This window comes from Silvimonas iriomotensis, from assembly GCF_014645535.1.
Taxonomy (GTDB): domain Bacteria; phylum Pseudomonadota; class Gammaproteobacteria; order Burkholderiales; family Chitinibacteraceae; genus Silvimonas; species Silvimonas iriomotensis.
The window spans coordinates 113158-168576 of sequence record NZ_BMLX01000008.1; the positions used below are offsets into that span (position 1 = coordinate 113158).

Annotated in this window: 61 protein-coding genes and 1 riboswitch (2 of these 62 cut by a window edge); of the genes, 30 read left to right on the forward strand and 31 right to left on the reverse strand. The window is 60.4% G+C overall.

Going from position 1 to position 55419, the window contains the following annotated elements:
* A protein-coding gene (locus IEX57_RS19630) for a YccF domain-containing protein (protein ID WP_188706769.1) crosses the window boundary here: on the reverse strand, positions 1-85 show its start. 338 nt of this gene lie to the left of the window's left edge; 85 of the gene's 423 nt are visible here — the first part of the coding sequence; the start codon lies at positions 83-85; the stop codon falls past the left edge of the window.
* Positions 86-310: 225 nt separating this feature from the next.
* On the opposite strand from IEX57_RS19630, the gene IEX57_RS19635 reads away from it, so the two are divergent.
* The 5 genes from IEX57_RS19635 to IEX57_RS19655 all read left to right on the forward strand — a co-directional run bounded on the left by IEX57_RS19635 (position 311) and on the right by IEX57_RS19655 (position 5213).
* Entirely contained in the window at positions 311-1936 is a 1626-nt protein-coding gene (locus tag IEX57_RS19635) for an NAD(P)/FAD-dependent oxidoreductase (protein ID WP_188706771.1), read from the forward strand.
* Between the two features lie 128 nt (positions 1937-2064).
* A complete protein-coding gene (locus IEX57_RS19640; protein WP_188706774.1) occupies positions 2065-2292 on the forward strand; it encodes an RNA-binding S4 domain-containing protein in 228 nt (75 codons plus the stop codon).
* Positions 2293-2467: 175 nt separating this feature from the next.
* Positions 2468-3826, forward strand: a complete 1359-nt coding sequence (locus IEX57_RS19645) for an amino acid permease (protein WP_188706776.1) — start codon at positions 2468-2470, stop codon at positions 3824-3826.
* Between the two features lie 248 nt (positions 3827-4074).
* Positions 4075-4614: a BON domain-containing protein gene (locus tag IEX57_RS19650; protein WP_188706778.1), complete on the forward strand. Its 540-nt coding sequence runs from the start codon at positions 4075-4077 to the stop codon at positions 4612-4614.
* A gap of 281 nt (positions 4615-4895) precedes the next feature.
* Positions 4896-5213, forward strand: coding sequence for a BON domain-containing protein (locus IEX57_RS19655; protein WP_188706781.1), 318 nt, complete (start codon positions 4896-4898; stop codon positions 5211-5213).
* A gap of 82 nt (positions 5214-5295) precedes the next feature.
* Here IEX57_RS19655 and IEX57_RS19660 read toward each other — a convergent pair whose 3' ends face one another.
* Entirely contained in the window at positions 5296-5787 is a 492-nt protein-coding gene (locus tag IEX57_RS19660) for a M48 metallopeptidase family protein (protein ID WP_188706783.1), read from the reverse strand.
* Positions 5784-7178 carry an MATE family efflux transporter gene (locus IEX57_RS19665; protein ID WP_188706785.1) on the reverse strand — a complete coding sequence of 465 codons (1395 nt, stop codon included), beginning with the start codon at positions 7176-7178 and terminating at the stop codon, positions 5784-5786. The genes IEX57_RS19660 and IEX57_RS19665 overlap by 4 nt, the downstream gene beginning before the upstream one ends.
* Before the next feature lie 75 nt (positions 7179-7253).
* Between IEX57_RS19665 and IEX57_RS19670 the strand changes: the two genes are divergently transcribed.
* Positions 7254-7571, forward strand: coding sequence for a GIY-YIG nuclease family protein (locus IEX57_RS19670; RefSeq protein WP_188706787.1), 318 nt, complete (start codon positions 7254-7256; stop codon positions 7569-7571).
* On the opposite strand, the gene IEX57_RS19675 is transcribed toward IEX57_RS19670, so the two are convergent.
* Positions 7572-8960 (reverse strand): HD-GYP domain-containing protein, encoded by a 1389-nt coding sequence (locus IEX57_RS19675; protein ID WP_229709139.1) that lies wholly within the window; start codon positions 8958-8960, stop codon positions 7572-7574.
* A 249-nt stretch (positions 8961-9209) separates the two neighbouring features.
* Here IEX57_RS19675 and IEX57_RS19680 point away from each other — a divergent pair, with 249 nt between their 5' ends.
* A complete protein-coding gene (locus IEX57_RS19680; RefSeq protein ID WP_229709140.1) occupies positions 9210-10031 on the forward strand; it encodes a class I SAM-dependent methyltransferase in 822 nt (273 codons plus the stop codon).
* 115 nt (positions 10032-10146) lie between these two features.
* Here the strand turns inward: IEX57_RS19680 and ugpQ are convergent, their stop codons facing one another.
* A complete protein-coding gene (gene ugpQ, locus IEX57_RS19685; RefSeq protein ID WP_188706792.1) occupies positions 10147-10893 on the reverse strand; it encodes a glycerophosphodiester phosphodiesterase in 747 nt (248 codons plus the stop codon).
* 259 nt (positions 10894-11152) lie between these two features.
* Here ugpQ and IEX57_RS19690 point away from each other — a divergent pair, with 259 nt between their 5' ends.
* From IEX57_RS19690 to IEX57_RS19700, 3 genes are all read left to right on the forward strand, one after another.
* Positions 11153-11425 (forward strand): oxidative damage protection protein, encoded by a 273-nt coding sequence (locus IEX57_RS19690; protein ID WP_188706794.1) that lies wholly within the window; start codon positions 11153-11155, stop codon positions 11423-11425.
* A 125-nt stretch (positions 11426-11550) separates the two neighbouring features.
* Positions 11551-13632, forward strand: coding sequence for a polyphosphate kinase 1 (gene ppk1 / locus IEX57_RS19695; protein WP_188706904.1), 2082 nt, complete (start codon positions 11551-11553; stop codon positions 13630-13632).
* Positions 13633-13640: 8 nt separating this feature from the next.
* Positions 13641-14114: a SixA phosphatase family protein gene (locus IEX57_RS19700; protein WP_188706796.1), complete on the forward strand. Its 474-nt coding sequence runs from the start codon at positions 13641-13643 to the stop codon at positions 14112-14114.
* 85 nt (positions 14115-14199) lie between these two features.
* Here IEX57_RS19700 and IEX57_RS19705 read toward each other — a convergent pair whose 3' ends face one another.
* The 6 genes from IEX57_RS19705 to polA form a co-directional block, all read right to left on the reverse strand.
* Positions 14200-15393 (reverse strand): heme biosynthesis HemY N-terminal domain-containing protein, encoded by a 1194-nt coding sequence (locus IEX57_RS19705; RefSeq protein WP_188706798.1) that lies wholly within the window; start codon positions 15391-15393, stop codon positions 14200-14202.
* A complete protein-coding gene (locus IEX57_RS19710) occupies positions 15390-16436 on the reverse strand; it encodes a uroporphyrinogen-III C-methyltransferase (protein WP_188706800.1) in 1047 nt (348 codons plus the stop codon). The genes IEX57_RS19705 and IEX57_RS19710 overlap by 4 nt, the downstream gene beginning before the upstream one ends.
* Positions 16433-17188, reverse strand: coding sequence for a uroporphyrinogen-III synthase (locus IEX57_RS19715; protein WP_188706802.1), 756 nt, complete (start codon positions 17186-17188; stop codon positions 16433-16435). Before IEX57_RS19715 ends, IEX57_RS19710 begins: the two co-directional genes overlap by 4 nt.
* An 8-nt stretch (positions 17189-17196) precedes the next feature.
* Positions 17197-18144 (reverse strand): hydroxymethylbilane synthase, encoded by a 948-nt coding sequence (gene hemC, locus IEX57_RS19720; protein WP_188706804.1) that lies wholly within the window; start codon positions 18142-18144, stop codon positions 17197-17199.
* 84 nt (positions 18145-18228) lie between these two features.
* Positions 18229-18810 (reverse strand): hypothetical protein, encoded by a 582-nt coding sequence (locus IEX57_RS19725; RefSeq protein ID WP_188706806.1) that lies wholly within the window; start codon positions 18808-18810, stop codon positions 18229-18231.
* Positions 18811-18940: 130 nt separating this feature from the next.
* Positions 18941-21670, reverse strand: coding sequence for a DNA polymerase I (gene polA, locus IEX57_RS19730; RefSeq protein ID WP_188706808.1), 2730 nt, complete (start codon positions 21668-21670; stop codon positions 18941-18943).
* An 80-nt stretch (positions 21671-21750) separates the two neighbouring features.
* Between polA and IEX57_RS19735 the strand changes: the two genes are divergently transcribed.
* The 8 genes from IEX57_RS19735 to IEX57_RS19770 all read left to right on the forward strand — a co-directional run bounded on the left by IEX57_RS19735 (position 21751) and on the right by IEX57_RS19770 (position 28389).
* Positions 21751-22485, forward strand: a complete 735-nt coding sequence (locus tag IEX57_RS19735) for an LOG family protein (RefSeq protein ID WP_188706810.1) — start codon at positions 21751-21753, stop codon at positions 22483-22485.
* A 76-nt stretch (positions 22486-22561) separates the two neighbouring features.
* Positions 22562-22903, forward strand: coding sequence for a DUF2782 domain-containing protein (locus IEX57_RS19740; RefSeq protein WP_188706812.1), 342 nt, complete (start codon positions 22562-22564; stop codon positions 22901-22903).
* A gap of 62 nt (positions 22904-22965) precedes the next feature.
* Entirely contained in the window at positions 22966-23907 is a 942-nt protein-coding gene (locus tag IEX57_RS19745; RefSeq protein WP_188706815.1) for a homoserine kinase, read from the forward strand.
* A 6-nt stretch (positions 23908-23913) separates the two neighbouring features.
* Positions 23914-24486: a sigma-70 family RNA polymerase sigma factor gene (locus IEX57_RS19750; RefSeq protein ID WP_188706817.1), complete on the forward strand. Its 573-nt coding sequence runs from the start codon at positions 23914-23916 to the stop codon at positions 24484-24486.
* Positions 24487-24512: 26 nt separating this feature from the next.
* Positions 24513-24704 carry a zf-HC2 domain-containing protein gene (locus IEX57_RS19755; RefSeq protein WP_188706818.1) on the forward strand — a complete coding sequence of 64 codons (192 nt, stop codon included), beginning with the start codon at positions 24513-24515 and terminating at the stop codon, positions 24702-24704.
* A gap of 40 nt (positions 24705-24744) precedes the next feature.
* Positions 24745-26148 carry an FAD-binding oxidoreductase gene (locus tag IEX57_RS19760; protein WP_188706820.1) on the forward strand — a complete coding sequence of 468 codons (1404 nt, stop codon included), beginning with the start codon at positions 24745-24747 and terminating at the stop codon, positions 26146-26148.
* A 63-nt stretch (positions 26149-26211) separates the two neighbouring features.
* Positions 26212-27342: a M14 family metallopeptidase gene (locus tag IEX57_RS19765; protein WP_188706822.1), complete on the forward strand. Its 1131-nt coding sequence runs from the start codon at positions 26212-26214 to the stop codon at positions 27340-27342.
* Between the two features lie 144 nt (positions 27343-27486).
* Entirely contained in the window at positions 27487-28389 is a 903-nt protein-coding gene (locus tag IEX57_RS19770) for a phosphotransferase (RefSeq protein WP_188706824.1), read from the forward strand.
* A 59-nt stretch (positions 28390-28448) separates the two neighbouring features.
* Here the strand turns inward: IEX57_RS19770 and rpoH are convergent, their stop codons facing one another.
* The 4 genes from rpoH to ftsY form a co-directional block, all read right to left on the reverse strand.
* A complete protein-coding gene (gene rpoH, locus IEX57_RS19775) occupies positions 28449-29303 on the reverse strand; it encodes an RNA polymerase sigma factor RpoH (RefSeq protein WP_188706826.1) in 855 nt (284 codons plus the stop codon).
* A 206-nt stretch (positions 29304-29509) separates the two neighbouring features.
* Complete coding sequence (gene ftsX / locus IEX57_RS19780; RefSeq protein ID WP_188706828.1) at positions 29510-30415, reverse strand: permease-like cell division protein FtsX; 906 nt, start codon at positions 30413-30415, stop codon at positions 29510-29512.
* An 8-nt stretch (positions 30416-30423) separates the two neighbouring features.
* Positions 30424-31077: a cell division ATP-binding protein FtsE gene (gene ftsE / locus IEX57_RS19785; protein WP_188706831.1), complete on the reverse strand. Its 654-nt coding sequence runs from the start codon at positions 31075-31077 to the stop codon at positions 30424-30426.
* Positions 31078-31161: 84 nt separating this feature from the next.
* Positions 31162-32247 (reverse strand): signal recognition particle-docking protein FtsY, encoded by a 1086-nt coding sequence (gene ftsY, locus IEX57_RS19790; protein ID WP_188706833.1) that lies wholly within the window; start codon positions 32245-32247, stop codon positions 31162-31164.
* 67 nt (positions 32248-32314) lie between these two features.
* On the opposite strand from ftsY, the gene rsmD reads away from it, so the two are divergent.
* The 3 genes from rsmD (at position 32315) to IEX57_RS19805 (ending at position 33728) form a co-directional block, all read left to right on the forward strand.
* A complete protein-coding gene (rsmD, locus tag IEX57_RS19795) occupies positions 32315-32863 on the forward strand; it encodes a 16S rRNA (guanine(966)-N(2))-methyltransferase RsmD (RefSeq protein WP_188706836.1) in 549 nt (182 codons plus the stop codon).
* A gap of 39 nt (positions 32864-32902) precedes the next feature.
* Positions 32903-33199 (forward strand): excalibur calcium-binding domain-containing protein, encoded by a 297-nt coding sequence (locus tag IEX57_RS19800; RefSeq protein ID WP_188706838.1) that lies wholly within the window; start codon positions 32903-32905, stop codon positions 33197-33199.
* Positions 33200-33476: 277 nt separating this feature from the next.
* Entirely contained in the window at positions 33477-33728 is a 252-nt protein-coding gene (locus tag IEX57_RS19805) for a YfhL family 4Fe-4S dicluster ferredoxin (protein ID WP_188691394.1), read from the forward strand.
* A gap of 71 nt (positions 33729-33799) precedes the next feature.
* Here the strand turns inward: IEX57_RS19805 and queC are convergent, their stop codons facing one another.
* From queC to ruvB, 10 genes are all read right to left on the reverse strand, one after another.
* Positions 33800-34498 carry a 7-cyano-7-deazaguanine synthase QueC gene (gene queC, locus IEX57_RS19810; protein ID WP_188706840.1) on the reverse strand — a complete coding sequence of 233 codons (699 nt, stop codon included), beginning with the start codon at positions 34496-34498 and terminating at the stop codon, positions 33800-33802.
* Positions 34498-35820 carry a chloride channel protein gene (locus tag IEX57_RS19815; RefSeq protein ID WP_188706842.1) on the reverse strand — a complete coding sequence of 441 codons (1323 nt, stop codon included), beginning with the start codon at positions 35818-35820 and terminating at the stop codon, positions 34498-34500. The genes queC and IEX57_RS19815 overlap by 1 nt, the downstream gene beginning before the upstream one ends.
* Positions 35821-35997: 177 nt before the next feature.
* Positions 35998-36651 carry a 7-carboxy-7-deazaguanine synthase QueE gene (gene queE, locus IEX57_RS19820; protein WP_188706843.1) on the reverse strand — a complete coding sequence of 218 codons (654 nt, stop codon included), beginning with the start codon at positions 36649-36651 and terminating at the stop codon, positions 35998-36000.
* 160 nt (positions 36652-36811) lie between these two features.
* Positions 36812-37534, reverse strand: a complete 723-nt coding sequence (gene ybgF, locus IEX57_RS19825; RefSeq protein WP_188706845.1) for a tol-pal system protein YbgF — start codon at positions 37532-37534, stop codon at positions 36812-36814.
* Between the two features lie 91 nt (positions 37535-37625).
* Entirely contained in the window at positions 37626-38144 is a 519-nt protein-coding gene (gene pal / locus IEX57_RS19830) for a peptidoglycan-associated lipoprotein Pal (protein ID WP_229709141.1), read from the reverse strand.
* A gap of 122 nt (positions 38145-38266) precedes the next feature.
* Entirely contained in the window at positions 38267-39565 is a 1299-nt protein-coding gene (tolB, locus tag IEX57_RS19835) for a Tol-Pal system beta propeller repeat protein TolB (protein WP_188706849.1), read from the reverse strand.
* A gap of 37 nt (positions 39566-39602) precedes the next feature.
* Positions 39603-40466, reverse strand: a complete 864-nt coding sequence (gene tolA, locus IEX57_RS19840) for a cell envelope integrity protein TolA (protein ID WP_188706851.1) — start codon at positions 40464-40466, stop codon at positions 39603-39605.
* Positions 40466-40879: a protein TolR gene (gene tolR, locus IEX57_RS19845; protein ID WP_229709142.1), complete on the reverse strand. Its 414-nt coding sequence runs from the start codon at positions 40877-40879 to the stop codon at positions 40466-40468. The genes tolA and tolR overlap by 1 nt, the downstream gene beginning before the upstream one ends.
* Before the next feature lie 12 nt (positions 40880-40891).
* Positions 40892-41569, reverse strand: a complete 678-nt coding sequence (gene tolQ / locus IEX57_RS19850; RefSeq protein WP_444544644.1) for a protein TolQ — start codon at positions 41567-41569, stop codon at positions 40892-40894.
* Between the two features lie 112 nt (positions 41570-41681).
* Positions 41682-42728 (reverse strand): Holliday junction branch migration DNA helicase RuvB, encoded by a 1047-nt coding sequence (gene ruvB / locus IEX57_RS19855; protein ID WP_188706853.1) that lies wholly within the window; start codon positions 42726-42728, stop codon positions 41682-41684.
* A gap of 107 nt (positions 42729-42835) precedes the next feature.
* Positions 42836-43023, forward strand: a riboswitch (FMN riboswitch).
* 130 nt (positions 43024-43153) lie between these two features.
* On the opposite strand from ruvB, the gene ribB reads away from it, so the two are divergent.
* Positions 43154-43831 (forward strand): 3,4-dihydroxy-2-butanone-4-phosphate synthase, encoded by a 678-nt coding sequence (gene ribB / locus IEX57_RS19860; protein WP_188706855.1) that lies wholly within the window; start codon positions 43154-43156, stop codon positions 43829-43831.
* Here the strand turns inward: ribB and ruvA are convergent.
* The 3 genes from ruvA to IEX57_RS19875 form a co-directional block, all read right to left on the reverse strand.
* A complete protein-coding gene (gene ruvA, locus IEX57_RS19865; RefSeq protein ID WP_188706856.1) occupies positions 43797-44393 on the reverse strand; it encodes a Holliday junction branch migration protein RuvA in 597 nt (198 codons plus the stop codon). The genes ribB and ruvA overlap by 35 nt on opposite strands.
* 100 nt (positions 44394-44493) lie before the next feature.
* Positions 44494-45015: a crossover junction endodeoxyribonuclease RuvC gene (ruvC, locus tag IEX57_RS19870; protein ID WP_188706858.1), complete on the reverse strand. Its 522-nt coding sequence runs from the start codon at positions 45013-45015 to the stop codon at positions 44494-44496.
* Positions 45015-45875 (reverse strand): energy transducer TonB, encoded by an 861-nt coding sequence (locus IEX57_RS19875; protein ID WP_188706860.1) that lies wholly within the window; start codon positions 45873-45875, stop codon positions 45015-45017. The genes ruvC and IEX57_RS19875 overlap by 1 nt, the downstream gene beginning before the upstream one ends.
* 166 nt (positions 45876-46041) lie before the next feature.
* Here IEX57_RS19875 and IEX57_RS19880 point away from each other — a divergent pair, with 166 nt between their 5' ends.
* The 4 genes from IEX57_RS19880 to IEX57_RS19895 all read left to right on the forward strand — a co-directional run bounded on the left by IEX57_RS19880 (position 46042) and on the right by IEX57_RS19895 (position 49595).
* A complete protein-coding gene (locus IEX57_RS19880) occupies positions 46042-46350 on the forward strand; it encodes a c-type cytochrome (protein ID WP_188706862.1) in 309 nt (102 codons plus the stop codon).
* Positions 46351-46582: 232 nt separating this feature from the next.
* Positions 46583-46999 carry an RNA polymerase-binding protein DksA gene (gene dksA / locus IEX57_RS19885; protein WP_184101482.1) on the forward strand — a complete coding sequence of 139 codons (417 nt, stop codon included), beginning with the start codon at positions 46583-46585 and terminating at the stop codon, positions 46997-46999.
* 320 nt (positions 47000-47319) lie between these two features.
* The gene (aroG, locus tag IEX57_RS19890) at positions 47320-48390 is read left to right on the forward strand and encodes a 3-deoxy-7-phosphoheptulonate synthase AroG (RefSeq protein ID WP_188706864.1); all 1071 of its coding nucleotides are present in this window, start codon (positions 47320-47322) and stop codon (positions 48388-48390) included.
* Between the two features lie 116 nt (positions 48391-48506).
* Positions 48507-49595, forward strand: a complete 1089-nt coding sequence (locus IEX57_RS19895) for an FUSC family protein (RefSeq protein WP_188706866.1) — start codon at positions 48507-48509, stop codon at positions 49593-49595.
* A gap of 6 nt (positions 49596-49601) precedes the next feature.
* Here IEX57_RS19895 and IEX57_RS19900 read toward each other — a convergent pair whose 3' ends face one another.
* The gene (locus IEX57_RS19900) at positions 49602-50087 is read right to left on the reverse strand and encodes a biotin/lipoyl-containing protein (protein WP_188706868.1); all 486 of its coding nucleotides are present in this window, start codon (positions 50085-50087) and stop codon (positions 49602-49604) included.
* A gap of 332 nt (positions 50088-50419) precedes the next feature.
* Here IEX57_RS19900 and IEX57_RS19905 point away from each other — a divergent pair, with 332 nt between their 5' ends.
* The 3 genes from IEX57_RS19905 (at position 50420) to IEX57_RS19915 (ending at position 52967) form a co-directional block, all read left to right on the forward strand.
* Complete coding sequence (locus IEX57_RS19905; RefSeq protein ID WP_188706870.1) at positions 50420-51613, forward strand: acetate/propionate family kinase; 1194 nt, start codon at positions 50420-50422, stop codon at positions 51611-51613.
* Positions 51614-51813: 200 nt separating this feature from the next.
* On the forward strand, positions 51814-52575 hold the full coding sequence (locus IEX57_RS19910; protein ID WP_188706872.1) for a BPSS1780 family membrane protein: 762 nt from the start codon (positions 51814-51816) through the stop codon (positions 52573-52575).
* Between the two features lie 11 nt (positions 52576-52586).
* Entirely contained in the window at positions 52587-52967 is a 381-nt protein-coding gene (locus IEX57_RS19915) for a diacylglycerol kinase (protein ID WP_188691446.1), read from the forward strand.
* A 75-nt stretch (positions 52968-53042) separates the two neighbouring features.
* Here IEX57_RS19915 and IEX57_RS19920 read toward each other — a convergent pair whose 3' ends face one another.
* Both IEX57_RS19920 and IEX57_RS19925 read right to left on the reverse strand, forming a co-directional pair.
* A complete protein-coding gene (locus IEX57_RS19920; RefSeq protein ID WP_229709143.1) occupies positions 53043-53759 on the reverse strand; it encodes a LytR/AlgR family response regulator transcription factor in 717 nt (238 codons plus the stop codon).
* 4 nt (positions 53760-53763) lie between these two features.
* A complete protein-coding gene (locus tag IEX57_RS19925; RefSeq protein WP_229709144.1) occupies positions 53764-54807 on the reverse strand; it encodes a sensor histidine kinase in 1044 nt (347 codons plus the stop codon).
* Positions 54808-54877: 70 nt separating this feature from the next.
* On the opposite strand from IEX57_RS19925, the gene IEX57_RS19930 reads away from it, so the two are divergent.
* Positions 54878-55419, forward strand: the 5' portion of a protein-coding gene (locus IEX57_RS19930; protein WP_188706874.1) for a YifB family Mg chelatase-like AAA ATPase. It continues 340 nt past the right edge of the window; only the first 542 of its 882 coding nucleotides appear in the window; its start codon is at positions 54878-54880; its stop codon lies off the right edge, out of view.

Consider the following 55419-nt stretch of genomic DNA (forward strand, 5'->3'; position numbering starts at 1 on the left):
TGACCAGGCCAGCCAGCCACCAGCCAATGGCCATCCACACGCCACCCAGCACAAACCACAGAATATTGCCGATGAACCGCAGCATTGTTTTTTTCCTTTTTAGAAGAAATGCCGGCGTCAGCCACGCTGACACAAAAGATCATAATGGGCTATGCGATGAGGTCAAAGTTCAGTCACACCCTGGTGTGACGAGCGTGACAATTACCAGGCCAGCCGCGCGCGTCGCCTCAACCCCGGCCGGGGCGCGGCATCCGGTACAATGCCGGGTTTGCGGCTGCGCTGGCCGCCACTTTTGTCTGGATCAAACTGAATGCTGCGACTGAACGAAATCAAACTCCCGCTGGATCACACCCCTGAAGAACTGCCCGCCGCGATTGTGGCCAGGCTGGGCATCAAGGCGGACGATCTCATCAGCCACAGCATTTATCTGCGCAGCTACGACGCCCGCAAAAAAGCCAGCATCCTGCTGATCTACACCGTGGACGTGGAAGTGCGCAACGAGGCCGCGCTGCTCAAGCGCTTCAAGAACGACACTAAAGTGAGCGTCACGCCGGATACCAGCTACAAGCCGGTGGCGTTTGCGCCAGACAACCTGCAAAAGCGCCCGGTGGTGGTGGGCCTGGGGCCCTGTGGCCTGTTTGCTGCGCTGATCCTGGCGCAGACCGGATTCAAGCCGATTGTGCTGGAGCGCGGCAAGGCGGTGCGCGAGCGCACCAAAGACACCTGGGGCCTGTGGCGCAAGCGCGAACTGAACCCGGAATCCAACGTGCAGTTTGGCGAAGGCGGCGCGGGCACGTTCTCTGACGGCAAGCTCTACAGCCGTATCAAGGATCACCGTCATCATGGCGACAAGGTACTGCACGAGTTCGTGATTGCCGGCGCGCCGGAAGAAATCCTCTACGTGTCCAAGCCGCACATTGGTACGTTCCGGCTGGTGGGCATGGTCGAAACCATGCGCGAGAAGATCATCGAACTGGGCGGTGAAATCCGCTTCCAGACCCGCATGGACGATCTGATCGTCGAGAAAACCGCCGACGGCAACCAGCAGGTGCGCGGCGTGAAAACCCATACCGGCGAAGTCATCGAGACCGATCATGTGGTGCTGGCACTGGGCCACTCTGCGCGCGATACCTTCCAGATGCTGTTCGACCGCAATGTGTACATGGAAGCCAAGCCGTTCAGCGTGGGTTTCCGGATCGAGCACCCGCAATCACTGATCGATAACGCCCGTTTCGGCCCCAATGCCGGCCACCCGATCCTGGGTGCGGCCGATTACAAACTGGTGCACCACGCCAGCAATGGCCGCGCGGTCTACAGCTTCTGTATGTGCCCGGGCGGCACGGTGGTGGCGGCCACGTCCGAAGAAGGCCGCGTAGTCACCAACGGCATGAGCCAGTACTCGCGCAACGAGCGCAATGCCAACGCCGGCATCGTGGTCGATATCAGCCCGGAACGTGACTACCCTGGCCACGTGCTGGCGGGCGTGGAATTCCAGCGCAAGCTCGAATCCGCCGCCTATGTGCTGGGCGGCAGCAATTACAGCGCACCAGGGCAACTGGTGGGCGACTTCATTGCCAACAAGCCCTCCAAAGACTTCGGCAGCGTGCAGCCGTCCTACACGCCGGGCGTGCATCTGACCAACCTGGATACCGCGCTGCCGGATTTTGCCATCAGCGCCATCCGTGAAGCGTTGCCGGCGTTTGGGCGCCAGATCAAGGGGTTTGATATGCACGATGCAGTGCTGACCGGCGTGGAAACCCGTACGTCGTCCCCGGTGCGTATCCGTCGTGACAATGAATCCTTGCAGAGCATGAACACGCGCGGTCTGTATCCGGCTGGTGAAGGCGCCGGTTACGCGGGCGGGATCATGTCGGCGGGCGTGGATGGCATCAAGGTGGCAGAGGCCGTCGCGCTGTCCATCGTTGGTCAGAAATAAACGCCGGCTTTACCGCAAGCACGCGCAGTGTAATTTATCCCTCAGACATACGGCCGGAGCATGCGTGGCGCTGCCCGCATCCGACCGGTTCATCCTGTTAACATCCACTTTTCACGGGTCCGCACCCCATGCAAACGCTTGAAGTTGAAATCAACACCGAATACATCCCGCTGAACGATTTGCTGAAGATTGCCGGCGTGGTAGACAGCGGTGGCGCCGGCAAGGCGCTGGTCGCCAGCGGCGTGGTGATGGTCGACGGCGTGCAGGAACTGCGCAAGACCAACAAGATCCGCCCGGGCATGGCAGTCAATGTCGATGGCCAGGTGTTGATCAAGGTCACAGCGGCGGCAGAATAAGCGTCGCTCCGCCTTCGCGTAATTGATATCCCGACTTGAGGCACGTGCTGACGCGTGCCACAGTCAAAGCCGGCCAGGTTTTCGCCTGGCCGCACTTTTTGGTGCCGTTTGGGCGCCAGACTGGCGCTGATTTGATAGACCCCGGTAAGTACACCGGCTTTGCAGGAAACCTGTTTTGGATACATCCACCTCACAAGACGGCCTCAAGCGTGGCTTGAAAAACCGTCATATCCAGCTGATCGCGCTGGGCGGCGCCATTGGCACCGGCCTGTTCCTGGGCTCTGCCGGCGTGCTCAAGGCCGCCGGGCCCTCCATGATTCTGGGCTATGCCATTGGCGGCTTTATCGCGTTTCTGATCATGCGCCAACTGGGCGAAATGGTGGCGCAAGAGCCAGTGGCCGGCACCTTCAGCCACTTTGCCTACAAATACTGGGGCGACTTCGCCGGCTTTTTGTCGGGCTGGAACTACTGGGTGCTGTATGTGCTGGTGAGCATGGCAGAACTGACCGCCGTGGGGAAATACGTCGAATTCTGGCGGCCCGATATCCCGACCTGGGTTTCTGCGCTGGTGTTCTTTGTCGCCATCAACGCCGTGAACCTGGCCAACGTGAAGCTGTTTGGCGAGATGGAATTCTGGTTTGCCATCATCAAGGTGGTGGCCGTGATCGCCATGATCGTGTTTGGCGGTTACCTGCTGGTCAGTGGCCACGGCGGCCCGCAGGCTTCCATCTCCAACTTGTGGAACGACGGCGGCTTCTTCCCGCACGGCTTCAGCGGCCTGTTCATGATGCTGGCCGTGATCATGTTCTCGTTCGGCGGGCTGGAGTTGATCGGCATTACCGCGGCAGAGGCGGATGACCCGCGCAAGAGCATTCCCAAAGCCGTGAACCAGGTGATCTACCGGATCCTGATTTTCTACATTGGCGCACTCACGGTGCTGTTGTCGCTCTACCCCTGGAGCAAGGTCGCCGCTGGTGGCAGCCCGTTTGTGATGATTTTCTCGCAGATTGGCGAAGGGCTGACTGCCAACGTGCTGAACATTGTGGTGCTGACGGCAGCGCTGTCGGTATACAACAGCGGCGTGTATGCCAATAGCCGCATGCTGTACGGCCTGGCCGAACAAGGCAATGCGCCGCGGGCACTGTTGAAGGTGAACCGCCGTGGCGTGCCGGTTGCCGCTATTTTGCTGTCGGCACTGGCAACCTTTGCCTGCGTGATCATCAACTATGTGATCCCGGCCCGCGCGCTGGATGTACTGATGGCGCTGGTGGTGGCGGCGCTTGTGATCAACTGGGCGCTGATCAGCCTGACCCATATCAAGTTCCGCAAAGCCATGGACGCCAAGGGCGAGCACATTGTGTTCCGCTCGTTCTGGTTCCCGCTCAGTAACTGGATTTGCCTGGCGTTCATGGTCATGATCCTGGGCATCTTGCTGTTTACGCCGGGGCTGGATGTCTCGGTTTATCTGGTGCCGGTCTGGCTGCTGGCCATGTGGCTGGGCTATCGCTACAAGATCAGGGCGACCCGCCACTAAGCCATCATCAAACTGCGGATGGACAAAAAGGCTGACCACATGGTGGTACAGCCTTTTTTTATTACTTTTGCCAGGCTGTCAAAAGGATGACTACCGCCCCTCCCCCTGGACACAGCAAAACAGATTGACGTGTCAGTAACATGTCCTATGCATAACTTTGGACCTGATAAATGGTTTGCCCCGCCAAACCAGGCTTCTCAGGCCCATTTGCCGCTACAACATCTGAGTCCAAATGAGAGGGAATAAGAATGAAGCAGCTTTTTTTGCGCACCACACTGGCACTGGCACTTGGTCTGGGTCTCGGCGTGACCGCCACTTCGGCTTGGGCCGACGGCGCGAATGGTGACAACGGCGAGAAGGCGATGGAAGCAAGCACCGCCAAGCCGTCGGTGACCTCGCAGGTCAAGAAAGCGCTGAAGGATCCGGCACTGGGTGCATCCAAGGTCAAGGTCAAGAACAAGAAGGGCGTGATTACCCTGTCTGGTACTGCCGCGACCAAAGACCAGGCTGCCGCCATTGCTGATGCAGCTGGCAAGGTCGACGGCGTGAAGAGCGTGGTGAACCACATTATCACGGCAGACTCGCTGACTGGCCAGGTCAAGGCCGCCCTGAACAAGGACGCCACCCTGCATGCCTTTAACCTGGGCGTGAAGGAAAACAATGGCGAAGTCACCCTGTTTGGTTCCGTGCAAGAGCAGGATGACTCTGAAAAAGCCGAAACCATCGCCAAGGGTGTCAGCGGCGTGACCTCGGTGAAGAACCTGATCAACGTGGCACACCCGCGTTAATCAGCCTCGCCTGCGTGGCGTACAAAAAACAGCGGCCCTGGCCGCTGTTTTTTTATGCCTGGCGCGCCAGATGCAGTCCTGGCAAGGCTTTCAGACCGTTTGAGGATGTTTGCAGGCGATGGCGTTCATCAATTTATTCGCGCATTCCGGGCAGTTGTCATGAAACCGCAATGATTGATTCATACATTTCCGCCTGAGTCGGAAATCCCTGCGCGGGTCTCGCGCACGCCGATCCGTTTTCAACTGCTCTCATTATCCGGTCTTGTGACAAGGGAAAAGAAATGAACAAACTGCTCGCACGTACGCTGATCGCCGCCGCCCTGGTTGTTGGCACTTCCTTCACCGCTACTGCTGCCATGGCTGCTGACGCTGCCGCCGCTGCTGCCCCGACCGACGAGCAACTGGCTGCTTCCGTCAAGGCTGCGCTGGATGCCGACGCAACCCTGAAGGCGTTCAACCTGGTTGTGACTTCCAAGAAGGCCGAAGTCACCATCGACGGTACGGTTGATCACGGCGAACAAATGGCCCAGGCCGGCCAGATCGCTGAAAAGGTGCCGGGCGTGAAATACGTCATCAACAACATCAACCCGAAAGACTGATCACTGATCAATCTGCTGGTGATGTTGCAGCAAAAAGCCCGGTCCATGACCGGGCTTTTTGCATGCGCGCCGCCTGGCCGCCTTAGCCTTGTTCGCGCAGCGTCAGCCACACCCGCAAGTCGAACTCCAGCTGGTGGTAATCGGGCTGCATATGGCAGCACATCTGGTAGAAAGCCTTGTTGTGGTCCTTCTCTTTCAGGTGCGCCAGTTCATGCACGACAATCATGTTCAGGAACTCCGGCGGCGTATCGCGGAACAAGGTGGCGATGCGGATCTCGTTCTTGCGCTTGAGCTTGCTGCCTTGCACGCGTGACGCAAAGGTATTGGTGCCCAGCGTGCCACCAATCAGATCAAGCTGGTTGTCGTACTGCACCCGCGCCGGTTGCGGTGCGTTTTTCAGATAGCGCTGTTTGATCTCGATGACATAGTCGTACAGCGCCTTGTCGGTCTGGATCTCGTTGCGATCCGGGTAGCGTTTGGTCAGCCAGGGCGCCAGTTCGCCGCTGTCCAGCAACTGTTCAACGCGCGTGACCACTTCGGGCGGGTAGCCCGTCAGAAACCGCAGCTTGCTCATTTGGCCGCCACCGCCGCTGCCCCGGACGCCACCATGCGGGCTTGCCGCCAGCCGCCAAAACGGTAGTACAACAGCGCCAGCGTGAGCGACACCACCGACCCCACCGGAAAACTCCACCAGATGGCTTCCTGACCCATATGCGTGCTCATCAGCGAGGCAAACGGCAAGCGCGTCAGCCACATGGAGATCACCAGGATCACCAGCGGCGCCACCACCGCGCCCGTGGCGCGCACGGTGGCAAACAGCACAATCGTCACGCCGAACAGGATGAACGACCAGGACACCGTCCAGTCGATATGCCGGGCAATGCTCATGGCGTTGGCATCATCGGGCAGGAACAAGCCCAGCACCACGCGATCAAGCAGCAGCAACAGGCCCACCAGCGCCCCGGTCATCAGGAAATTGAACATCACGCCCACCCGCGTAATGCGCGATACCCGATCCCACAGCCCCGCGCCGACGTTTTGCGCCACCATGGACGACACGCCCGCCCCCAGCGCCAGCGCCGGCATCTGGATGTAGTTCCACAGCTGCGAGGCCACGCCATAGGCCGCCGTCACGGTTGAGCCATGCGCGTTCACCAGGCTGATCATGACAATGGCCGAGGACGAGATCACCAGCATCTGCAAACCCATGGGCAAGCCCTTGAAGATCAGCGAGCGCAAGATGGCGGGATCAGGCTTGAGGTAATGCAGTTCGTGCCGGCCCAGCAGCAGGAAGTATTTGCGGCGCTTCAGGAACCACATCATGGCGATCAGACTGGTGCTTTGCGCAATCAGCGTGGCCGTGGCCGAGCCGGCAATGCCCAGTTTGGGGAACGGTCCCCAGCCAAAGATCAGCACCGGATTGAGGATGATGTCCGTCACCACCGAAAACAACATGAACCAGAACGGCGTGCGGGAATCCCCCGTACCGCGCAGGGTCATCATCATGACGTTGTACAGGTACATGAACGGCACGGCGATAAAGATCACGCGCAGATAGGCCACGGCGTACGGGCGGGCATCGGCCGGCGTGCCCATGGCATCCAGGATGTGCGGGGTAAGGATCACGCCGGCCAGGGCCAGCAACACTGAAACAATCACAAAGAACGTGGCGCTGGTGCCAACCACGCGCCGGGCCTGATCCATGTTGCGCGCGCCCACAGCCTGGCCGACCAGAATGGTGTTGGCCATGGACAACCCGAACACCACGCCCAGCAAAAAGAACAGCACGATATTGGCGTTGGACGTTGCCGTCAGCGCGGCCTCGCCCAGGTAATGCCCCACCCACATCGAGTTGATCGAGGCATTGAGCGATTGCAGCACATTGCTGCCCAGTACCGGCAATGAAAACAGGAACAGCGTGCGACCGACCGGGCCGGTGGTGAGATTCATGCGGGATCTGGACATGCGGCAATTCCAGCTTTATGTGATGATCAGAGCCCCGAATATTGGCGCGTTTGCGCCCGCACGCAAACCCTTTTTATGCAGCCTGTTACCGACGGCGCCAGCGCGCCCTGGTTTGTCTATCTGATTGAGTGCCGCAACGGCAGCCTGTACACCGGCATCAGCAATGATGTGGCGGCGCGCTATCTGGCACACGCCAGTGGCAAAGGCGCGCGCTATACCCGTGCCAACCCGCCTGTACGCTTGCTGGCGGTACTGGTGTGCACAGACCGGGCCGAGGCTTCACGGCAGGAATACGCAATCAAGAAACTGGCGCCCAAAGCCAAGCGCGCGCTGTGTGCCGCTCATCCGCCGGATAGCGCTTTACTGGCAAGGCTGGCCGGCGCGGCTGACTGATCAGGCCGGCACGGCGACTTCTGCCACGCGGCACAGCGCATCAAAGCAGCGCGGATCAATGGCTGTGCCCACGCTCTTTTTCATGATGGCCAGTGTTTCGTCGATCGATGTGGCCGGGTGGTAAGGGCGCTCGGCGCTGATGGCATCAAAAATATCGGCCGTGGTGACAATGCGCGTTTCCAGGCTGATGGCATCAGCCTTCAGGCCACGCGGGTAGCCCGTGCCATCCAGACGTTCATGATGCGCCGCCGCCATTCTGGCCAGTTCACGGAACGAACCGATGCGCGAGAGGATGGCCTCGGTATAACTGGCGTGCATCTTGATGGCTTCCCACTCTTCGTCATCCAGCTTGCCGGGCTTGTCCAGAATGGAGTTACTGACGCCCAACTTACCCACATCGTGCAGCAATGCGGCGCGGCGCAACCAGCGCCGGCGCGCTTCCGGGATCTCCAGCGCCGCGGCAATGGCATCGGTATACAGGCCTACGCGCTGGCTGTGGCCAGCGGTAAACGGGCTTTTGGAATCAACCACCTCGCCAAACGCCTCGGCAATATCATCCAGATAATCTTCATCCACCGGCACGGCAAACTGCGCTGGTTCCAGTGTCAGTACCGCTTTGGCGATCTGGTCAGACTCCAGCATCTGCCAGAACATGGACTCCTGGGCGACGGATTCGAACGCGCGGCATAGTTCCGGATCAAACCACTTGCCGGCACGGGCGCGGACTTCATTGAGCGCTGCGCCGCGGCCGCCAGAGAAGTGAAACACGTCAATCACCTGCGCCAGCAAGGCAATGCGCGAGGCCAGCGGAATGGCTTCTCCCGCCAGTCTGTCCGGCCGGCCGGAACCATCCCAGTGTTCATCCAGCGCGCGGATGCCGCCTGCTACGGCCTCGTTAAAGCGCAGCCGGCGGGCAATCTCCGCGCCACGGTCGCAGCGCGTCTGGATCAGCTCTTGCGCCATGTCGCCACCGTTCTTGAGCACATTCATGATGGCTTGCAGACGGGAGCTCCAGCGGGCATTGCGCCCGGTGTGGCTGAACACAAAACCCAGAATCTGCGGCAGGCCGGTGCCCACCAGTTTGAAACTTTGCTTGAAACCGAGATCATCGGTGAGATACAGCTCGCAAATGCGGGCGGCATTGCTGCTGCAACCCAGATCCTTGAGCAGCAAGGTGTAGTAGAGGTCCCACTGGTCGCGCTGGCTGACACCCAGTTCGCGCGCAATGTTGATGCCGATCCAGCAGCAGCGCACACAGTGGCCTTCTGGCTGGCCTTCCGTGATGTCCAGTGCATAGCTGAGCGAGGCCATCAGGTCTGCCAGCTTGAGTCTGGAACCCGGGTTGACCGCGGCGGCGGCAGACATAAACAGGGTGGATTGTGCATTCATGGGTGTCGCTCCGGAACCGGACGGCATGACATCGCCATCCAGTTTGTAAGTTTATACACCCACAATTTGTTGATTGATATCAAAAAACGCTAATTTACTTACGAATCGACGGGCGGTGGTACTGCGCATGATCCTGACTGCGGGATCAAGCAAAATTCCTTTATAATTCAGCCTTGTCCAGTGGCGCCAATGCCAACCAGACTGGACCCGCCGGCCAGATGCCGGTTTTTCTGTTTGAAGAGATTGCCCGTGAACAACGCCCCAGAAATCCGCCCCGGCCAGTCGGTCGAATTACTCAAGCAACTGCACATCCTGACCCGGGACGGCAAACTGAATCAGGACAGCCGCCGCAAGCTCAAGCAGATTTACCACCTGTACAACTTCATTGAGCCGCTGCTCAAAGACGTGCTGGAAAAGCACCCGGCGGTGTCGCTGGTGGATCACGGCGCGGGCAAGTCTTACCTGGGCTTCATTCTGTACGACCTGTTTTTCAAGGAACGCAGCGACGGCCATATCTACGGGATTGAAACCCGTCAGGCGCTGGTCGATGGTTCACGCGAGCTGGCAGACCGGCTGGGCTTTGGCCGCATGTCGTTCCTGCACGAGACGGTAGAGCAATCAATCAGCTCCACCGCCCTGCCCGAACAGATCGACGTGGTGACCGCGCTGCATGCCTGCGATACCGCCACCGACGACGCGATCAAGTTCGCCCTGGAAAAAGATGCCCACCACATCGTCCTGGTGCCGTGCTGCCAGGCCGAGGTGGCCAGCCACCTGCGCAAGCTGAAAAACCAGTCCTTCGGCAAAACGCCGTTGTCTGAAATCTGGCGCCACCCCATCCATACCCGCGAGTTCGGTAGCCAGATCACCAATGTGCTGCGCTGCCTGTTGCTGGAAGCGCACGGTTACCAGGTCACCGTGACGGAACTGGTGGGCTGGGAGCACTCGATGAAGAACGAGTTGATCATCGCCAGCAAATCCGGCCAGCGCCCGCGCAACGCACGTGAACGGGCCGAGGCGATTCTGGATGAACTGAACCTGGGTGAGATGCGGTACCGGTTTGTGTATTGAGGGTCACGCGACACAATCCACCGTTGCGATGGTGGATTGTCGCCCCGCTCCGAATCCACCCTACCCGCTAACGGCGTTTCAAGGTCTTGCACACACCCGCCGGCAACGCGCCAGATCAGGCCGGAACTTCCACGCCCTGCATTGCATCCAGCGCATCCGTAAACACCCCGCTCACGCCCCACCCTTGCAATTCTCGCGCCCGTTCGGGGTCATTCACGGTGTAGGCCAGCACGTGATAACCGGCCTCCCGCACGGCTTTCACGCGGGCGGCGGTCAGGATTTTGTGATTGCAATGCAGGGAAACGGCTTCCAGCTTCTGCAGGCGTTCGGCCCAGTCGTCGTGCCAGTGATCCACCAGCCAGCCGACGGGTAACCAGGGCGCGGCGGCGACGGCGGCTTCCAGCGCCTCGTACGAGAACGATGACAACAGCGGCGGCACGTCCTCGCCCTGCCACAGCAAGGCGGCGTCACGCGCTACCAGTTTGCCGGTGTCCACTTCGCGGCCGGGGCAAGGTTTGATCTCGACATTGGCCATCAGGCGATTGCGCACGCAATACAGACCCACGTCGCTAAAGGCCGGGATAGGCTCGCCGGCAAATTCCTCGCCTTTCCAGCTGCCGGCGTCCACATCCTGCAGATCGGCAAAACGCTTTTGCGCCATCGGGCCATGGCCGTCGCTGGTGCGCTCCAGCGTGTCGTCATGCAGCAGCACGCAGACGTTGTCGGCAGTGAGTTTGACGTCGAATTCCACCGCCCGGTAGCCGCATTCCGTGGCTTTCATCATGCCGGCCAGGGTGTTTTCCGGCGCCAGCCGGCCGCCGCCGCGGTGGGCAAACAAGAAGGGATAGGGCCAGTCGCTCATGGTCACATGCCTGCATAAAACGGGGTCATACCTCGTCAGACGATTATGCCGCACCGATTGTTCCATCGGCGTGTCAGCCCATTGTGTGCCGATCAGCCGGCGTTAGGGGCGAAGCGGGCCGGCATGCGGTGTATACTGGCAGGCTTACCCGAAACTTCTACAACGTGGCATACAGGCTATTGTTTTTGCCTGATAGCAAGGTTTTGTCACGCTGCGGCAATATCGGTGTCATTCAATACAGAGTATGAGCGAGAGCAACATGAGCAGAACCGTCAACTGCGTCAAACTGGGCCGTGAGGCTGAAGGGCTGGATTTTCCGCCGGTCCCGGGTGATCTGGGCCGCCGCCTGTGGGAAAACGTTTCCAAAGAGGCATGGCAGGCATGGGTGCGTCACCAGACCATGCTGATCAACGAAAACCGCCTGAATCTGGCTGATCCGAGCGCCCGCAAGTATCTGCAACAGCAGATGGAAAACTACTTCTTTGGCGGTGGCGCAGACGCTGTTCAGGGTTACGTGCCGCCTTCGAACTAAGCATCGGCATTGCGATCGCTTCAGGCGATCGCTGCTGCAGCAACCGGCTCTACCCTGTTTGCGCGCCCGGCTCACGCCGGGTTTCAAGACCGATCAACCGCCACGCATACGCCGACACCATGAACATGATCTACAAGCCCGCAGAAAACCAGTTGATGCTGAACCGCGAACTGGGTCTCCTGGAATTCAACCGCCGCGTGCTGGCGCAAGCGGAAGACCAGGCCAATCCGCTGCTGGAACGACTCAAGTTCCTGTGTATCGTTTCATCCAATCTGGATGAATTCTTCGAAGTGCGCATGGCCTGGCTCAAGGAGAACATGAAGCTCTCCGCCACGCGCCTGCTGCCTGAGGGCGTAACGCCCATGCAGGCCTTCGAATGGATTACGCGTGAGAGCCATGATCTGGTCGAGCGCCAGTACCGCGTATTTGGCGAAGTGATGCTGCCCGCGCTGGCCGCTGAAGGCATTCACTTTTTCCGCCGTACGCTGTGGACCGACAGCCAGCGCGAATGGGTGCGCGATTACTTCTTCCGTGAACTGATGCCGGTGCTCACGCCGATCGGTCTGGACCCGTCCCACCCGTTCCCGCGCGTGCTCAACAAGTCGCTCAACTTCATTGTTGAACTGGAAGGCCGCGACGCATTCGGCCGCAACTCCGGCATTGCCATTGTGCAGGCCCCGCGTATCTTGCCGCGTTTTGTGAAACTGCCGGCCGAGGTCAGCGGCGTGGAACACGGCTTTGTGTTCTTGTCGTCCATCCTGCACGCACATGTTGATGAACTGTTTGCCGGCATGCGCGCCAAGGGCTGCTACCAGTTCCGCGTCACGCGTGACTCTGATGTCTCGGTCGATAACGACGAAGACGTGAAAGACTTGCGCGCCGCGCTGGAAGGCGAATTGTCACAACGCCCGTTCGGCAGCGCCGTGCGCCTGGAAGTGGCCGATAACTGCCCGCTGCATCTGCAGGACTTCCTCAAAGAACAATTCCGCCTGGAAGACGTGGACGTTTACCGCGTCAACGGCCCGGTGAACCTGGTGCGCCTGATGCAGGTGCCCGATCAGGTTGATCGCCCGGATCTGAAATTTGAACCGTTCATGCCAGGTACGCCGGTCGAGTTGCGCAAGCAGTCTGACCTGTTTGCCGCCATTCGCCATGGCGACGTGCTGTTGCACCACCCGTATCAAAGCTTCACCCCGGTGATCGACCTGCTGCAACAGGCCGCGCTGGACCCGTCCGTCGTTGCCATCAAGATGACCGTGTACCGCACCGGTTCTGATTCGGCCTTGATGGAAGCGCTGCTGGAAGCCGCCCGCCGTGGCAAGGAAGTCACCGCCGTGGTGGAACTGATGGCGCGCTTTGACGAGGAAGCCAACATCAACTGGGCCGCCAAGCTGGAACGCGCCGGCGCGCACGTGGTGTATGGCGTGTATGGCTACAAGACGCACGCCAAGATGCTGCTGATTGTGCGCCGGGAAGAAGGCAAGCTGCGCCGTTACGCCCACGTTGGCACCGGTAACTACCACCCGCGTACCGCCAAGCTGTATACCGACTTTGGCCTGATGACGGCGCATGACGAAATCACCAGCGACGTGAACGACGTCTTCATGCAGCTCACCGGCCTGGGTCTGGCGGGTGATCACTATCAGCTGTGGCAATCGCCGTTCACCTTGCAACCGAATATGGTCAAGGCCATCGACCGCGAAATCGCCCATGCGCGCCTTGGCCGCAAGGCGGTGATCATCGCCAAGATGAATGCGCTGCTGGAACCGACCATCATCGAGAAGCTGTACGAAGCCTCGCAAGCCGGGGTGACGATTCATCTGATCGTGCGTGGCGTATGCGCGCTGCGTCCGGGTATTCCGGGCATCTCTGAAAACATCCGGGTGCGTTCCATTGTCGGCCGCTTCCTGGAACACCATCGCGTGTTCTACTTCTACAACGATGGCGTGGAAGACCTGTACCTGTCGTCCGCCGACTGGATGGGTCGCAACCTGTTCCGCCGCATCGAGATCGCATTCCCGATCCTGGACCCGCGCGTGAAGCGTCGCGTGATCCGCGAAGGCCTGCGCCCGTACCTGGTGGATAACGCGCAAGCGTGGGAAATGCAGTCGGACGGCCGCTATCGCCGCAAGGCCGCCCGCACCGCCAAGAAACGCAATGCCCAGATTGGTCTGCTGACTGAGCTGGCCGCCAAGCAACGTAACTAAGGTCGCGCATGGATCTGATTCTGTGGCGCCACGCTGAAGCTGAAGATGGCTCGCCCGATCTGAAACGGGCACTTACCCGCCACGGCCACGCGCAAGCGCGGCTGATGGCGCAATGGCTGGCACCACGGCTGGCGCAAAGCACGGTCCGCATCGTGGCCAGTCAGGCGTTGCGCGCGCAGCAGACGGCCAGCGCGCTGTCGTCGGAGTTTCTGGTGGATGAGCGCCTGAACCCGGATGTGCGCGGTCCGGCCGATTACCTGGATGTCACCGGCTGGCCAGAAGGCAACGATGGCGATATCACCATTCTGGTTGCCCATCAGCCCACCATTGGCCGTCTGGCCGGTTTGCTGCTCACCGGGCTGGATCAGGACCTGTCGACCAAAAAGGGCGCCATCTGGTGGATTCAGCGGCGTTTGCGGGGCGGCGCGGTGCAATACTGCCTGCGCGCGTCGATCTCGCCGGATTTGCTGCAAAACAGCTGAGCACCGGCCTTCCCGGCGCTGTTGCCCAGGAAATAAAAAACCGCCTCGAAAGGCGGTTTTTTATTTGGCAGCTGCCACAAACAAACTAGCGCGAGAGCGCCAGCTCCAGCGCCGCGCGATAGTGCTTTGCGGCGTCGTCATGGCGATCCAGCCGCTCCAGCAACTCGGCCAGTTCGGCGTGCGCCACGGCGGTTTTCTCTACCGCCAGGCACGCTTCCAGATAGTTGAGCGCCTTGCCCCACAAACTGCGCGCGCTGCACAAGCGGCCCAGCGTCAGCAGCAGCTGGCTGTCTTCCGGATGGGCCACCAGCCAGGTTTCAGCCTGCTGCAACTGGCCGACCCGTTCTTCAGCCGGCAGATCAAGCCGCCCGTAGCGTTCGACCAGGTCGCTGGACCATTGCTTTGCCAGCGTGTCTTCAATGATGACGCGTGCATCTTGCGCCGCGCCCTGCTCGCTGAACTGGTCCACCACCGCCGCGGTCACTTGCGGCAAGGCTTTGTCGTCGGCCGACAATTTGGTCCACCAGTTCTTCAGCTCGCGTCCGGCTAGTGCGTGGCTGGCCAGCAAAGACAACAGCGCCTGAGCGCGAATGCGGGCCGCCTGGGCGGCATCCAGCGCATCGGTACGGGCCAGTTGCTCACACAGGCGCAACACGGCTTGCGGATTGTCTTCACGCTGGCGCAGACGCAATTCAAGGCGCATGGCGGCGGTCAGCTTGGGCGAAACCGCACGGGCCTCGGCAATGGCGATGTCGGCATCAGCATAACGGCGCTCATCCAGATACAGCTCGGCCATGGTCATGGCCAGCGCCAGATGCTGCGGCGTCAGTTTCTGCTTGAGCTCGCTGAAATATCGGTCACGTTTGGCGTAATCGCGCATGGCGTGGGCAGAACGCGCCGCCAGCAGACCGTTGACGGCGATGGCTTCTGCCGTGCGGCTGGCCGCATAAGCCTCGCTGGCAAGGCGCTCGGCGCGCTGGTAGCGGCCTTCATGAAAGGCAATGCGCGACTCACGCTCCAGCTTCATCGAGGCATCTTGCGCCTGCCGTTCACGGTAACGCTTGACCCGCGTCGGCAAGCCGCCCAGCTCCCGCACAAGGCGCGTCACGGCATAGAGCACGGCCACCGTGATCAGCACCAGCAGGATAAAGACGTTGAGCGAAATTTCCACGCGCCACGGCGGCACAAACAGCAAGGCGTAACCGGTGTTCACCTGGGCAAACAGGGTGACACCGACCGCCAGCGCAAACAGGGCAATCAACCAGACCAGAATTCTCACGGCTTGGCCCTTTCCGCCGTGGTACGGGCGGAGCGGACTGCCGCCAGGCTGCTATCGAGCGAAGGCAGATTCTGGGCGAAAGAGATGCGCGACAGGTCATTGAGCGCGGACTGGGTAAGCTGCACCGGTCTGGCGCTGCCGTCAAAATACAGGCCCAGATAGCGGGTGACGGCGGCGAGGTCTGCCTTGAAGCCCTTTTCATCGTGCGAGTACAACTCGGTGCGGGCGTTCAGCAGGCGCAGCTTCATGTTCTCGCGCAGGAACAGGGCCTGGTCCGGCGTCAGCAATGCGGCGTCGGGTTTGTCCATGCGGCGGATCTGGATCAGGCCCTTGAGGTCAGCCCACAGTTCTGCGCCAAAGCTGCTGGCCCAGGAACGTTGCGCAGCCGGGGCACTGGCCGACGCCGGCAGGCGGTTTACATCTACCGCCAGCGGCAACTGGTCAAGCTCGTCGATCAGGCTGTTGAGGCGCGACGTAATGCCCACCGTATCGAGCACTGGCAGCGACTTGAGTTTGTCCATGTCATGGGCCACCGCCTGCCGCAGCGAGATCAACTCTGGCTTGTTCAGTTCTTGCAGCTTGCGATCTGCGGCATCCAGCACCGTGAGCGCGGCCGAGACATTGCCGGTCAGCTGCAATTGCTGGCTGGCGTAGGTCAGGTTTTGCTCGATCTCGGCCAGCGAACGTTGCGTGTCGCTGCGGGTAAGGGTGTCGTACATGCTGGCCAGCGACGATTGCTGGCTTTGCGCCTCGGCCTCTTTGGCCGAGACCAGCGCAATCTGCTGTTGCACCGTACGCAGTTGCAGCTGGGCGGCCGCGTTGGCGGCGTTGGCATCCTGCTCACGTTTGGCCGCCTGGGCAGATTGCTCTGCCAGGCGGTTGCGCAACTGGTCCACTTCACGCTGCTGGTGTACCCAGACAGCGCCAGCGGCGACGATGGCGACCACGGCCAGCCATACGCCCGGCTGATTCAAGCCAAAGCGGCGCGGTGGTTTGGGATGGGTTGTCAGCGCGGCCGACAGAGAGTTCTGGTCCTGGGTCATGGCGTCCTGTTGAAATGGCGGCACAGCGAAGTCACGATGCCAGCATCACCCGCTTCTGTGGCGACGACACGCGTCGCGCCATGTTCTGCCAGTGCGGCAGCAATCCGCGGGTGCGGCGTGAAATATAAAACCGATTGTAGCCGCTTGCAGTAGCTGGCTTCAAATTGAGTAAACAGGTAATGCGCCGCTTCCGAGCTGGAAATGATCGCGCCATCGCAGCCGGCATCCAGCGCTGCGCCCAGCCGGGCGCTGTCAAACGCTGGCGGCAAGCGGCGATAAGCGCTCACAACCTGCAGACGGGCGCCGCGTTCACGCAGCGCATCTGGCAACAATTCACGCCCGCCATCGCCCCGGAACAGCACCACACGGCGGCCTGCCAGCGCCTGCATGCGTGGCTCGGCCAGCAAACCTTCGCTATCAAACCGGGTGGCGGGACTGATGATATCGGTCATGCCCAGTTCTTCTGCCCGGCGCTGGCTGCCCGGCCCGACCACGGCCACCGGCACCTGCGCCGGCCAGGCTGCGCCAAGGCGTGCCATCACCGCATCCATGGCCGAGGGGCTGACAAAAATGGCCAGATCCGTGTGAGCCAGTTCCGCCAGGGCAGCGTCCAGCGCGGCCGGATCAGCCGCCGGGGCGATCTCCAGCAGCGGCAAGGCGACCGGCACCGCGCCGGCCTCCCGCAGGCGCGTCAGCAGGCCTGCGGACTGTGCTGCCGGACGGGTCACCCACACGCGCTGGCCGCTGAGCATGACGAGGCTCAGTCTGCCGCGTTTTCCGCAAGGCGCTTGAGGACCTCAGCCGCGCCTTCGGTCAGCAACAGATCCGCCACTTGCAGACCCAGCCCGTTGGCCGCCGCGCGTGAGCCGTTGGCTTCGGCGTAGACCATATCAGAACCGTCCGGATTGGCGACAAAGCCGCGCAGGCGCAGGAAACCTTCATCGTCTTGCGCAAACGCACCCAGCGGCACCTGGCAAGAACCACCCAGACGGCGCGACAACGCGCGCTCGGCCGTCACGCAAGCGGCGGTTGCGGCGTCATTCAACGGCGCCAGCAGGGTTTTAAGGTCTTCACGCGAAGCCAGGATTTCAATCCCCAGCGCGCCCTGGCCCGGTGCCGGCAAGCTATCCTGGGCGCTCAGTGTTTCACGGATGCGATCAGTAAAGCCAAGACGCTTCAGGCCGGCGGCAGCAAGGATGATGGCATCAAACTCGCCGGCATCCAGTTTGGACAAGCGCGTGCCCAGATTGCCGCGCAAGGGCTTGATGGTCAGATGCGGAAAGCGCGCGCGCAACTGGCTTTCGCGGCGCAGGCTGGATGTCCCCACCACGGCGCCTTGCGGCAGGTCTGCCAGGCTGGCGTACTGGTTGGAGACAAAGGCATCGAACGGGTCTTCGCGCTCGCTGATCGCGCCGATGGCAAAGCCTTCAGGCAGCACCATCGGCACGTCTTTCATGGAATGCACGGCCAGGTCCGCCCGGCCTTCGGCCAGCGCGGTTTCCAGTTCTTTCACAAACAGGCCCTTGCCGCCGATCTTGTTGAGCGTGCGATCCAGAATCTGGTCGCCCTTGGTCGTCATGCCCAGCAGCTCTACGGTCAGACCCGGATACAGCGCCAGCAAACGGTCACGAACATGATTGGCCTGCCACAAGGCAAGCGGGCTTTCGCGAGTGGCGATGACGAGGCGATGCGGCGCGGCAGTAGTCATGAGCGGTTCTGCGTTCTGGATCAAACCGCCATTCTAGCGCGGGATGGCGCGATCACCACTGCGGCAATCGCGAACCCCTGCACTTTAACGCCGGTCTGCAAACACAAAGGGCTTGAGGTCGAACTCCATATCGCCCGACCAGGCCGGCGGCACCGGCCGCAAGGCCAGCGCCTCGTCCCGTTCGCGGATCACCTTGCGGGCCTGGCTGCGCCGCATCATCAACAAGAGGGCACCCACCGCCAGTACCGACGCCAGCGCCGCAATCAGGATCTGCGCATGCGCGGCCACGTATGCCAGCGCCGTTTGCAACAAAGGCTGGGCTGGCTGGTCTGCCCTGACGATTTGCGGGCTGGCACGCGGTGCGGCGCGCACCGGGCCTTGATGCTCCAGCAGGCGCATGCGCATTTCAATTGCGGCCTGCTCTTTGCGCAGGGTGTCCAGCGTGGCATCCAGCACCGGAGAGGACACCGGCGGCGGCAAGGCGACCGGGTCTGACAGTCTGCCGTCCAGCACCAGCGGGATGGGGGTCGTGGCCGCAGGGGCGCAATCTTCCTGCGCGGCGGCGTTGTCACACTCGGCCAGTACCGGATGGGCCCAGAACGCCAGCAAGAGGGCGATCAGGGGTAACAAGGGCCGCGCAAGACGGCCGGAATCAGTTGAGGACATGCTATTGCTCCCGCAGAAGGCGGGGCATGCCATCTGCAAAAGACAACAGCATATTTTTGCAGGGTGGCTCAAACCATCAGAAAAGCCCTAATTCCGGCGCAGCCATGACCAAAGCGTTCTTACTACCGCCTCAATGCGCCTCTTCCCAGCTCATCCCCACACCGGTATCAGCCACCAGCGGCACCTTCAGGCGCGCGACTTCGGCCATGATCCGTGGCAACTGGGTGCGGACCACGTCGAGTTCTGCGTCCGGGACTTCCAGCAGCAGTTCATCGTGGACCTGCAGCACCAGTTTGCTGGCCAGCTTGTCGCGCTCAATCCAGTCTTGCACGGCCAGCATGGCCAGTTTGATCAGGTCGGCCGCAGTGCCTTGCATGGGCGCGTTGATGGCGGCGCGTTCAGCCCCGGCGCGGCGCATCGGGTTAGCGGCTTTGATCTCGGGCAGCCACAGGCGGCGGCCAAAGACGGTTTCCACAAAGCCCACACGGCGCGCTTCGGCCCGGGTGCGTTCCATATAGGCCGCCACGCCCGGGAAACGGCCAAAATAGCGGTCGATATAGTTCTGCGCCGCGCTGCGTTCAATTTCCAGCGATTGCGCCAGGCCAAAGGCACTCATGCCGTAAATCAGGCCAAAGTTGATGGTCTTGGCGTAGCGGCGCTGTTCGCTTGTCACTTCCAGCGGGGTGACGCCGAAAACTTCGGCCGCCGTGGCACGGTGAATGTCCTCGCCTTCGGCAAAGGCTTTGAGCAGGGCGGCGTCGCTGGACAAATGCGCCATGATCCGCAATTCAATCTGCGAATAATCAGCCGACACAATCTTGTGGCCCGGTGGCGCGACAAAGGCCTCGCGGATGCGGCGGCCTTCTGCTGTGCGCACCGGAATATTCTGCAGATTGGGGTCGGTTGAACTCAACCGCCCGGTCACCGCTACGGTCTGGTTAAAGCTGGTGTGCACGCGGCCGGTATACGGGTTCACCATCAGCGGCAGCTTGTCGGTATAGGTCGACTTGAGCTTGGACAGGCTGCGATGTTCCAGCAGCACCTTGGGCAGCGGGAAATCCTTGGCCAGTTCTTGCAGCACGTCTTCATCGGTCGAGGGCGCGCCCTTGGGGGTTTTCTTGATGACCGGCAACTTGAGTTGCTCGAAGAAAATTTCGCCAATCTGCTTGGGACTGCCCAGATTGAAGGGCTGGCCGGCCAGCTTGTAGGCTTCCTGTTCCAGTTCCAGCAATCGCAGGCCGATCTCGTGGCTTTGCTTGTTGAGCTTGGGGCCGTCCAGCAAGATGCCGTTGCGTTCCATCTTGAACAAGACTTCCCGTACCGGCAGTTCGATGGTCTTGTAGAGCTTGTCCAGCGATGGCACTTGCGCCAGCCGTTCGTGCAAGGCGTGTGCCAGGCGCAGGGTAATGTCAGCGTCCTCGGCGGCATAGGCGGTCGCGGCTTCCACGCCTACCTCGTCAAAGCCGATCTGCTTGGCGCCCTTGCCGCAGACATCTTCGTATTTGATGGTGGTTTCGCCCAGTTCGCGCTCGGCCTGGTCGTCCATGTTGTGGCGTTCGTGGCTGGCCAGCACGTAAGACATCAGCAGCGTGTCATCGCTGATCCCGCGCAAGGTAATGCCATGATTGGCAAAGACGTGCTGGTCGTACTTGAGGTTCTGGCCCAGCTTTTTGTGGCTGTCTGATTCAAGCCAGGGTTTGAGCGTCGCCAGCGTTTCATCAAACGCCAGTTGCACCGGTGTATCCGGGCCGCGATGCGCCAGCGGCAGGTAGGCCGCTTCGCCCCCTTTGACCGAGAACGACATGCCGACAATGCGTGCCTGCATCGGGTCAAGGCTGGTGGTTTCGGTGTCGACGGCAGTCACTTCGGCCGCATTCAGTTTCGCCAGCCAGGCTTGCAATTGCTGAGGGGTCTGGATGGCTTCGTAATGGCGCTCCAGCTTGCCGGCCGGTTTGTCCGCCACGGTGGCCGGGTCGACTTCACCCACAACGCCGGAAGCCAGTTTTTCTTCCGCCTCACGCAACCAGGTGCGGAAGTTATACCGGCGGAACAGCGCTTCCAGTTCTACCCAGTTGGAGGCGCGCGGGCTCAGATCAGGCAGGGCGCCCGGCAATTCTTTGCTGAGGTCCACATCGCATTTGATGGTGACCAGTGCCTTGGCTGTCGGCAGCCAGCCCAGCGAGTTACGCAGGTTCTCGCCCACCACGCCGCCAATCTTGTCGGCATTGGCAACAATGTTATCCAGGCTGTCGTATTCGGCCAGCCACTTGGCGGCGGTTTTGGGGCCGACTTTGGGTACGCCGGGCACGTTATCCACCGTGTCGCCAATCAGCGAGAGGTAATCGACGATCTGGTCCGGCCGCACATTGAACTTGGCAAACACGCCTTCGATATCCAGCACTTCTTCGGTCATCGAGTTTTCAATCCGCACGCACTCGTTCACCAGTTGTGCCATGTCCTTGTCACCGGTGGACATGATGGTCTCGATACCGTGCTCGCACGCCATGGTGGCCAGGGTGCCGATCACGTCATCGGCCTCAACGCCTTCCACACACAAAATGGGCACGCCAAACGCGCGGACGGCGGCGTGGATCGGTTCGATCTGCACGCGCAATTCGTCTGGCATGGGCGGGCGGTTGGCTTTGTATTCGGTGTAGATATCGTCGCGGAATGTCTTGCCTTTGGCATCAAACACACAGGCGATGTAATCGGCCGGGGTGGTCTGCCGCAGCTTGCGCAGCATGTTCACAAAGCCATAGAGCGCATTGGTGGGCGTGCCATCCGGCGCGGACAATTCACGGATGGCGTGAAACGCGCGGTACAGGTAAGACGAACCATCAATGAGCAAAAGCTTAGGCATCAGGGGAAACCCTCTATACTGGAAAAATGCGGCGGCGCGCGGCACAGGCGCACATCAATAAAATCAACGGGGATACCACCATGAGCCTCAAAGACAAAGTGCCCACACTGGTTGATACCGCCGCGCAGGCGGACATTCACGCCTGGCGCGCGCGCGAATCCTGGCGCGTGTTCGAGATCATGGCAGAGTTTGTCGAAGCCGCAGAGCGGCTGCAACCGATTCAGCCCGCGGTTTCTATCTTTGGCTCGGCGCGCACGCCCCAGGAGCATCCGTATTATAAGCTCACCGAACAGGTTGCCAGACTGTTGTCTGATGCGGGTTTTTCGGTGATCTCTGGCGGCGGCCCCGGCATCATGGAGGCCGCCAACAAAGGCGCGTTCTTCGGCAAAAGCCCGTCGGTGGGGCTCAATATCCAGTTGCCGCATGAACAAAGCGGCAACCCTTATCAGGATGTCAGCCAGAGTTTCCGCCATTTTTTTGCGCGCAAGGTCATGTTTGTCAAACACGCCACGGCCTACGTGGTGATGCCCGGTGGCTTTGGCACGCTGGACGAACTCACCGAAGCGCTCACGCTCATTCAGACTGGCAAGTCGCGCCGCATTCCCATCATTCTGGTCGGGAGCGCGTTCTGGGGCGGCATGGTGGACTGGTTCCGCAATGTGCTGGTGACCGAAAAAATGATCGGCCCGGCAGACATGGATCTGGTGCAACTGATTGATGATCCCAAAGAGATCGTCGACGCCATCTTCAAATACTATGAAACACGCGGCTTTGAAATGTCGCCGGCTGAACGCGAAATGCAGTTCAGTTTGTAACCAGGATGAACCTGCCGTGCCAGGCAGCCGTCCAATCAAGAAACATACAAGCAAAAGCTATAAAGGAGACCTGCTCATGCGTACAACATCCCTGATCGCCTGCCTCGTGTTGCTGGCTGGCGTGGCGCAAGCCGCCACCGATACCAGCAAGAAAGAACCCGATGCCCCGCCGCCCCCGCCCATGCCCGCCGCAGACAGCCCGGCCGCGCCGGAGCCGGAAGTCACCGTGGTGCAAAAACAGGACGCCACCGTCACCGAATACCGCATGAAAGGCAAGCTGTACATGATGCGGGTGGTGCCCAAGGTCGGCAAACCGTATTACCTCGTCGACAAGGAAGGCAACGGCCGTTTCAACGAGATGTCTGACATTGGTGGAGACAATCTGGCGCCACCGCGCTGGGTCTTGCTTGAATTCTGAACGCGCCTTTGAAACAATGCCCGGCGTTGGCCGACCCCGGCGTACTCGTTGATAAACGAACCATGTCTGTTTTCACTACCGTTACGCCGGATGATCTGGCGCCCTTTCTGAAGCGCTATTGCATTGGCCAGCTGGTCGAGCTCAAAGGCATCGCCGCGGGCGTCACCAACACCAATTTCTTCGTGACCACGACGCATGGTCGCTACGTGCTGACCTTGTTCGAGACCTTGCAGGCCGAAGAACTGCCGTACTACGTGAACCTGCTGGCCCATCTGGCGCACCATGGCATTGCCTCGGCCGCGCCGATTGCCAATCTGGATGACCAGTACGTCGATACGCTCAATGGCAAACCGACGCTGCTGGTCACCTGCCTGCCGGGCAAGGTGGCAGAACACCCCAACACCACCCAGTGCGCCGAAGTGGGCGAGATGCTGGCGCAAATGCATCTGGCCTCCCGCAGCTATGGCGGCTACATGAAAAACCCGCGCGGCGTGCAGTGGTGGGCCGATACCGCCGCCACAGTCGCGCCGTTCATGGCCCCGGCTGATGCCCAATTGCTGCAGGCCGAAGTCACCCTGCAGCAATCCACCGATTACCGCGCCCTGCCGTCAGGCATGGTGCATGCCGACCTGTTCCGCGACAACGTGCTGATGGATGGCGATCGTGTGGGCGGGTTTATCGACTTTTACTATGCGTGCAACGACGCCTGGTTGTATGACGTCGCCATTGCGCTGAACGACTGGTGCTCGACCGCCGATGGCAACATCGACGACGCCCGCGCCCGCGCCTTCCTCAAGGGCTACACCGATGTACGCCCGCTGGACGCCGCCGAGAAAGCCGCCTGGCCGACCATGTTGCGTGGCGCCGCGCTGCGCTTCTGGACCTCCCGCCTGCTTGATTTCCACAAACCGGCCAGCGGCGAAATGACGTTCGCCAAAGACCCGACCCACTTCCAGCGCGTGATCGAGCATCACACACGCCGCCAGGATTTCTGGCTGGACTGACAGGCCATGTCGATCGCCGACGCCCTTCATGCCCTGCGCCCGGACCTGCTGCGCTATGCGCGCTACCAGCTGGGCGATGACACCACGGCCGAGGACGTCGTCCAGGAAACCTTGCTGGCGGCACTGGAGAAACCCGACGCTTTCAGCGGGCAATCCACCCTGCGCACCTGGGTTACCGGCATCCTCAAGTTCAAGGTGATCGACGCCCAGCGCCGCCGTTATCGTGATCCGCTGCTCATTCACCCGGAGCTGGACGAGGAAAACGACCTCTCCGACTTCGATACCCTGTTCGACAAAACCGGACACTGGGGCAGCGAGGCCCCGCGCCACTGGGCGCATCCGGACGCCAGTCTGCAGGACAAACAGTTCTGGCTGACTTTTGACGCCTGTCGCAAAGCCATGCCCGCCCGCACAGCCCTGGTGTTCTGTCTGCGTGAAATAACCGGGCTTGAGATCGAGGTGATCTGTCAGCAACTGGATATCACCGCGACTAATTGTTCTGTACTCTTGTACCGGGCACGCATGGCCTTGCGCCTGTGCCTGCAAAAGAACTGGTTTGATGAAGAAGCAGGCGCGTGAACGCGCCGCTCTGAAAGGATATCCCTATGTTTGGCGCCTGCCGGCAAGCCAGCCGCTTGCTGTCCAAGTCTCAAGACCTGCCACTGACCTTTGGTGAGCGTCTGAAACTGCGTTACCACCTGGCCTTGTGCGACAAGTGCCGGGCGTTCTCGCGCCAGCTGGATCAGTTGCGCCACTTTGCCCGCCAGGGCTCGCAACAAGCGCAGTCAGACTCCTGATGGGCTGACTGGCGTCACCGTTTTACCCCGAGGTACCCGCATGTCTGACGCACACCCCTTGCTGGCCGAACTGGCCACGCTGCTTGATCCCGCCGGCATCCTGACTGGCGAGGCCACCGAAGGCTACATGATCGACGGCCGCCGCCGTTATCACGGCCGCAATCTGGCGGTGATCCGCCCGCGCAGCACCGAAGAAACTGCCGCCGTGGTCAAAGCCTGTGCCCGCCACCAGGTCGCCATGGTGCCGCAGGGTGGCAACACCAGCCTGTGCGGTGCGGCCACGCCGGATGAAAGCGGCCACAGCGTGGTGATCAGCATGGAACGCATGAACCGCGTGCTGGGCGTGGATGAAGGCAACAACACCATCACGGCCGAGGCCGGTGCGATCATTGCCGATCTGCAAAACGCGGCGCTCAATGCCAGACGTTTGTTCCCGGCCGACTGGGGCGCCAAAGGCTCCGCCCGCGTTGGCGGGGCGCTGGGGACCAACGCCGGCGGCCTCAATGTGCTGCGCTACGGCAATATGCGGGAACTGACGCTGGGGCTTGAGGTGGTGCTGGCCGATGGCCGCATCTGGAATGGCCTCAGAGGCCTGCGCAAGGACAACACCGGGTACGACCTCAAGCAGCTGTTCATTGCCTCGGAAGGCACGCTGGGGATCATTACCCGCGCCACTTTCAAGCTGTTTCCGCTGCCCACCGCGCAATCGACCGCGCTGATCCCGGTGGCCGATCCGCAAGGCGCCGTGGATCTCTTGCGCGGGCTGCAGCATGAGCTGGGCGATCGCGTGACGTCGTTTGAGTTGGTCTCCCGCCGCTGTTGGGAACTGCTGGCCCAGTACTGCCCTGATCTGCCCAAGCCGTTTGCCGAGCTCCCGCAATGGACCGTACTGGCCGAGGTCTCGGACGGCGGCAGCGATGACCACTTGCTGGATAAATTTGCAGAGGCGCTGGTTGCACTGGGGGCTGCCGACGAGGCACTGATCGCCCAGAGCCGTTCAGACGCCGCCGATTTCTGGGCCCTGCGCGAAGCCATTCCCGAAGCGCAAAAGCGCAAGGGGGTAAGCATCAAGCAGGATATCGGCGTGCCGACGTCGGCTTTCCCGCTGTTCCTTAAAGAAGCCGAAGCGGCGCTGCGGGCCGGGTTTGGCGAGGCCGACATCATCGCCTTCGGCCATCTGGGTGATGGCAACCTGCACTACAACGTGTTTTTGTCGGACGTAAGCCAGGGCGTCTACGCCCATGAGGCGCGCATCAATGACATCGTTTACGAGATTGTGCAGCGCCACAGCGGTACAATTTCGGCCGAACATGGCATCGGCCAGCTCAAGCGCAATCTGTTGCCGCATTACCGCAGCGATGTGGAAATGGCGTTGATGCACCAGATCAAGGCCGCGCTGGACCCCGCTAACCTGATGAACCCTGGCAAGCTGTTGGCCGGTTAAGGCGTGAATCCCACCCGGACTCACGCAGCCCACACTGCCCCCATAGACCCTTTGGTGCCCGCAATGCTGACCCTTTCTACCGCTTTTGACTCCGGCGCAATCGAGGTGATCGACCTCAACGATCATGCCAACATCCGCCTTAACCTGCGTCCGGACAACGCCTCTGAATTCAAGCAATGGTTTCACTTCCGGCTGGCCGGCACGGCGTTTCGTGAATGCGTGATGCATATCGAAAACGCGGGCCAGTCTGCCTATCCGGGCGGCTGGGACGGCTATAGCGCGCGCGCATCTTATGATGGCGTGGAATGGTTCTGCGTGGCGACCGAATACGAAAACGGCGTGCTGACCATCCGTCATCAACCGCAACGCGACGTGGTCTATTACGCCTATTTCGAGCCGTACTCCTGGGAGCGCCACCTGCAGATGCTGGGCCATGCCCAGTACTCGCCCGATTGCGTGGTCCGCGAACTGGGCCAGACTGTCGATGGCCGCCCGCTGGACTTGCTGCGTATTGGCACACCGGAAGCCGGCAAGCGCAAAGTGTGGATCATTGCACGCCAGCACCCGGGCGAAACCATGGCCGAATGGTGCGCGGAAGGCGTGATCGGCAGCCTGCTGGACCCGCAACACCCGGTGGGCCGCGCGCTGCTGCAAAAGGCCGTGTTCTACATCGTGCCCAATATGAACCCGGATGGCGCCGTGCGCGGCAACCTGCGCACCAACGCCGCCGGCACCAACCTGAACCGCGCCTGGCAAACCCCCAGCATGGCCACCAGCCCCGAGGTGTTCCTGGTGCGCCAGGCCATGGAAGAAACCGGTGTCGATGCGTTCTTTGATCTGCATGGCGACGAGAGCATTCCGCACAACTTTGTGGCCGGTTGCGATGACAATCCGTCGTTCTCCGACCACCAGCGCACGCTGGAAGACGCCTTCAAACAACTGTGGGTAGCGGTCTCGCCTGATTTTCAGACCGAGTACGGCTACGGCCCCAGCCAGTTCGGCCCGGAAACCCTGACGCTGGCCACCAACTGGGTGGGCGATCGTTTTGGTTGCCTGGCGTTCACGCTGGAAATGCCATTCAAGGACACCGCCAACCATCCGGAGCCGGATGTGGGCTGGAATGGCGAGCGCTCGCTGCAACTGGGCGCGTCCATGCTGACCGCGCTCAACGGCGTCATTGACCGCCTGCGTTGATCCGCCAACCCTCCGCTCCCGCAACCCGGCCCTGTGCCGGGTTGTTTTTTGCCTGGCGTGTCTTTTAACCGCCCGACGCGCCAGCACCGGCCGTACACGGCAGAACGCCGTGCCTACACTGATGGCTCCGCATCCGGAGGCCTCATGACCCTGCCCGAATCCCTGTTGCCGCTAGCATTGCAATTTCTGGGCGGCCCACCTGCCAGCGCAGAGAAAATCGACGGTTTCTATGCCGAAGTCTGGCTACTCACCGGCCACAATCACCAGCGCGTGGTGTTGAAATGCTTCCGCCAGCCAGATAATGCTTCACGTGAAACATTGGCGCTGGATACCCTGCGCGCAGCGGGCGGCGCAGTGTTGCCACAGGTGCTTGGGCAAGGCCTGGATGCGGCGGGACGCGAGGTGCTGATTCTGGAACGGGTCGAAGGCGTGGATGCCTGCGCGGCCATTCAGTCGCCCACCGCCATCACCCGGTTTGCCGATCAGGTCACGGACATCCTGCTGCACTGGCACGGTATCAGTTCACCCCATGGCTTTCAGGATATCGACGGCACATGGCGGGCAGACTTTGCCGCAAGCTGGCAACAGTTTGCAGCAGACAGGCTGGCCTGGCTGTTCAGTGCGGCGGGTGAAGCCCGCACCAGCCTCAGCATGCGCCAGGGCTTTGAGCGCGTGTGGCGCGCCGCAGATGCGCTGGTCGCGCCGCTGGCTGGCAGCGCGTCATCGTTGATTCACGATGACTGCCACGCCAGCAACTTTCTGGCCGACCCGGTCACGCAGACGCTCACCGCCGTGATCGACCCCAACCACGCGCGTTTTGCGCATCGCGAGTTTGATCTCTTTCACCTGAACGATGCCCGGCCCGACTTCCGCCTGCTGGAAACCTATCTGGAAAAACACCCGGCCGCGCCCGGCTTTGCCGCGCGGCGCTGGCTGTTCTGCCTGTTTGATGACCTCAAACATGTCCAGTTTACGGGCTGGTTTGATGAGGACTGGTTCAAGCGCAAGTTCGCGCGCTTTGATGCGGCGCTGGCCAGCGCGGCCTGACCGCCAGGCAACAAAAAAGGCACGCTGTGCGTGCCTTTTTTCAGCCAGAACCGTTGGCATCAAGCTAGTGCCGGTTCCAGTGCGTCCTTCATCTTCTGCAGGGCCTTGGCCTCGATCTGGCGGATACGCTCAGCCGATACGCTGAACTCAGCTGCCAGTTCATGCAGCGTGGTGCTGCCTTCATCGCCCAGCCAGCGCGCTTCAATGATGCGGCGGCTGCGCGGGTCCAGCGTACCCAGCGCTTCTTGCAGGCCTTCAGACTGCAGACGGTCATACGCCTGACGTTCCATCTGGCGCACCGGCTCGTTATCGCTGTCGGCCAGCCAGTCGATCGGCGCGTAGCCGTCGTCATCGCCTTCTTCTGCCATCAGCGCAACGTCCTGACCGGTCATGCGGGTCTCCATTTCGAAGACCTCTTCCGGCTTGACGCCCAGATCATGCGCAATGACTTCGGCTTGCGCCTGGGTCAGTGCGGAGAAACCGGTTTTCTTGGAACGCAGATTGAAGAACAGCTTGCGCTGGGCCTTGGTGGTGGCAATACGCACCAGACGCCAGTTGCGCAGGATGTACTCGTGAATCTCGGCCTTGATCCAGTGTACGGCAAACGAAAACAGGCGCACACCGCGGGTCGGTTCGAACCGCTTCACGGCCTTCATGAGGCCGATATTGCCTTCCTGAATCAGGTCTGCTTGCGGCAAACCGTAACCGGCATAACCACGCGCAATGGACACCACAACGCGCAGATGGGACATCACCAGCTGGCCAGCGGCTTCCAAGTCGTTGTCATGGCGGTAGCGATTTGCCAGATCGATCTCTTGCTCGTGCGTGAGCATGGGCATGGCATTGACTCGCTGGATATAGCTCTCAATGCTGTCGCCACCCGTGATCACCGGCAATGCAACGCTGTCTACCATGAATGTTCTCCTGTGTTGCTCTGCGTCGTTTCAAACGACGACGCTAGATATTAGCACTCCATACCTCAGAGTGCTAACCGAACAAAAAGTTCTTATGAATTCAAGCACAGACGCGATGTTGTTGCACGGCAATATTTTCAATGCTTCCGATAGAATAGACCAATCGGTCTATTTCCGATAGACGGTACAAAATACCGGCGGAAAACCTAGCGGAACTGGCGCAAATGACGCCCGACCGCCAGCGATGCCCCCAGAAGGCACAGCAGCGTGGTCACCGCCAGGGTCACCAGCACCACGCGCCAGTCGGCCAGCGCCAGACTGAATTGTTGCCCATAGCTGTGGGCCAGCGCCTCTACCGCCGGATTGAGCCAGGTGCGCGCCATCCAGACGATCCCGCAGGCCAGCAGGCCACCCAATACGCCCTGCACCGCCGCAAAATACACAAAGGGGCGACGGATAAAGGCATCGGTGGCGCCAATCAGCTTGGCCACTTCGATCTCATCCTTGCGGGTCAGGATCTGCAGGCGGATGGCATTGCCCGTCACCAGCACCAGCGCGACAGCCAGCAGCACCAGCACGATTTCCAGCAATGCCTTGCCCACGATGATCAGCTGCTGCAGGCGCCTTGCCCATGCTGAATCCAGTTGTACCTGTTCTACCCCGCTGGACGCTATCAGCTCTTTTTGCAAGGCTTCGAGAGAATCCGCCGACGCATCGGTACTGGCGGTCAGGATGAAAGTATCAGGCAGCGGGTTATCGGTCAGGCCGGCCAGCAGATCACCGCCGCCCACGCTGGACTGCATTTGCTTGAGCGCATCGTCCTTGCTCACGAACTGCACCCTGGTCAGGCGCTTGTCGCCCGCCAGATGCTGCTTGAGCTGGTTGATGGCATCGGCACCGGCGCTGGTACGCAGGTATACCGACAACTGTGGCTCAACCGGCAATTGGCCGATCACGCCCTGCGCGCTGGCGATCAGCAGGTAAAAGCCCAGCGGGAACGCTGCGGTAATGGCAATGACCAGCAAGTTGAGCAGGCTGGACAATGGCGCGCGCAGCATGCTGCCAAGCGTACGGGTAAAGGCAATCCAGTTCAGACGGATCCAGTGTTTCATGGCTTACCTTATGCCGAGAACTGGCCGTTTTTCAGGCGCAGGATACGACGGCCATAGTCGGCCATCAGGGTTTCGTCGTGAGCGGAAATAACCAGCGTGACGCCAACCTGGTGGAACGACTTGAACAATTCCAGGATGTCGTTGGCGTAGTCGCGGTCCAGGTTGGCAGTGGGTTCATCGGCCAGCAGGATGGATGGCCGGTGCACCACGGCGCGGGCAATACAGAGGCGTTGCTGCTCGCCGCCCGAAAGGCTGACCGGATTGAGCGTTTCCTTGCCGGCAAGGCCCACTTTGTCCAGCGCGGCCTGCACCCGGCGGCGCGCTTCGCGGTGATCAAACCCGATGATGTCCAGCGGCAGGCGCACGTTGTCGTACACGCTGCGGTCGTAGAGGATTTTGTGGTCCTGGAAGATCAGACCGATATGCCGGCGCGTATACGGCATGGAGGCGCGGCGCATGCGCGCCAGGTTCTGGCCATTGACCAGCACCGCGCCCGCAGTGGGGCGCTCGATGCCGGCAATGAGTTTGAGCAGCGTGGATTTGCCCGCCCCGGAGTGCCCGGCCAGAAAGACCAGTTCCCCGTCTTCGATATCAAAACTGAGTTGTTTGACGGCATCAAAGCCGCCTGGATAACGCTTGGTGACTTGCTGGAACTGGATCATTCGTTGTCCGTTGTCAGGGTAACCATGCTTGATAGGTTGAAAAAGTACGCATATATGACCAGACGACCGGCCGGCGCCCTCGCCTTAGTCAAACAAAGCGTCAATATAGTCTTTTGCCACAAACGGGCGCAGATCGTCGATGGTTTCACCCACACCGATAAAGCGCACCGGCACCGCGCGCTGCTTGGCGATCGCCGCAATCACGCCGCCCTTGGCCGTGCCATCAAGCTTGGTCAGCACCAGACCAGTCAGACCCAGCGCGTCATCAAACGCCTTGACCTGGCTGACCGCGTTCTGGCCGGTATTGGCGTCGATCACCAGCATGACTTCATGCGGGCCTGTTGGATCGGCCTTTTGTACCACGCGTTTGACCTTGCGGATTTCTTCCATCAGATGCAACTGCGTCGGCAACCGGCCAGCGGTATCGACAATGATCACATCACAGCCGCGCGCTTTGGCCGCGTTGACCGCATCAAAGGCCACGGCGGCAGCATCGCCCGATTCCTGCGCAATCACCTGCACGCCGTTGCGCTGGCCCCAGACCACCAGTTGCTCACGCGCGGCAGCGCGGAATGTATCGCCCGCAGCCAGCAGCACATTGTGACCCTGGCCCTGGAAATACTTGGCCAGCTTGCCAATGCTGGTGGTCTTGCCCGCGCCATTAACGCCTGCCACCATCAGGATGAAGGGCTTTTGCGGGGTAATGACCAGCGGCTGCTCCAGCGGCTGGATCAGTTCCAGCAGCGCTTCTTTCAGCGCCAGCTTGAGTTCGGATGCATCTTTAAGGCCGCGCAATGACACGCGATCGCGCACGTTCTTGAGCAGCGTGCTGGTCGCTTCCACGCCCATATCGGCGGTCAGCAGCACGGTTTCCAGTTCTTCGTACAACGCTTCGTCGATCTGGCCACCGCCAAACAGGCCCGCCAGGTTCTTGCCCAGCGAGTCACGCGTTTTGGCCAGACCGGCCTTCAACCGATCAGTCCAGGACAGCTTGGGTTTTTCCTGCGGCTGGGCTACCTCTTGCAAAGGCACGGGCGCCGGGGCCGGTTCTGCGGCCACGGGCGCGGCTGGCGGCGCGGGCTCGACCGGCGCCGAAGTGTCTTCGGTGACCGGCGCGGTTTCGGGCGCTGCGGTTTCAGTTTTGGGTTTCTTGCGGAAAAAATCGAACATAGGGTTTGCGTCACGTCGCCAATGGCGGAAAATATCTGATTTGGCGCGATTTTAGCGCGGGTGAGGCATGGCAGGACAGCATAAAAACCAGGTTCGCATTATCGGCGGCGAGTACAAGCGCCGGCTGGTGCATTTTCCCGACGGCGACGGCCTGCGGCCCACGCCGGATCGCGTGCGTGAAACGCTGTTCAACTGGCTGGGGCAAGACCTCACCGGGCAGCGTTGCCTTGATCTGTTCGCCGGCAGCGGCGCACTGGGTTTCGAGGCCGCCTCACGCCATGCCCGACAAGTGGTGATGGTCGAGAAATCCAGACCGGTCTACACCGCACTGATGGATAACCGCAAGACGCTGGGCATGAGCAATGTCGACATCGTCTGGTCTGACGCGCTGACCTGGCTGGCTGGCAAGAAGCTGGACTTCGACGTGGTGTTCCTGGACCCGCCCTATGCCTCTGACCTGCTGTCCAAAGTGCTGGCCCTGCTGGCCGACGCGCTCCCGGCCGAGGCCGTGATCTACGCCGAGTGCGCAGCATGGCCCGATCTGGCGGGCTGGGAAGTCACGCGGGAACTCAAGGCCGGGGCGGTGCATTGTGGATTGTTGCGGCGTGTCGTTTAGACCGAAGACATATCTATCAAAAGAAAATGGAAACAATCCATGAAGAAACTGCTGTTTCTGGCGATGCTGGTATTGATTGGTGTGCGCGGTTGGCAACACATACAGCAAAGCAAAGCTGAAAATACCCCCGTCGTCACCAGCACCCCAGCTACGGTAAGCAGCCCTGAATTGCTGGCCGCCAACACGACACCGGTGGCATTTCAGTGCGAAAACAAACACTACTGCCACGAAATGCGTTCATGCGAGGAAGCGCGGTTTTACCTGAACCATTGCCCTGATCCGAAAATGGACGGCGACCATGACGGCGTGCCCTGTGAGCAAACGTTGTGTAGATAAGAAGCAAAACTCTCGGGATGGCGCTTTGATCTGAGCGACTCACAAACCGGACGTCAGGAGCCTGATCAGCGGGCTATCACAAATCGGCAACATGGACGCAACACAATCCATGTTGTCGGATGGCATCAGTTACGACATTTGCGGGCCTTTCGGGTGTCAATAATGACAAAACCATAGACGCGCCCTGCCGTCCAACTGTAATGCGGTTGTCGCACTGTAAGGAACGTGGGACAATCGCCGCCGTTTCAAACGTACCTGTTTTTGAAGGAATATTGCCATGGCGCTGATGATCACTGATGAGTGCATCAATTGTGATGTCTGCGAACCCGAATGCCCCAATAGCGCCATTTCGCAAGGCGCTGAAATTTACGAAATCGACCCGAACCTGTGTACCGAGTGCGTTGGCCATTACGATGAGCCGCAATGCCAGCAGGTCTGTCCGGTCGACTGCATCCCGTTCAATCCGGACGTCAAAGAGTCCAAAGAAGAACTGATGCAGAAATACCTGATCATTTCTGGCAAGGCCTGATCAACAGATCAGCCATACCAGCAAGAAAAAACCGGGCCCATGTGGCCCGGTTTTTTTTATGCCTGTGACACTCAGGCGCCCTGATAACGCGTCGGGTCGGCCACACCGGCATCGGCAAAGCCGGCTGCACGCAGGCGGCAAGCATCGCATACGCCGCAGGCACGGCCATCATCATCGGCCTTGTAGCAGGTCACGGTCTGGCTGTAATCCACGCCCAGCTTGAGGCCGGTTTCCACAATCTGCGCCTTGGACAGCGAGATCAGCGGCGTGTGGATGGTCAGCGGCGAGCCTTCTACCCCGGTGCGCGTGGCAAGGCGGGCCATGTGTTGGTAGGCGGCAATGTAATCCGGGCGGCAATCGGGGTAGCCGGAATAATCCACGGCGTTCACACCAATAAAGATGTCGTCGCCCTTCAAGACCTCTGCCCAGGCCAGCGCATACGACAACAGGATGGTGTTGCGCGCCGGGACATACGTCACCGGGATTTCGTCGTCGGCTGTCTTGCCGTCGGTCGGGACTTCAATGCTGGCATCGGTCAGGGCCGAGCCGCCAAACGCCGCCAGATCAATCTTGATGATGCGGTGTTCAACCGCGCCCAGGCTTTTGGCCACGCGCGCAGCGGCTTTGAGTTCTGCGTTGTGGCGCTGGCCGTAGTCAAACGACAGGCAATAGGGCGCAAAGCCCTGGTTTTTGGCAATGGCAAGGCAAGTGGCGGAATCCAGCCCGCCAGACAGCAGGATCACGGCAGGGCGTGCGTTGGTGGTACTCATCAGTGTTTGCTCCCGGAGCTGACCGCCATCTGCTTGAGAATGCCGGCGGCCAGGTCATGATAAAGATTGGTTCGGTAAATACGGGCCACGCTGGAGGCCACCATGGCCGCAGCCAGGGTAGAGATCACCATCGCGTGGCCATCGGTCATTTCGATCATGATGATGGCGGAGGTCACCGGCGCCCGCGTCACTGCGGCCAGCATCGCCACCATGCCAATGGCAAGGATCTTGACTTCAATGGAATGCGCGAACAGCGGCGTGAACCAGCTGCCCACCCCCGCACCCAGCGCCAGCGACGGCGCGAAAATGCCGCCCGGCAGGCCGGTGAGGAAGGTCGCCAGCAGGCTGACAAACTTCAGCGGCAGGTAGTACCAGGCCAGAGGACCCTGGCCGCCAATCGCCGCGCTGGTCTCCGCCGCGCCACTGCCGTAGATGGGCAAAACCAGCCCGCACAGCGCAATGGCCAGCCCGCACAACGCGATAAACCAGTAGGGATGCTCGCTGCGCCATTGCAAGACCCGGCCCGGCAGCCAGCGCGACTGGTGCACGCACAGCCAGGAAAACAGCCCGCCGATCAAACCGGCGGTCACGGCCACCAGCAGCAGCGGCGGCAAGATGCTGTATTCAAAATCCGGCACCCGGATACGGCCAAAGTAGGTGTAGTCGCCAATCAGCGCCAGCGAGACGATACCCGCCAGAATCACCGAACCAATCAGCTTGCCGCTGGTTTCGGTTTCGACCGAGCGCGCCAGTTCTTCAAAGGCAAACACAATCCCGGCCAGCGGCGTGTTGAACGCGGCAGAAATCCCCGCTGCGCCCCCGGCCAGAATCAACTGGCGCTGGAATACCGGATCGGCCAGCGGCAAAAAGCGGCGGCAGGCGTACATGATGCTGGCGCCAATCTGCACGGTCGGGCCTTCTCGCCCCAGAACAAAACCACTGCCCGCGCCCAGCACAATGCCAAGGAACTTGATCCCGGCAATGCGCAACGACAACAAGCGCTCGGCCTCAGGCGGGTTTTCCGCTACATCAATCGCCGCCATGGCCTGCGGGATACCGCTGCCTTCCGCGCCCTGGCCCAGCCTGGACATCAGCCAGCGAATGCCCATACCGCCGATTGGCAACACCAGCAGTGGCCACCAGTGCCAGCGCTCAAAAATATGCTGGAAGCCCAGAAAAGCCCATTCCGCCGCCTTGGCCAGCAGCACCGCAATCAGACCGACCAGGGCAGCACCGAACCAGAATACAAGGGTGGCACGGCTGCGATAGGGCAGTTCTTTGAGGCGGACCAAAACACGCCGGGCAATGATGCGCAGCTTCATCAGGCAACCTGAGTTGAGTGAAACAACCAGAAGTATGGGATGCAGAGGGCTCTAAATGCCAGCGCCATGGTTGATGCCGGTGTTATTTACCGTACCGGCAGCAAGGGTCAACGCAAGCCAGAGGCAAGCCACTTGCGCGTGCGCCGTGGCAACGCATCCCGGGGTGCAGGGCTGGGGTTAAACCCCCGGACGATCGCCCCACAGGATTTTGTGCAACTGCACCTGCACACGCACCGGCAAGTGATCTTCCAGCACCCAGGCGGCCAGATCGGCCGGTTTCAGGGTTTCCCAGACCGGCGAGAACAACACCGGCGCGCGGTCGGTCAGTTGCTTGTCACGCAGAAGGTCACGCGCCCATTCGTAGTCCGCGCGATCGCACAGCACAAACTTGATCTCGTCGCCCTGGTTCACGGCATCCAGGTTTTCCCAGCGCATTTTGGCCAGTTCGCCCGAACCCGGCGTTTTGATGTCGACAATGCGCGAAACACGCGGATCGACGTTTTCGATCGGCAACGCACCGCTGGTTTCCAGGCTCACGTCAAAGCCTTCATCGCACATGCGCTTGAGGAAAGCCAGGCTGTGCTTTTGCGCCAGCGGTTCGCCGCCGGTGACACAGACGGTTCTGGCGCCAAAGGAGCGGACTTTCTCGACAATGGCGTCGAAACTTTGCGTCTCGCCACCATGAAATGCATACGCGCTGTCGCAATAGCCACAGCGCAAGGGACAGCCTGTCAGCCGCACAAAAACGGTGGGCACGCCCATGCGGCTGGTCTCGCCCTGCAGCGAGAAGAAGATTTCGGTAATGCGTAAAGAGGGTGCTTGTTCAGCCATGAAACAGTTACTCCGTGCCGGAAACACAGTCCAGCGGACTATCAAAACGGCGTGCAGCAAGCGCTGCACGCCCTGGGGTTTTCCCAACCAGATAGAAGTCCGGCGGAAAAACAAAAACGGCGCCGGCCGTGACCGACGCCGTTGAATATTGCAAACACCCTTAGTTGGTGGTCAGCAGCGCCTTCTTGGCGATGGCAGCCTTGTCCGAACTGGGGTATTTCTCCAGCAATTGTAACAGGTATGCGCGGGCAGACTTCTTGTCACCCGATGCATTGGCGGCTACAGCGCGGCCATACAGGGCATCCGGGGCGATCTGGCTGTCCGGCGCATCTTCCAGCACAGCAGCATAAGCCGTCTGCGCTGCCTTGTAGTTCTTCAGATTGGTCTGGCTCACGCCCAGCCAGTACTGCGCCACCGGCGTCTGGTCACTGTCCGGGTTGGCCTGGATAAACTGCGTCAGCGCGCTGACGGCTTCCTTGTTCTTGCCATTTTTGGCCAGCGCCACTGCAGCATCCAGCGTTTGCTGCACGTTGGCTTGTTGCTGCTGGGCAGCCTGCGCCTTGGCTTGCTCAATATTGCGCACACGGGTGTCCAGATCGACATACAAGTCTTTCTGGCGCTTGGTGGCTTCATCCAGGTTGTATTGCAGGGTTTCGTTCTGACCGCGCAAAGTGGCCAGGTCCTGCTTGAGCTGTTCAATCTGGTTCACCAGATCCAGCATGCGTTTGTTGCCCGCTTCCAGCACCTGGATGCGCTGTTCCTGCGCACTCACCTGGGTTTGCAGATCCTGGATCTGCTTGCGGGCGTCATCGTCACTGAACAAACCGGCGTTGGCATGCGCTGCGGCAAATGCCAGCACCATGAGGGCAGCAATTCGTTTCATCGTTTCCGGATCACCATGTGAAAACAGCGTCGGGCCAACCCCTGCCGGCCCAACGCTGCACGATAAGCAGATTCAGTTCAGCAATCAAGCCTTACTGGGCCGATTCGCCTTGATAAACGATCTGCGTACGACGATTGCGCGACCAGGCTTCTTCGGTGTCGCCTTGCTCGATCGGCTTTTCCTTGCCGAACGATACGCTTTCGATCTGGCTGTCAGCCACGCCCAGTGCGGCCAGTTGCTTCTTCACGGCGTCTGCACGCTTTTGACCCAGCGCCATGTTGTACTCGGCGGTACCGCGGTTATCGGTATTGCCTTGCAGGATGATCTTGGCGTCCTTGTGCTCGATCAGGTACTTGGCGTGAGCCTGGATCAGATCGTTGTACTTGGCATCGACGGCATAAGAGTCGAAGGCAAAGTACACGTTACGCTGCGACAGAATGTTGTTCGGGTCGGTCAGCGGGTTGTTGGCCGGCAGGTTCTGGCCCTGGGTCAGGTCAACGGTGGCCGGCTTGTTGTCGGTCACGGGTGCCGGTGTCGGCGTGGTGGTCACAGGGGCCGGCTTGGGCGAGGAAGCGCATGCAGCAAGCAGGGCAGTGAGCAGAGCGCTCATCAGGATTTTTTTCATTTCAAAGATCTCCAAAAGTGTGCACGTGCGACCCATCGGCAGCGATGGTTCACCGCAGCCCGCTCTAGCTGGCACGGCTGCGTATGCGTCCCGACTGGTTACTGGTTTTATTTCAGCATGGGCCCCCATGCCGGCTGCCTTACATCACCCGCTTGCGCACGCAGACGCGCCTTGACGCGGCCATCGCTGGAAACTGCCGCCAGCACGCCTTTGCCACCAAGCTGTGTTTCGTACAACACCATGCGGCCATTGGGCGCAAATGTGGGTGAATCGTCGCGGCTGGTATCGGTCAACACCTGCACCTGGCGGGTGGACATATCCATGACAGCCGTTTTGTAGCCGCCACCTTGCTGGGTGACGAATACCAGTGTTTTGCCATCGGGGCTGACTTTGCCCGACGCGTTATACCCGCCCTGGAAGGTCAGGCGTTCTGCGTTGCCGCCACTGGCGGACATGCGATAAATCTGCGGCGCACCGCCACGATCAGAGGTAAAGACGATCTGGCCATCGGCCGTGAATGACGGCTCGGTATTGATGTCGCCCGTGTTGGTCAGGCGGCGCGGATTGCTGTTGGTGCCATTGGCATCGACAAGATAGATTTGCGAGCCGCCCTGTTTGGTCAGCACCACCGCCAGCTTGCTACCGTCAGGCGACCAGGCCGGCGCCGAGTTGCTGCCCCAGAAATTGGCGGCTTTCCAGCGCTTGCCGCTGAGCAAATCCTGCACGTAGACAATCGGCTTTTGATCTTCGAACGAAACGTACGCAAGGCGCGTACCGTCCGGCGACCACTTGGGCGACATGATCGGCTGGTTGGAGGCCAGGATCGCTTGCGAGCCAAAGCCATCGGCATCAGCCACTTGCAGCTCGAAACGCTTGCCCTGCTTGGTGATGTACGCAATGCGCGAGTTGAACATCGGACCGAAGCCGGTGATCTTCTCGTAGATCATGTCGGAGATCTTGTGCGCGGCGTAGCGCATTTTGGCGGGCGGCACGATCAGCTCGTAGCCCACCAGTTGCTGTTTGCTGGCGACATCGACCAGGCGGAACTTGACGGACACCTGGGCGCCTTGCGGCGTAATGCTGCCAATCAGGATGGTCTGCGCGCCCTTGGCCGTCACGGCCGGGAAATTGATCTGCGGCTGCTCATACGGCACCGGCGAGAGATCACCCGCACCGATCACCTTGAACAGACCGCTGCGGGTCAGGTCATCGCTGACCACCGTCGTCACCGGCTGCTGTTGCTGTACTTCGTTCTGGAATGGCGCGATGGCAATCGGGTACTGGTTGGCACCCACGCCTACGACATCAAACGAGATGTCGGCATGGGCAGTGGCACCGGCCAGCAGGCTCATGGCTACAACAAAACGGGCAAAGCGTAACAGCACGGGTTCGTTCTCCTTTTTCATGTGTTCGGTCAATACCAACTGGTCTGTTGCTACCGCATCATTCCTTGAGCCGGAAATTCCCCGTCAACGAGCGCCACTCACCGGTAAACGGCGTACTTCCCGGGCGCGGCGGCAGACGGCCCAGACTCAGAATGGCCCGTGTGACTGCCTCATCATAGGCATTGTTTCCGCTCGATTTGATGACGTGAGCACCCGTCACCGTACCGTCTGGCAGGACATCAATGCGTACATTCACCGCCGGGTTTTCATCGCCGTTGGGCGAGTAAACAATGCGCGGCCGGATGGTATTGGCCAGACCCGCAAGGTAACCGCCACTACCCCCTGCACCCGAACCTTTGCCGCCTGCCGGGCCCGTATTGGCGGTGGCATCCGGGTTGTTACCCTTGCCGCCGGCCTTACCGTTCGGTTTGGCTTCTGACGTATTGGTCAGCGCATTGGTCGAGAGCAAAGAGTCAAACTCACTCTTCTTTTCTTTCTTCGGAGCCGGTGTGGGCGTCGGCTTGGGCGCTTTGGTCGGCACTGGCGTCGGGGCCGGAGTCGGTTTGGGCGTCGGCGTCGGTTTTGGGGTCGGCGTTGGCTTTGGCGTGGGTGTCGGCGTGGGCGCAACCTTGACCTTTTCTTCCTGAATATCCGGCTTCGGTTCAGGCGTAACCACGGGCTCCGGGGTCACAATCTGTTGCTTGACCGGTTTTTCCGGCACAGGTTCAACAATTTTTTCAGGTGCTGGCGGCGTGCCACCCCACAGCTCGACTTCTACCGTCTGGGCCTTGTGGGTTTGCCAATGTACAGAGAACACCAGAAACAGCACGAGCAAGCCGTGCACCGCAATCGCCAGGATCAGCGAGAGCGCGTTTTTTTCTTCCGGATGCCGTTCAGGACGTTGTTCCATCACTGCGTTCATCAGCGCGTGTTCACCTTCAGGCCAACACGGGCAATGCCGGCTTGCTTGAGCGCATCCATGGCATTCATGACCGCTTCATAGCGAACCGATTTGTCGGCGGCGATCACTACCGGGCGATCCGCGTTCTCGCCAAGGTGCGTTTTGACGAGGTCAGCCAGCCCTTTGACGTCTGGCGTGCTCTCGGTATTGCCCTTGTCGTTGATCTTGATGCTGCCATCGGCGTTGATCTCGACAAACACCGGGGCGACATCCATCTGTTTGTCGGCCTTGCCCACAGAGGGCAGATTGACCACACCGCTTTGCATCATTGGCGTGGTCACCATGAAGATCACCAGCAACACCAGCATCACGTCGATATACGGCACGACGTTGATCTGGTTCATCGCGCGGCGGGGGCGTCGGGTACGTGCCATAGCGCCGGCCCCTTAGCGTGCAGCCTGACGTTGCAGGATGTTGGAGAATTCTTCAATAAAGCTGTCGAAACGGCTGGCCAGCTGATCGACATCATGCGCAAAGCTGTTATAGGCCACCACCGCCGGAATCGCCGCAAACAGGCCGATGGCGGTCGCCACCAGCGCTTCAGCGATACCCGGTGCGACGTTGGCCAGCGTGGCTTGCCCGACATTGGAGAGGCCGCGGAAGGCGTGCATGATCCCCCACACGGTGCCGAACAGACCCACATACGGGCTGACCGAACCGGCAGAAGCCAGGAACGAGGTGTGTTTGTCCAGGTAATCCAGTTCGCGCTGGTAAGCGGCGCGCATGGCCCGGCGGGTGCCTTCCATGGTGTCAGACAGTTCCATGCCGCCTTTCTGGCGCAGCTTCAGAAACTCGGAGAAACCGGCAATAAAGATGCGCTCGATCCCATTGGGGGTACCGCGGCGTACTTGTTCGTACAAGGCATTCAGATCAGAGCCGCTCCAGAAACGGTCTTCAAACTCTTCCGTGCGCTTTTTGGCCCTGGAGATCGTGAAGTGCTTGCTGAAAATGCGCCACCAGCTCAGCAGCGACACCAGTACCAAAATCGCCATGACCACCTGCACGACCGTACTGGCCTGAGTGATCAGCGACAGAATCGACATGTCCTGGGTACCGACTTCCACGTTTTTTTCTCTCCCTTGGTGGCCTGATGTGCGGCCTGAATGCAACATTTTAGGCGCCGAAGCACCTTTCTTCGTATGAAATTATGCCGCGTGAATATTCACGTTTCTCTAGTCAAAACCCCGCATCTGCATTGGGCGGGTTAATACCGAAATGCTGGTAAGCCAGTAAAGTCGCCACTCGGCCGCGTGGTGTGCGCTGCAAAAGACCCTGCTGGATCAAATAAGGTTCCAGCACATCTTCGATCGTATCTGAGGCTTCTCCTATTGCCGCCGCCACATTATCGAGGCCCACCGGACCGCCACCGAACTTGTTGATCACCGCGTCCAGCAGCTTGCGGTCCATCACATCCAGCCCGGCGTGATCGACATCCAGCATCAGCAGGGCCGCATCTGCGACTTCCCGTGTCACCACGCCATCGGCCTTCACCTCGGCGTAATCACGCACGCGACGCAGCAGGCGGTTGGCAATCCGCGGTGTACCGCGGGAACGGCGCGCTACTTCAAACGCGCCACCGTCTTCCATGTTGACATCCATCAGGCTGGCAGAACGCTCGACAATCCGCGTCAGTTCTTCTGCGCTGTAAAACTCCAGCCGCGCCACAATGCCGAAACGGTCGCGTAGCGGGTTGGTCAGCATGCCGGCGCGGGTGGTGGCGCCAACCAGCGTAAACGGCGGCAGATCAAGCTTGACCGAGCGGGCCGCCGGGCCTTCGCCGATCATGATGTCCAGCTGAAAGTCTTCCAGCGCGGGGTAGAGGATTTCCTCCACCACCGGGCTGAGACGGTGGATTTCATCAATGAACAGGACGTCGTGCGGTTCCAGGTTGGTCAGCAACGCCGCCAGGTCGCCCGCGCGTTCCAGCACCGGGCCACTGGTCTGGCGCAGGTTTACCCCCAGCTCACGCGAGATAATGTGCGCCAGCGTGGTTTTACCCAGCCCTGGCGGGCCGAACAGCAAAACGTGATCGAGCGCTTCGCCGCGCTTTTTGGCGGCTTCGATAAAGATTTCCAGCTGGCCACGCGCCTTTTTCTGGCCCACGTATTCGTCCAGCATTTTCGGACGCAAGGCGCGCTCAAGCTGCTCTTCCTGCTGGGACATGGTTTTGGCGGTAATCAGGCGCTCTGGCGGCGCGGCGGACAGCGAATCGGTTTCGATCATCGGCGTTTTTTTCCACAGGCAAGGCAAACAGCCCGCATGGGGAAAGCACCAAGGGATGGCGCATCGCAGCATGCTAGACTGGCAATCCGGCTATTGTAGCCGACCAGGTACGTCTTCAGGGCGGGGCGAAATTCCCCACCGGCGGTAGGGCGATGAAAGGGACGCGTGTCAGCGTCTGACCGTCGCCAAGCCCGCGAGCGCTTCTTCAGCAGCCGGATCAGCGGTGATGGGGAAGGTCAGCAGATCCGGTCCAATTCCGGAGCCGACGGTGATAGTCCGGATGAAAGAAGCGTGCTCACCCACAGACCTTGCCAGGGCTGCGTTTTGCGCATGCCCGGCGGCTGTGGGTGCGTATCCGTCAATCTTGTGTTGTTTGCCCTGAAACGTTTTTCGCGCTGTGACGCTTTTTTGCGAGGACGTTTCCCATGCAGTTTTCCCCTGTTTCCCTGACCCCCGCCGATATCACCACCGTTGAAGCCGCCATTGATGCCATTGCGGCAGGCCGTCCGGTTTTGCTGCTTGATGATGATGATCGTGAAAACGAGGCCGATATCGTCATGGCCGCCGAGGCCGTTACGATCCCGGATATGGCGCTGATGATCCGCGAGTGCAGCGGCATCGTCTGCCTGTGCTTGTCCGAAGAGATGGCCAACGCGCTGGATTTGCCGCCCATGGTGCCGGCCAACCAGAGCCGGTATCAGACGGCGTTCACCGTGACCATTGAAGCGGCGACGGGCACCACCACCGGGGTTTCGGCCGCGGATCGGGTCACCACCATCCTGGCCGCTGTCGCTGATGATGCACAGCCGGCGCACCTGACGCGGCCTGGCCATGTGTTCCCGCTACGGGCACGCACCGGCGGCGTGCTGGCGCGGCGCGGGCATACCGAAGGATCAGTTGATCTGGCGCGGCTGGCCGGATTCAAACCGGCCGCCGTGTTATGCGAGTTGATGAATCCGGATGGCAGTATGGCCGTGGGCCAGCAGATCACCGCCTTCGCGCGCAAGCACGACATGCCTGTTCTGACCATTGCCGCGCTGGCGCGTTACCTGGCGGTGCAAACGCCGCTTAACCGCGCACCAGCTGCTTCAGTGCCAGCTTGATCCCTTGTGCCACCTCAACATCGGCCGGCAGTTCTTTCATGGCCGTGGTGGCTTCGCGATCGTTGTAACCCAGCGCCAGCAAGGCATGCAGCACATCTGCGCGGCTGCCTTGTTGCACTGGCGCGGCGTTTTTGTCCGGCATGGCGGTGGATGCCGCCACGCTGCCCAGCTTGCCCTTGAGTTCCAGCACCAGCCGCTCTGCCGTTTTCTTGCCAATACCTGGCACCTTGGAGAGGCGCACGGTGTTTTCGGTGGCAATGGCCAGCGCCAACTCATCGGCCGACAAACCGGAGAGAATGGCCAGCGCAATCTTGGCGCCGATGCCGGTGATCTTGATCAGCGCGCGGAACAGATCGCGTTCATCGCGCGTGGCAAATGCATATAAAAGCTGTGCGTCTTCGCGTACCACCATGTGGGTGAACAGCGAGACTTTTTCGCCCAGATGCGGCAGCACGTAGATGGTGCTCATGGGTACATCGACTTCGTAACCCACGCCCGCGACGTCGATGATCAGTTGCGGCGGTTGTTTTTCAATGAGCGTACCGCTCAGCCTTCCTATCATGCTGGTTTCCTGGATGCGGGGAGTTGGAACAGTTCAACTGAAGATGCGCCAGTATATCGGGCAAGGGCACGTACACAGCGAAAAAGACGATGCGTCTGGTTCAGGTCAGCCGGCCGCGACGCATTTTCAGGCCGCTCCCCAGTTGCTTGAGCACACTGCCGGCGTTTTGCGCGTGCGTTAGCGCCACCGCCAGCGCATCGGCCGCATCGGCCTGGGGCAGCCCGTTCAGGCGCAACAGCCGTTGCACCATGTGCTGCACCTGGGTTTTGTCGGCGTGACCATTGCCGACCACGGCCTGTTTGACCTGCAGGGCGGTGTATTCAGAAATGGGCAGACCCGCCATCACCAGCCCGGCCAGCACCGCGCCGCGCGCCTGGCCCAGCATCAGTGTTGATTGCGGATTGACGTTCACAAACACGAGTTCCACCGCTGCTACATCCGGCTGGTAGTGTTTGCAAACCTCGGCAATACCATCAAGCAAACTGGCCACGCGCGCCGGCAAAGTGGCGCCTTGCGGGGTGCGGATACAACCTGAAGCCACGTAGACGCGCTGTTGCCCCGAGATATCCAGCACGCCAAAACCGGTGACGCGTGAACCGGGGTCGATCCCCAGTACACGCATTACTGCGTGCCCAGGGTTTGCAGATGTTCCTGCGTGAACGACCAGCGGCGCGTGACCACCAGCACCGTGGCGCGATTGCCGTTGTCATCGACCAGCCCTTTGGGCAGCCGGCTAAACGGAGCCGAGCGCTGCAAAACGGCCAGGGCGGCGTTATCAAGACGCTTGTCGCCAGAACTGCGATCCACCACGGCAGAACGCAGCGAGCCGTCCTGGTTGATCTCTGCCGTCACGGTCAACTGACCATACAGTTTCTTGCCGGTGGCATCGGTCGGATAGATCGCGCTGCCCATGCGCTCGATTTTTTCTTTCCAGTCGGACTCCCACAACGCGGTCAGGCTCTTGTTGGCCGCCAGACCAATGCGCACTTTGCGCGGGCGTTGCTGGTATTCGTTGTAGTCCTGATCAATTTTGCCCATGGCGCCAGACAATTCTTTGGCCTGTTGCTCGCGCTTCTGGTCATCAGCGCCATTGGACTGGCTCTGCTGGTTTTTGCCCTGGTTATCCTGCAGCTGTTTGATGGTGGCCGGGATCTGCGCCTTGAGTTGCGTCATCAACTTTGCAGAGTCTTGCTCCAGTTGTTGTTCCTGACGCAACACTTGTTGCAGTTCGGCATTGAACTTGTCGGTCTGGGCCGGCAAGGGGCTGGATACCTGTTTGTCTGCATCGGTATTGCCGCCGGCATCCTGGTTCACCTGGGCCCGTACCTTGGCCTTGGAAGGTGCGGTATCCGTGGCTTTGTTGACCAGTTCGACCTGCATGAATTCCTGCGCGGACGCGGGCAGGATTTCCGGATGCGTAATGCCGATACCGAGGATAACCGCTGCATGCGCCAGCGCGGACACCACGAACCCGGTCGTCATGGAACGGCCGCTGCGCAACATTGCAAAATCGCCTGTGATTGAAGTCATCGCGCGAGTGTAGCATAGCAGTCAAGGCCGCCAACCCGAGCCGCCCGGCGCGTCGTTTGCAAGCCTGACCGGCATTGTTAATATGCCACCTCGCCCTTATATGGATGTGATCAGAAAAATGCGCCTTCGTACGCTACTGGTTTCCTGTGCCTTGCTGGCTGCCGCTTCAGCCCACGCCGAAGACGGCGCCAAAGTGGCTGCCAAATACAACTGCCTGGCCTGCCATGCAGTCGATCACAAGATCGTCGGGCCGTCTTATCACGACGTCGCGAACAAGTATCGGGGCCAGCCCGGCATTGAAGCCAGACTGATGAAGAAAGTGAAAGAAGGGGGCGGCGGCACCTGGGGCACCATTGCCATGCCACCCCAACAGATCGGCGATGAAGACCTGAAAGTCATCGTCAAATGGATTCTTTCACAAAAATAGGATTACGCTTGATGGTCAGGACTGCCATCAAACCGTAATTTGTCGAACGGACTCAGCCAGTTGCATGCCGTTTGTCGCGCTTTGCGACAAAGCGACGGCAGATGTGAACTGGCTGATATTGCATTGGGCGCACGAGTTGATTAAGCTCCATGCCCATTTGGCGGACCGGGTTTTGTAAGCTGCCATTATTAAAACTGCCGGCCCCGCCCGGTTCTGAAAAGCGAGTATCACAATGGCCAAACTCACCGAACAAGACATCCTCAGCTGGAATGGTCCGGAAGACGAGTACATGAACGCAGATCATCTGCAGTTCTTCCGCGAGCTGTTGCTGAAGATGAAGCAAGAACTGCTCGCCAACGCGAACCAGACCAGCCAGCACCTGCAAGAGCAGGAAGCCACGCCTGATCCGGCCGACCGCGCCACGCTGGAAGAAGAGTACGCACTTGAACTGCGTACCCGCGATCGTGAACGCAAGCTTTTGCTGAAGATCGACTCCACGCTGCGCAAGCTTGATGACGGTTCTTACGGCTACTGCGAAGACACGGGCGAGCCGATTGGCCTTGCCCGTCTGGTTGCCCGCCCGACCGCTTCGCTGTCGCTGGAAGCGCAAGAGCGCCGCGAACGTCTGAAAAAGCAGTTCGCAGACTGATCCAGCCCTTTAGCAGGGTTGTTTGCTGTCGCCCGCAACGTGTTCTGCACGCTGCTCACGCCGCACCTGTCGCCGCTTAGGCCAGGTGCGGTGTTGTTTTATACCCCTCGGGATTTTCCCGCACCCTGCTGTTTGCCGCCGGTAGCCCGCACCTGCCATTTAACGGGTTTGCAGCACCTGTTTAGTGCAAGTTCACGGCAGATCGCCCCAGAAGGCGTCTTTGCTCTTGTTCGTAAATGACGGGCAGGCTACTCTAGCGTTTCCCCTATAAAACATTGCGGTGCAACAAGCTCGCGCACCAGCCACTGCCAGGACCGTTTATGCAATACCAGACCGACGACGTACGTATTCGTGAAATCAAGGAGTTACTGCCTCCGGTTGCCGTTCTGGAAAAGTATCCGGTCACCGAGACCGCATCTGCCACCGCGTTCAAGTCGCGCCAGGCCATCCAGGACATCCTGCATGATCGCGATGATCGCCTGCTGGTCATTGTCGGCCCCTGTTCGATCCACGATCCCAAGGCTGCGCTGGAATACGGCCGCAAGCTCAAGGTTCTGCGTGAAGAACTCAAGGACCATCTGGAAGTGGTCATGCGCGTGTACTTTGAAAAGCCGCGGACCACAGTAGGCTGGAAAGGCCTGATCAACGATCCGTTCCTGGATGGCAGCTTCAATATCAATGAAGGCCTGCGCATTGCCCGCAAATTGCTGCTTGATCTGAACGACTCCGGCCTGCCGACCGCGGGCGAGTTCCTGGACATGATCACGCCGCAATACATGGCCGATCTGATGAGCTGGGGCGCCATTGGCGCGCGTACGACCGAGTCGCAAGTGCACCGTGAACTGGCATCGGGGATTTCCTGCCCGGTCGGTTTCAAGAACGGCACCGATGGCAACCTGCGCATCGCCATGGACGCCATCCGTTCCGCCTCGGCACCGCACCATTTCCTGTCGGTGACCAAGATGGGCCATTCCGCCATCGTCGCCACCGCCGGCAACCCGGACTGCCACGTGATCTTGCGTGGTGGCAAGGAACCCAATTACGACGCCAACCACGTCCGTGCGGCCATGGCTGATCTGGCCGGCGCCGGTCTGGCTGAAAAGCTGATGGTGGACTTCAGCCATGCCAACAGCCGCAAAGACTATCGTCGCCAGATGGAAGTCTGTACCGATGTCGCCGCGCAGATTGGCGAAGGCAACAAGGCGCTGTTCGGCGTGATGATCGAAAGCCATCTGGTGGAAGGCCGCCAGGATCAGGTTGAAGGCAAAGAGCTGTGCTACGGCCAGTCGATTACCGATGCCTGCATTGGCTGGAGCGATACCGAGAAAGCACTGACCACGCTGGCCAATGCCGTTGCGCAACGCCGCGCGCTGGGCAAACTCGGCCGCTAAGCCTTTTCCGCAAGGCGACGACAACAGAAACGCCCCGGTCACGGGGCGTTTTGCATGGTGCCGGCCAGATCAATCCGGTCTGGACAAGTTGCGCTGAACTGTCAATGATTGAAGCCATGCGCGAACCCTTGGTCCCCCTACATCTGCTGGCCCTGAATGCCGATGCGTCCTTGCCGTGGCGGCAGGCTGTATCTTCCGGCATTGCGGTCGGCATTCCCGCGCTGGTCGGTTTGCTGGCGGGCGATGTGATCGGCGCCTTGCTGGGGGCCATTGGCGGCCTGTATGCCACCTTGCTTGATTACGGTGGCACTGCCCGCCACCGGCTGATGACGCAAGCATTCGGCCTGGTGGTCATCGTCGGCAGCGGCGCCATTGGCCTGTGGCTGGGGCCGCATCACATCATGATGTTTGTCTCATTGGCCGTGCTGACCTTTGTGATTGGCTGGAATGATGGCCTGGGGGTCGCGCTGGACAATATTTTCCGCTTTGCCGCGCTGGCATTGGTGCTGTACGCCTACCTGACTGCGCCGCCCGCGGCTGCGTTTATCTATCTGGCGTTCGGCATTGGCGTCGGGGTGATCACGGTGCTGGTCGATGACCGTCTGTGGCCACGCGCATTACCGCGCCAGCATCCCGGGCTGCGCAACAGTTTCCGGCGCATGCGGGCCGGGCATAACGCCGGCATCTGGCACGCGCTGGGCCTGAGCCTGACCACCTGCGCCGCGTTATGGATTGCCCAGCATACGCATTACCCGCGCCCGGCGTGGGTCGCCACGGTGGTGTTGTTTGTCACCCGCCCTGATGGTCTTGATAGCCTCACGCGTCTGTTCCGCAGCGTTTTCGGGGCGGTAGTGGGCGTCGCGCTGGCCTGGCTGGTCAGCCATCTGACACCGCAGGCGTGGGCGCTGTATGGCTGGGCCGTGTTGTTTGCCTTCTTGCGGCCCTTGGCGCTGGCCCGCAATTTCTGGGCCCACTACGCGCTGATGACCGCCATGATCCTGCTGTTGTTTGACCTGATGTTCTACCCCAGCGGCAATCATCTGGCCGGGATCGAGATCCTTGGCATCCGCCTGCATGGCGTGTTGCTGGGGTCGGTGATTGCGCTGCTGGGCATGGTCACCTTCAACCGTCAGGCGCGGGGCTATTTTGTGCAGCAAGTGCGTGATTACACGCCAGCCTGGCTGGGTGGCCGGCGCGGGCCCTGAGCCGTCTCAGCGACGCAGCAAGCCGCGTACGTGGCGTTCCACGTCGGCTTCTTCAATCTCGCCATGGGTGCCACCGGGTGCGACTTCGGCCAGATCAACCCCAAGGCGGGCGGCCAGCTGGGCGGCTTTCAGGCTGACCACCAGGTAATCGCGACGCGGCGTGAAACCAGCCGACACCAGTGGCGGCGGTTCATCGTCACCTTCTTGCACCGGCGGCGGCAGGATCTCCAGCATGTCGCCGTCTTCGTCTTCAACTTCCATCATCAGCAACAGACCGGTGGCTTCCACCTGATCGCCTTGCGTCACCATGAAACGGTCAATGAAACCGGCCGCCGGGGCATGCACCACGATATCTGCCTCACCCGCACGCAGCGTCACCAGCACGGCATCGGCCAGCACCGCTTCGCCCTCAGCCCGGTGCAGCTGGGTGACCACGGCGTGGCCGTCAAATTCCGGGGCGCAGATGAGGTGGGTCGTATATTCTTTTGTCATTATCTTCAAGCTGGTTTTGCCAACCTTTCCGGCGCGCAACCTGGTAAATATCTACGCAAAGCGTATTGATATGTACCAATATTTGCTTTTGATGGCGTCATAAAATATGCATTCGTAGTTTTACTACGTACTCACAGGCGCAGACAGGCCTGTCCGTACCGCAGTATATCCGTTTGCCTGCCCTGAACCGAAAATCGGCGCTGTAATCCAGCCCGCCGCGGTGCCAGGGTTGTTTTCAGGCTGCCGCCTGACTTGCCCACTGGCAGGCCAGACTGGCCCAACCAGCCCGTTGTGGGTCGTGCCCAGGCGCGCGATCCAAGGAGAAGCCCCACATGAACGACCTGATCCTGATCATCAATGCCGGCTCGTCCAGCATCAAGTTTTCCTTGTTCATCCAGACTGCTGCAGATCCTGCATTGCTGTACAAAGGTCAGGTTGAGGGAATCTACGTGGACCCCCAGTTCTCTGCCAAAAATGCCGCAGGTGACAAGCTGGCCGATGAAAAACTGCCGGCCGATGCGCCCCGCAATCACGACTACGCGCTGCGCTATCTGCTCAACTGGGTGCAGGCCCACACCGAAGGCCGCAAGCTGGCGGTGATCGGTCACCGTGTGGTGCACGGCGGTACCGCGTTCACCAAGCCGGTGAAGGTTGATGCCAGCGTACTGGCAGAGCTGGATACCACCATCCCGCTGGCCCCGCTGCATGCACCGCACAACATCGGCCCGATGAAAACACTGGCCGGGCTGTTGCCTGATGTGCCGCAAGTGGCCTGCTTTGATACCGCATTCCACCGCACCCAGCCCGAGATCAACCAGCTGTACGCCCTGCCGGTAGAACTGGCCGAGCGCGAAGGCATCCGCCGCTGGGGTTTCCATGGTCTCTCTTACGAATATATCTCCAGCGTGCTGCCTGATATCGATGCGCGCGCAGCGTCTGGCCGTACCGTGGTGTGCCACCTGGGTAACGGCGCGTCGATGGCGGCCCTGCACAAGGGCCTGTGTGTGCTGACGACCATGGGTTTCACCGCGCTGGAAGGCCTGCCCATGGGTACGCGTACCGGCACCATTGACCCGGCCATCGTGCTGCATTTGATGACGCACCTGAAAATGAACGCGGCCGAGATCGAATCGCTGCTGTACAAAGAATCGGGCCTGCTGGGCTTGTCCGGCGTTTCCAGCGACATGCGCGAACTGCACGCCAGCAGCGAGCCACGCGCCCGCCTTGCCGTGGAGTACTTTGCCAACCGCATCGTGCAGCAGGTCGGCTCGCTGGCCGCCGCCTTGCAGGGGGTTGATGCCCTTGTCTTTACCGCCGGCATTGGCGAGAACGATGACGACCTGCGTCGCCTGGTTTGCGCGCCGCTGCAATGGCTGGGTGTGCATCTGGATGAAGCCGCCAACAAGGTGCGCAGCGGCGAGCCACGCCGCATTTCCACCCCGCAAAGCACGGTCGCGGTGTATGTTATCCCGACTAACGAAGAACTGATGATTGCCCGCCACGCGCTGCGTTGTATTGGCGCCTGAGGCGATCTCTGAGCACACTGAAGGCGCAGTCTGCACTGCGCCTTTTTTGTTTTTGCAGCCCGGGAACAAGTCGTCATCGCGCCAGGTCAACCGGCCGTCACACAGGGTTCACAGCAGTTACCGATACTGCTGAACTTGTCAGAATCCCGTCACAGTCAATACGATGCTGCGTGATAGACGACAACAAGGAATCAGCACAGATGGATAACAACGGGATCATCATCGACAATAGCGTGGAACCGCGCCGTGTTCCGGCCGCTCACGGCTGGACGTGGATCGCTGACGCATTCAGGATGTTTTTCAAGCATTGGTGGCAATGGCTGTTGCTGTGCGCCGTCATGCTGGTCATCTTGTTCGGGATGTTAATGATTCCCGTCGTCGGCATGTTGACCCCCATTATTGCGCCCATGCTGATCGCCGGCATTGCCTGGGCCGCGCATGAAAGCCGCAGCCAGGATCGCGCGCCGGCCTTGCCTGACCTCTTCATTGCCCTGAAAGCAAAAACCCGTACGCTCATCAGCGTGGGCCTGTTGTACATGCTGGGTTCGTTTGTGGTGATGGCGGTGCTGGCACTGCTGGGCAAGCTGATGGTCTCGCCCGAAGAAATCCAGGCCATCCACGCTGCCCAGACCGGCGGTGGGCCGGTGCCGCAACTCGATAGCAGCGGCGTGGTGTTCGTGTTGCTGTTCGTGGTTGGCATGTTGTTCATGAACAGCATTTATTTCTTTGCGCCGCAGCTGGTGATCCTGCGCAATCTGAAAGCCGTGGAAGCCATGCGCATCAGTTATCTGGCGTTCTGGCGCAACTGGCTGCCCATGCTGGTGTCTGGCCTTATCCTGGTGCTGATGGCCATCGTAGCCAGCTTGCCCATGATGCTGGGGCTGATTCTGTTACTGCCAGTGACCATCCTGTTCAACTACACCTGCTATGCCGACGTATTCGGCGACCATCCGCAACACTAAAAGGAAATATCGTGTCTGCTGAAGAAAGCCCGTTCAAAGGCAAAACCGGCGCCCAGCGCGTACTGAATGCGCTTGGCTATTCGCTTGATGGTCTGGGCGCTGGCTGGAAGAACGAAGCCGCATTTCGCCAGGTCTCGATGCTGGCCGTGGTCGGCATCATCATTGCCTTTATCGCGCCCTTGCATGCCTGGGCCCGCGCGGTGGTCATTGCCAGTCACTTGCTGACGGTGATTGTGGAACTGCTGAACTCCGCCGTGGAAGCGGCGGTGGATCACACCTCGCTGGAACGCCATGTGCTGGCCAAGCGGGCCAAGGATCTGGGTAGCGCGGCGCAGCTGATCTGTCTGATCAACCTGGCGGCCATGTGGTTGCTGGGTATTTTCGGCGCCTGATCGCAGCTTCACAGCCAACAAAAAACCCCGCAATGATTTGCGGGGTTTTTTGTTGGCAAGACAAACGCCGGCCGCTTAGCCGTTACGCTTGAATTCCTTGATGACGTGCTGCTGGCGACGGCTCACAGCGAGGCGTTCCGGCACATCTTTCAGTACGGCCACCCAATGGGTTTCACCGCCGTTGGACGGCATCTTCTCGAAACCCACCAGCGAATCGCGCGCCACCAGACAATTGCGGTGGATACGCACAAAGCGGCTGCCGAACTCTTCTTCCAGACGGGTCAGCGAGTCTTCCAGCAGGTACTCCCGCTCACGCGTGCGTAGCGTAATGTATTTCTGCTCGGCCTTCAGGTAACGCGCTTCAGCGACCGGAATCAGATGCAGACGGCCGCGTTCGGTTACGCTGAAGTGGCTGCGGGCGTGCGAGGCCGGTTCGGCCTGGCTACGCGCCTGGCGCAGTTCCAGCACGCGATTGAGCGCGTCCAGCAGGCGCTCGCGACGGATAGGCTTGAGCAGGTAATCAATGGCGCGTACTTCAAACGCGGCCACACCGTACTCTTCAAATGCCGTGGCAAAGATGATGGCGGGCGGTTGCGACAGGCCTTGCAGCTCGCGCGCCAGTTCAATCCCGCTCATTTGCGGCATCTGGATATCGATAATGGCCGCATCTGCGTCCGCTTCCGCCAGCTGGGTCAACGCCGATACGCCGTTGGTGGCAGAACCGACAATCTCTACCGGGCACTCGGTTGATACGTCGTTCAGTACATCTTCAAGCCTGCGCAGCGCAGGCATCTCATCATCCACCAAAAAAAGGCGAAGCGGCGTCGTCATGGGCGATCTCTCTGTATGGCACCACAATATGAACTTGATAATAGTCGCTCGCTGCCTGGGTTGTCAGCGTAGCTTCAGCATCAAAATGCAGCAAAAGGCGCTCGCGGATATTTTCGAGCGCCATGCCGTTCCCTACGTGCTCACGCACCGCATCGGGCGGTGGCAGCGGGTTTTTCACGTCCAGGTGTAGCTGGTCGCGAAAGCGGAAAACGTGTACTTCGATTGGTGCAGGATTCAGCGCGGGCTCAACACCATGATAGACCGCGTTTTCGACAAGTGGCTGCAACATCAGGGGGGGCACAGCCGCATCCCCCGGCATGTTTTCTGTATTCCATTGTACTTTGAGGCGCGAGCCCAGCCGAACCATTTCAATATTCAGATAACGCTTGGCCAGTTCGACTTCACGATCAAGCCGGGACAACTGGCGATTATCTTTCATCACCACGCGGAACAAATCTGCCAGATCTTCCAGCACTTGCTCGGCTTTGGCCGGCTCGTAACGGATCAATGACAATACTGCATTCAGACTGTTAAACAAAAAGTGCGGACGAATCCGCGCCTGCAGCGCAGCCAGGCGGGCCTCGGACAACCGCGGCGACAGCGCACGCTGGCGCAGATGAAAATACTTCAGCAAGGTCAGTGCGCTGGCGACAATCACCGCCGCACTGGCCAGAAGGGCATTCCAGTTGGCCGGGCCCGGCATCAGCACCCAATGGCCAAACGTGCCGGCAAGCGCAGCCAGCACGCAGGTGACCAGCACCCCGCGCGAATAATCCAGACGCGCCAGCAACGGGCTGGCCAGCCCCAGCACCAGCACCGCCGGCAACAGGGAAAACTCCAGCCACAAGACCGACGCGGCCAGGTTCTCGGGCCAGGTCTGCCACTGCCCCAGTCCGATCAATGTATAGACGAACAGCGCCAGGTGTACAAACACCAGAATGCGCAGCAGCACGCCCATATTGCGGAAATCGGGCAACAAATCGGAGTCAATGGAAGCGTTTGGATTCACGACGGATCAAGGTTGGGGCAAAAAACAGTCCGTACTATAACGGACCCCAATGCAGATGCGATCAATAGTCATGTCACTGGCACTGATTTTCACCCGGGCACTGGATGGGCTTGCCGCCAGACCGGTTACGGTAGAGGTTCATCTTGCGAACGGACTACCTGCTTTCAATCTGGTTGGTTTACCCGAAGCGGAAGTCAAAGAAAGCCGCGAGCGAGTGCGCGCGGCCCTGACTGTCGCCGGTTTCGAGTTCCCCGCGCGGCGTATAACCGTTAATTTAGCACCTGCGGACCTCCCCAAATCCTCTAGCCACTTCGATTTACCGATTGCCGTCGGGATTTTGGCGGCAAGCGGTCAGCTACCGCGTGATGCATTGACCCAGTACGAATTCGCCGGCGAACTCGGGCTTTCGGCCGAGCTGCGTCCGGTGCGCGGTGCGATCGCACTGGCCAGGGCGGCCACCCAGGCTGGGCGACAGCTGATCCTGCCCACCGCAAGCGCGGCTGAGGGCGCATTGTATCCGGGTGCCAGCGTCTTATCCGCGCCACACTTGCTGGCGATCAGCCGGCACTTCAGTCAGAACCAGCCACTGGATCTGGCCGTGCCGCCCTCCAC

Bases quoted from the DNA above. Each gene is read 5' to 3' on its own strand.
- IEX57_RS19635 (WP_188706771.1), top strand. From the start codon at position 311: ATGCTGCGACTGAACGAAATCAAACTCCCGCTGGATCACACCCCTGAA.
- IEX57_RS19640 (WP_188706774.1), top strand. From the start codon at position 2,065: ATGCAAACGCTTGAAGTTGAAATCAACACCGAATACATCCCGCTGAAC.
- IEX57_RS19650 (WP_188706778.1), top strand. From the start codon at position 4,075: ATGAAGCAGCTTTTTTTGCGCACCACACTGGCACTGGCACTTGGTCTG.
- IEX57_RS19655 (WP_188706781.1), top strand. From the start codon at position 4,896: ATGAACAAACTGCTCGCACGTACGCTGATCGCCGCCGCCCTGGTTGTT.
- IEX57_RS19660 (WP_188706783.1), bottom strand. From the start codon at position 5,787: ATGAGCAAGCTGCGGTTTCTGACGGGCTACCCGCCCGAAGTGGTCACG.
- IEX57_RS19665 (WP_188706785.1), bottom strand. From the start codon at position 7,178: ATGTCCAGATCCCGCATGAATCTCACCACCGGCCCGGTCGGTCGCACG.
- IEX57_RS19670 (WP_188706787.1), top strand. From the start codon at position 7,254: ATGCAGCCTGTTACCGACGGCGCCAGCGCGCCCTGGTTTGTCTATCTG.
- IEX57_RS19675 (WP_229709139.1), bottom strand. From the start codon at position 8,960: ATGAATGCACAATCCACCCTGTTTATGTCTGCCGCCGCCGCGGTCAAC.
- ugpQ (WP_188706792.1), bottom strand. From the start codon at position 10,893: ATGAGCGACTGGCCCTATCCCTTCTTGTTTGCCCACCGCGGCGGCGGC.
- IEX57_RS19690 (WP_188706794.1), top strand. From the start codon at position 11,153: ATGAGCAGAACCGTCAACTGCGTCAAACTGGGCCGTGAGGCTGAAGGG.
- ppk1 (WP_188706904.1), top strand. From the start codon at position 11,551: ATGATCTACAAGCCCGCAGAAAACCAGTTGATGCTGAACCGCGAACTG.
- IEX57_RS19700 (WP_188706796.1), top strand. From the start codon at position 13,641: ATGGATCTGATTCTGTGGCGCCACGCTGAAGCTGAAGATGGCTCGCCC.
- IEX57_RS19710 (WP_188706800.1), bottom strand. From the start codon at position 16,436: ATGACCCAGGACCAGAACTCTCTGTCGGCCGCGCTGACAACCCATCCC.
- IEX57_RS19715 (WP_188706802.1), bottom strand. From the start codon at position 17,188: ATGCTCAGCGGCCAGCGCGTGTGGGTGACCCGTCCGGCAGCACAGTCC.
- hemC (WP_188706804.1), bottom strand. From the start codon at position 18,144: ATGACTACTGCCGCGCCGCATCGCCTCGTCATCGCCACTCGCGAAAGC.
- IEX57_RS19725 (WP_188706806.1), bottom strand. From the start codon at position 18,810: ATGTCCTCAACTGATTCCGGCCGTCTTGCGCGGCCCTTGTTACCCCTG.
- polA (WP_188706808.1), bottom strand. From the start codon at position 21,670: ATGCCTAAGCTTTTGCTCATTGATGGTTCGTCTTACCTGTACCGCGCG.
- IEX57_RS19735 (WP_188706810.1), top strand. From the start codon at position 21,751: ATGAGCCTCAAAGACAAAGTGCCCACACTGGTTGATACCGCCGCGCAG.
- IEX57_RS19740 (WP_188706812.1), top strand. From the start codon at position 22,562: ATGCGTACAACATCCCTGATCGCCTGCCTCGTGTTGCTGGCTGGCGTG.
- IEX57_RS19745 (WP_188706815.1), top strand. From the start codon at position 22,966: ATGTCTGTTTTCACTACCGTTACGCCGGATGATCTGGCGCCCTTTCTG.
- IEX57_RS19750 (WP_188706817.1), top strand. From the start codon at position 23,914: ATGTCGATCGCCGACGCCCTTCATGCCCTGCGCCCGGACCTGCTGCGC.
- IEX57_RS19755 (WP_188706818.1), top strand. From the start codon at position 24,513: ATGTTTGGCGCCTGCCGGCAAGCCAGCCGCTTGCTGTCCAAGTCTCAA.
- IEX57_RS19760 (WP_188706820.1), top strand. From the start codon at position 24,745: ATGTCTGACGCACACCCCTTGCTGGCCGAACTGGCCACGCTGCTTGAT.
- IEX57_RS19765 (WP_188706822.1), top strand. From the start codon at position 26,212: ATGCTGACCCTTTCTACCGCTTTTGACTCCGGCGCAATCGAGGTGATC.
- IEX57_RS19770 (WP_188706824.1), top strand. From the start codon at position 27,487: ATGACCCTGCCCGAATCCCTGTTGCCGCTAGCATTGCAATTTCTGGGC.
- rpoH (WP_188706826.1), bottom strand. From the start codon at position 29,303: ATGGTAGACAGCGTTGCATTGCCGGTGATCACGGGTGGCGACAGCATT.
- ftsX (WP_188706828.1), bottom strand. From the start codon at position 30,415: ATGAAACACTGGATCCGTCTGAACTGGATTGCCTTTACCCGTACGCTT.
- ftsE (WP_188706831.1), bottom strand. From the start codon at position 31,077: ATGATCCAGTTCCAGCAAGTCACCAAGCGTTATCCAGGCGGCTTTGAT.
- ftsY (WP_188706833.1), bottom strand. From the start codon at position 32,247: ATGTTCGATTTTTTCCGCAAGAAACCCAAAACTGAAACCGCAGCGCCC.
- rsmD (WP_188706836.1), top strand. From the start codon at position 32,315: ATGGCAGGACAGCATAAAAACCAGGTTCGCATTATCGGCGGCGAGTAC.
- IEX57_RS19800 (WP_188706838.1), top strand. From the start codon at position 32,903: ATGAAGAAACTGCTGTTTCTGGCGATGCTGGTATTGATTGGTGTGCGC.
- IEX57_RS19805 (WP_188691394.1), top strand. From the start codon at position 33,477: ATGGCGCTGATGATCACTGATGAGTGCATCAATTGTGATGTCTGCGAA.
- queC (WP_188706840.1), bottom strand. From the start codon at position 34,498: ATGAGTACCACCAACGCACGCCCTGCCGTGATCCTGCTGTCTGGCGGG.
- IEX57_RS19815 (WP_188706842.1), bottom strand. From the start codon at position 35,820: ATGAAGCTGCGCATCATTGCCCGGCGTGTTTTGGTCCGCCTCAAAGAA.
- queE (WP_188706843.1), bottom strand. From the start codon at position 36,651: ATGGCTGAACAAGCACCCTCTTTACGCATTACCGAAATCTTCTTCTCG.
- ybgF (WP_188706845.1), bottom strand. From the start codon at position 37,534: ATGAAACGAATTGCTGCCCTCATGGTGCTGGCATTTGCCGCAGCGCAT.
- pal (WP_229709141.1), bottom strand. From the start codon at position 38,144: ATGAGCGCTCTGCTCACTGCCCTGCTTGCTGCATGCGCTTCCTCGCCC.
- tolB (WP_188706849.1), bottom strand. From the start codon at position 39,565: ATGAAAAAGGAGAACGAACCCGTGCTGTTACGCTTTGCCCGTTTTGTT.
- tolA (WP_188706851.1), bottom strand. From the start codon at position 40,466: ATGAACGCAGTGATGGAACAACGTCCTGAACGGCATCCGGAAGAAAAA.
- tolR (WP_229709142.1), bottom strand. From the start codon at position 40,879: ATGGCACGTACCCGACGCCCCCGCCGCGCGATGAACCAGATCAACGTC.
- ruvB (WP_188706853.1), bottom strand. From the start codon at position 42,728: ATGATCGAAACCGATTCGCTGTCCGCCGCGCCGCCAGAGCGCCTGATT.
- ribB (WP_188706855.1), top strand. From the start codon at position 43,154: ATGCAGTTTTCCCCTGTTTCCCTGACCCCCGCCGATATCACCACCGTT.
- ruvA (WP_188706856.1), bottom strand. From the start codon at position 44,393: ATGATAGGAAGGCTGAGCGGTACGCTCATTGAAAAACAACCGCCGCAA.
- ruvC (WP_188706858.1), bottom strand. From the start codon at position 45,015: ATGCGTGTACTGGGGATCGACCCCGGTTCACGCGTCACCGGTTTTGGC.
- IEX57_RS19875 (WP_188706860.1), bottom strand. From the start codon at position 45,875: ATGACGACCGGGTTCGTGGTGTCCGCGCTGGCGCATGCAGCGGTTATC.
- IEX57_RS19880 (WP_188706862.1), top strand. From the start codon at position 46,042: ATGCGCCTTCGTACGCTACTGGTTTCCTGTGCCTTGCTGGCTGCCGCT.
- dksA (WP_184101482.1), top strand. From the start codon at position 46,583: ATGGCCAAACTCACCGAACAAGACATCCTCAGCTGGAATGGTCCGGAA.
- aroG (WP_188706864.1), top strand. From the start codon at position 47,320: ATGCAATACCAGACCGACGACGTACGTATTCGTGAAATCAAGGAGTTA.
- IEX57_RS19895 (WP_188706866.1), top strand. From the start codon at position 48,507: ATGCGCGAACCCTTGGTCCCCCTACATCTGCTGGCCCTGAATGCCGAT.
- IEX57_RS19900 (WP_188706868.1), bottom strand. From the start codon at position 50,087: ATGACAAAAGAATATACGACCCACCTCATCTGCGCCCCGGAATTTGAC.
- IEX57_RS19905 (WP_188706870.1), top strand. From the start codon at position 50,420: ATGAACGACCTGATCCTGATCATCAATGCCGGCTCGTCCAGCATCAAG.
- IEX57_RS19910 (WP_188706872.1), top strand. From the start codon at position 51,814: ATGGATAACAACGGGATCATCATCGACAATAGCGTGGAACCGCGCCGT.
- IEX57_RS19920 (WP_229709143.1), bottom strand. From the start codon at position 53,759: ATGCCTGCGCTGCGCAGGCTTGAAGATGTACTGAACGACGTATCAACC.